At 68.5% G+C, this 56,168-nt stretch carries 56 protein-coding genes, 1 tRNA gene and 1 pseudogene (2 of these 58 running past the window's edge); 31 read left to right on the top strand and 27 right to left on the bottom strand.

The window, feature by feature from the left end:
- The 4 genes in view from P0Y48_07635 to P0Y48_07620 are tightly spaced (at most 1 nt apart) and all read left to right on the top strand, a layout consistent with a single transcriptional unit that may run on beyond the window.
- A protein-coding gene (locus P0Y48_07635) for a PadR family transcriptional regulator (protein ID WEK15034.1) crosses the window boundary here: on the top strand, positions 1-48 show its 3' end. Its footprint begins 282 nt before the window's first position; only the last 48 of its 330 coding nucleotides appear in the window; the start codon falls outside the window, past its left edge; it ends in the stop codon at positions 46-48.
- A 1-nt stretch (position 49) separates the two neighbouring features.
- Entirely contained in the window at positions 50-418 is a 369-nt protein-coding gene (locus tag P0Y48_07630) for a DUF1048 domain-containing protein (protein WEK12355.1), read from the top strand.
- Positions 415-1,209: an ABC transporter ATP-binding protein gene (locus tag P0Y48_07625; protein ID WEK12354.1), complete on the top strand. Its 795-nt coding sequence runs from the start codon at positions 415-417 to the stop codon at positions 1,207-1,209. Before P0Y48_07630 ends, P0Y48_07625 begins: the two co-directional genes overlap by 4 nt.
- The gene (locus tag P0Y48_07620; protein ID WEK12353.1) at positions 1,206-1,967 is read left to right on the top strand and encodes an ABC transporter permease; all 762 of its coding nucleotides are present in this window, start codon (positions 1,206-1,208) and stop codon (positions 1,965-1,967) included. Before P0Y48_07625 ends, P0Y48_07620 begins: the two co-directional genes overlap by 4 nt.
- A 149-nt stretch (positions 1,968-2,116) precedes the next feature.
- On the opposite strand, the gene P0Y48_07615 is transcribed toward P0Y48_07620, so the two are convergent.
- A complete protein-coding gene (locus P0Y48_07615) occupies positions 2,117-2,704 on the bottom strand; it encodes a hypothetical protein (GenBank protein WEK12352.1) in 588 nt (195 codons plus the stop codon).
- A gap of 109 nt (positions 2,705-2,813) precedes the next feature.
- Here P0Y48_07615 and P0Y48_07610 point away from each other — a divergent pair, with 109 nt between their 5' ends.
- Complete coding sequence (locus P0Y48_07610; GenBank protein WEK12351.1) at positions 2,814-3,047, top strand: hypothetical protein; 234 nt, start codon at positions 2,814-2,816, stop codon at positions 3,045-3,047.
- 120 nt (positions 3,048-3,167) lie between these two features.
- On the opposite strand, the gene P0Y48_07605 is transcribed toward P0Y48_07610, so the two are convergent.
- On the bottom strand, positions 3,168-3,302 hold the full coding sequence (locus P0Y48_07605) for a hypothetical protein (protein WEK12350.1): 135 nt from the start codon (positions 3,300-3,302) through the stop codon (positions 3,168-3,170).
- A gap of 92 nt (positions 3,303-3,394) precedes the next feature.
- Here P0Y48_07605 and dinB point away from each other — a divergent pair, with 92 nt between their 5' ends.
- A complete protein-coding gene (gene dinB, locus P0Y48_07600) occupies positions 3,395-4,591 on the top strand; it encodes a DNA polymerase IV (protein ID WEK12349.1) in 1,197 nt (398 codons plus the stop codon).
- Positions 4,592-4,600: 9 nt separating this feature from the next.
- Here dinB and P0Y48_07595 read toward each other — a convergent pair whose 3' ends face one another.
- Entirely contained in the window at positions 4,601-5,431 is an 831-nt protein-coding gene (locus tag P0Y48_07595; GenBank protein WEK12348.1) for a response regulator, read from the bottom strand.
- Positions 5,428-6,729, bottom strand: coding sequence for an ATP-binding protein (locus tag P0Y48_07590; protein ID WEK12347.1), 1,302 nt, complete (start codon positions 6,727-6,729; stop codon positions 5,428-5,430). The genes P0Y48_07595 and P0Y48_07590 overlap by 4 nt, the downstream gene beginning before the upstream one ends.
- Positions 6,730-6,872: 143 nt before the next feature.
- On the opposite strand from P0Y48_07590, the gene P0Y48_07585 reads away from it, so the two are divergent.
- Genes P0Y48_07585 through P0Y48_07575 form a run of 3 tightly spaced genes read left to right on the top strand, consistent with a single transcriptional unit; the run spans position 6,873 to position 10,022 of the window.
- The gene (locus tag P0Y48_07585) at positions 6,873-7,886 is read left to right on the top strand and encodes a tripartite tricarboxylate transporter substrate-binding protein (protein WEK12346.1); all 1,014 of its coding nucleotides are present in this window, start codon (positions 6,873-6,875) and stop codon (positions 7,884-7,886) included.
- Positions 7,883-8,476 (top strand): tripartite tricarboxylate transporter TctB family protein, encoded by a 594-nt coding sequence (locus P0Y48_07580; protein ID WEK12345.1) that lies wholly within the window; start codon positions 7,883-7,885, stop codon positions 8,474-8,476. The genes P0Y48_07585 and P0Y48_07580 overlap by 4 nt, the downstream gene beginning before the upstream one ends.
- A gap of 1 nt (position 8,477) precedes the next feature.
- Positions 8,478-10,022, top strand: a complete 1,545-nt coding sequence (locus P0Y48_07575; protein WEK12344.1) for a tripartite tricarboxylate transporter permease — start codon at positions 8,478-8,480, stop codon at positions 10,020-10,022.
- Between the two features lie 6 nt (positions 10,023-10,028).
- Here the strand turns inward: P0Y48_07575 and P0Y48_07570 are convergent, their stop codons facing one another.
- The 6 genes from P0Y48_07570 to P0Y48_07545 are packed head-to-tail and all read right to left on the bottom strand — an operon-like array spanning position 10,029 to position 16,135.
- On the bottom strand, positions 10,029-10,925 hold the full coding sequence (locus tag P0Y48_07570; GenBank protein WEK12343.1) for a hypothetical protein: 897 nt from the start codon (positions 10,923-10,925) through the stop codon (positions 10,029-10,031).
- Positions 10,926-10,974: 49 nt separating this feature from the next.
- Positions 10,975-13,404, bottom strand: a complete 2,430-nt coding sequence (locus P0Y48_07565; protein WEK12342.1) for a DUF6493 family protein — start codon at positions 13,402-13,404, stop codon at positions 10,975-10,977.
- The gene (locus tag P0Y48_07560; GenBank protein WEK12341.1) at positions 13,401-14,744 is read right to left on the bottom strand and encodes an SWIM zinc finger family protein; all 1,344 of its coding nucleotides are present in this window, start codon (positions 14,742-14,744) and stop codon (positions 13,401-13,403) included. Before P0Y48_07560 ends, P0Y48_07565 begins: the two co-directional genes overlap by 4 nt.
- A 32-nt stretch (positions 14,745-14,776) precedes the next feature.
- Positions 14,777-15,403 (bottom strand): hypothetical protein, encoded by a 627-nt coding sequence (locus tag P0Y48_07555; GenBank protein WEK12340.1) that lies wholly within the window; start codon positions 15,401-15,403, stop codon positions 14,777-14,779.
- A gap of 10 nt (positions 15,404-15,413) precedes the next feature.
- Positions 15,414-15,734: a helix-turn-helix domain-containing protein gene (locus P0Y48_07550; GenBank protein WEK12339.1), complete on the bottom strand. Its 321-nt coding sequence runs from the start codon at positions 15,732-15,734 to the stop codon at positions 15,414-15,416.
- Positions 15,731-16,135: a hypothetical protein gene (locus tag P0Y48_07545; protein ID WEK12338.1), complete on the bottom strand. Its 405-nt coding sequence runs from the start codon at positions 16,133-16,135 to the stop codon at positions 15,731-15,733. The genes P0Y48_07550 and P0Y48_07545 overlap by 4 nt, the downstream gene beginning before the upstream one ends.
- Before the next feature lie 87 nt (positions 16,136-16,222).
- Between P0Y48_07545 and P0Y48_07540 the strand changes: the two genes are divergently transcribed.
- From P0Y48_07540 to P0Y48_07530, 3 genes are read left to right on the top strand one after another with little or no spacing between them, the layout of a single operon-like run.
- A complete protein-coding gene (locus tag P0Y48_07540; GenBank protein ID WEK12337.1) occupies positions 16,223-16,747 on the top strand; it encodes a hypothetical protein in 525 nt (174 codons plus the stop codon).
- Between the two features lie 31 nt (positions 16,748-16,778).
- The gene (locus P0Y48_07535; protein WEK12336.1) at positions 16,779-17,324 is read left to right on the top strand and encodes a hypothetical protein; all 546 of its coding nucleotides are present in this window, start codon (positions 16,779-16,781) and stop codon (positions 17,322-17,324) included.
- 18 nt (positions 17,325-17,342) lie between these two features.
- The gene (locus P0Y48_07530; protein WEK12335.1) at positions 17,343-17,861 is read left to right on the top strand and encodes a 2'-5' RNA ligase family protein; all 519 of its coding nucleotides are present in this window, start codon (positions 17,343-17,345) and stop codon (positions 17,859-17,861) included.
- Between the two features lie 28 nt (positions 17,862-17,889).
- Here the strand turns inward: P0Y48_07530 and P0Y48_07525 are convergent, their stop codons facing one another.
- Both P0Y48_07525 and P0Y48_07520 read right to left on the bottom strand, forming a co-directional pair.
- Positions 17,890-21,444: a hypothetical protein gene (locus P0Y48_07525; GenBank protein WEK12334.1), complete on the bottom strand. Its 3,555-nt coding sequence runs from the start codon at positions 21,442-21,444 to the stop codon at positions 17,890-17,892.
- Between the two features lie 110 nt (positions 21,445-21,554).
- On the bottom strand, positions 21,555-22,031 hold the full coding sequence (locus tag P0Y48_07520; protein WEK12333.1) for a DNA alkylation repair protein: 477 nt from the start codon (positions 22,029-22,031) through the stop codon (positions 21,555-21,557).
- 65 nt (positions 22,032-22,096) lie between these two features.
- On the opposite strand from P0Y48_07520, the gene P0Y48_07515 reads away from it, so the two are divergent.
- The 3 genes from P0Y48_07515 (at position 22,097) to P0Y48_07505 (ending at position 23,957) form a co-directional block, all read left to right on the top strand.
- Positions 22,097-22,966, top strand: coding sequence for an aminoglycoside phosphotransferase family protein (locus P0Y48_07515; GenBank protein WEK12332.1), 870 nt, complete (start codon positions 22,097-22,099; stop codon positions 22,964-22,966).
- A gap of 65 nt (positions 22,967-23,031) precedes the next feature.
- A complete protein-coding gene (locus P0Y48_07510; GenBank protein WEK12331.1) occupies positions 23,032-23,424 on the top strand; it encodes a nuclear transport factor 2 family protein in 393 nt (130 codons plus the stop codon).
- A gap of 236 nt (positions 23,425-23,660) precedes the next feature.
- On the top strand, positions 23,661-23,957 hold the full coding sequence (locus tag P0Y48_07505) for a hypothetical protein (GenBank protein ID WEK12330.1): 297 nt from the start codon (positions 23,661-23,663) through the stop codon (positions 23,955-23,957).
- A 71-nt stretch (positions 23,958-24,028) separates the two neighbouring features.
- On the opposite strand, the pseudogene P0Y48_07500 reads toward P0Y48_07505, so the two are convergent.
- Positions 24,029-24,633: pseudogene (locus P0Y48_07500) on the bottom strand (recombinase family protein).
- Between the two features lie 255 nt (positions 24,634-24,888).
- On the opposite strand from P0Y48_07500, the gene P0Y48_07495 reads away from it, so the two are divergent.
- Positions 24,889-25,722 (top strand): nucleotide-binding protein, encoded by an 834-nt coding sequence (locus tag P0Y48_07495; GenBank protein ID WEK12329.1) that lies wholly within the window; start codon positions 24,889-24,891, stop codon positions 25,720-25,722.
- A gap of 13 nt (positions 25,723-25,735) precedes the next feature.
- Positions 25,736-26,200 (top strand): hypothetical protein, encoded by a 465-nt coding sequence (locus P0Y48_07490; GenBank protein ID WEK12328.1) that lies wholly within the window; start codon positions 25,736-25,738, stop codon positions 26,198-26,200.
- Between the two features lie 432 nt (positions 26,201-26,632).
- On the opposite strand, the gene P0Y48_07485 is transcribed toward P0Y48_07490, so the two are convergent.
- A complete protein-coding gene (locus tag P0Y48_07485; GenBank protein ID WEK12327.1) occupies positions 26,633-27,319 on the bottom strand; it encodes a hypothetical protein in 687 nt (228 codons plus the stop codon).
- A 270-nt stretch (positions 27,320-27,589) separates the two neighbouring features.
- On the opposite strand from P0Y48_07485, the gene P0Y48_07480 reads away from it, so the two are divergent.
- Together P0Y48_07480 and P0Y48_07475 are read left to right on the top strand one after the other, a co-directional pair.
- Positions 27,590-29,107, top strand: a complete 1,518-nt coding sequence (locus P0Y48_07480) for a hypothetical protein (protein WEK12326.1) — start codon at positions 27,590-27,592, stop codon at positions 29,105-29,107.
- A 124-nt stretch (positions 29,108-29,231) separates the two neighbouring features.
- A complete protein-coding gene (locus P0Y48_07475) occupies positions 29,232-30,527 on the top strand; it encodes a hypothetical protein (GenBank protein WEK12325.1) in 1,296 nt (431 codons plus the stop codon).
- A 167-nt stretch (positions 30,528-30,694) separates the two neighbouring features.
- Here P0Y48_07475 and P0Y48_07470 read toward each other — a convergent pair whose 3' ends face one another.
- From P0Y48_07470 to P0Y48_07460, 3 genes are all read right to left on the bottom strand, one after another.
- The gene (locus P0Y48_07470) at positions 30,695-32,326 is read right to left on the bottom strand and encodes a hypothetical protein (protein ID WEK12324.1); all 1,632 of its coding nucleotides are present in this window, start codon (positions 32,324-32,326) and stop codon (positions 30,695-30,697) included.
- A gap of 608 nt (positions 32,327-32,934) precedes the next feature.
- Positions 32,935-33,007, bottom strand: a tRNA-Lys gene (locus P0Y48_07465).
- A gap of 118 nt (positions 33,008-33,125) precedes the next feature.
- The gene (locus P0Y48_07460) at positions 33,126-33,779 is read right to left on the bottom strand and encodes a fasciclin domain-containing protein (protein WEK12323.1); all 654 of its coding nucleotides are present in this window, start codon (positions 33,777-33,779) and stop codon (positions 33,126-33,128) included.
- Between the two features lie 155 nt (positions 33,780-33,934).
- Between P0Y48_07460 and P0Y48_07455 the strand changes: the two genes are divergently transcribed.
- The 5 genes from P0Y48_07455 (at position 33,935) to P0Y48_07435 (ending at position 39,214) form a co-directional block, all read left to right on the top strand.
- Positions 33,935-35,665, top strand: coding sequence for a cytochrome c biogenesis protein DipZ (locus P0Y48_07455; protein WEK12322.1), 1,731 nt, complete (start codon positions 33,935-33,937; stop codon positions 35,663-35,665).
- A gap of 34 nt (positions 35,666-35,699) precedes the next feature.
- On the top strand, positions 35,700-36,299 hold the full coding sequence (gene sigK, locus P0Y48_07450; GenBank protein ID WEK12321.1) for an ECF RNA polymerase sigma factor SigK: 600 nt from the start codon (positions 35,700-35,702) through the stop codon (positions 36,297-36,299).
- Positions 36,296-37,285 (top strand): anti-sigma factor, encoded by a 990-nt coding sequence (locus P0Y48_07445; GenBank protein WEK12320.1) that lies wholly within the window; start codon positions 36,296-36,298, stop codon positions 37,283-37,285. Before sigK ends, P0Y48_07445 begins: the two co-directional genes overlap by 4 nt.
- A 49-nt stretch (positions 37,286-37,334) precedes the next feature.
- Entirely contained in the window at positions 37,335-37,973 is a 639-nt protein-coding gene (locus P0Y48_07440) for a DNA-directed RNA polymerase subunit beta (protein WEK12319.1), read from the top strand.
- A gap of 356 nt (positions 37,974-38,329) precedes the next feature.
- Positions 38,330-39,214 (top strand): aminodeoxychorismate lyase, encoded by an 885-nt coding sequence (locus P0Y48_07435; GenBank protein ID WEK12318.1) that lies wholly within the window; start codon positions 38,330-38,332, stop codon positions 39,212-39,214.
- A gap of 42 nt (positions 39,215-39,256) precedes the next feature.
- Here P0Y48_07435 and pstB read toward each other — a convergent pair whose 3' ends face one another.
- From pstB to P0Y48_07400, 7 genes are all read right to left on the bottom strand, one after another.
- Complete coding sequence (gene pstB / locus P0Y48_07430; GenBank protein ID WEK12317.1) at positions 39,257-40,036, bottom strand: phosphate ABC transporter ATP-binding protein PstB; 780 nt, start codon at positions 40,034-40,036, stop codon at positions 39,257-39,259.
- A gap of 31 nt (positions 40,037-40,067) precedes the next feature.
- Positions 40,068-41,171, bottom strand: coding sequence for a phosphate ABC transporter permease PstA (pstA, locus tag P0Y48_07425; protein WEK12316.1), 1,104 nt, complete (start codon positions 41,169-41,171; stop codon positions 40,068-40,070).
- Between the two features lies 1 nt (position 41,172).
- Positions 41,173-42,123, bottom strand: a complete 951-nt coding sequence (gene pstC / locus P0Y48_07420; GenBank protein WEK12315.1) for a phosphate ABC transporter permease subunit PstC — start codon at positions 42,121-42,123, stop codon at positions 41,173-41,175.
- A gap of 71 nt (positions 42,124-42,194) precedes the next feature.
- On the bottom strand, positions 42,195-43,307 hold the full coding sequence (locus tag P0Y48_07415; protein WEK12314.1) for a phosphate ABC transporter substrate-binding protein PstS: 1,113 nt from the start codon (positions 43,305-43,307) through the stop codon (positions 42,195-42,197).
- Between the two features lie 174 nt (positions 43,308-43,481).
- A complete protein-coding gene (locus P0Y48_07410) occupies positions 43,482-44,420 on the bottom strand; it encodes an NUDIX hydrolase (GenBank protein ID WEK12313.1) in 939 nt (312 codons plus the stop codon).
- Entirely contained in the window at positions 44,417-46,600 is a 2,184-nt protein-coding gene (locus tag P0Y48_07405) for an RNA degradosome polyphosphate kinase (GenBank protein WEK12312.1), read from the bottom strand. Before P0Y48_07405 ends, P0Y48_07410 begins: the two co-directional genes overlap by 4 nt.
- A 42-nt stretch (positions 46,601-46,642) precedes the next feature.
- Positions 46,643-47,353 carry a response regulator transcription factor gene (locus tag P0Y48_07400; protein WEK12311.1) on the bottom strand — a complete coding sequence of 237 codons (711 nt, stop codon included), beginning with the start codon at positions 47,351-47,353 and terminating at the stop codon, positions 46,643-46,645.
- Between the two features lie 97 nt (positions 47,354-47,450).
- Here P0Y48_07400 and P0Y48_07395 point away from each other — a divergent pair, with 97 nt between their 5' ends.
- From P0Y48_07395 to P0Y48_07380, 4 genes are all read left to right on the top strand, one after another.
- The gene (locus P0Y48_07395) at positions 47,451-47,741 is read left to right on the top strand and encodes a hypothetical protein (GenBank protein WEK12310.1); all 291 of its coding nucleotides are present in this window, start codon (positions 47,451-47,453) and stop codon (positions 47,739-47,741) included.
- A 148-nt stretch (positions 47,742-47,889) separates the two neighbouring features.
- Entirely contained in the window at positions 47,890-48,495 is a 606-nt protein-coding gene (locus P0Y48_07390; GenBank protein ID WEK12309.1) for an FABP family protein, read from the top strand.
- The gene (locus P0Y48_07385; GenBank protein ID WEK12308.1) at positions 48,495-49,580 is read left to right on the top strand and encodes a glycine cleavage T C-terminal barrel domain-containing protein; all 1,086 of its coding nucleotides are present in this window, start codon (positions 48,495-48,497) and stop codon (positions 49,578-49,580) included. The genes P0Y48_07390 and P0Y48_07385 overlap by 1 nt, the downstream gene beginning before the upstream one ends.
- Positions 49,581-49,584: 4 nt before the next feature.
- Positions 49,585-50,682, top strand: a complete 1,098-nt coding sequence (locus tag P0Y48_07380; GenBank protein WEK12307.1) for an FUSC family protein — start codon at positions 49,585-49,587, stop codon at positions 50,680-50,682.
- A 61-nt stretch (positions 50,683-50,743) separates the two neighbouring features.
- Here P0Y48_07380 and P0Y48_07375 read toward each other — a convergent pair whose 3' ends face one another.
- Positions 50,744-51,613 (bottom strand): class I SAM-dependent methyltransferase, encoded by an 870-nt coding sequence (locus tag P0Y48_07375; protein WEK12306.1) that lies wholly within the window; start codon positions 51,611-51,613, stop codon positions 50,744-50,746.
- Positions 51,614-51,654: 41 nt separating this feature from the next.
- Here P0Y48_07375 and P0Y48_07370 point away from each other — a divergent pair, with 41 nt between their 5' ends.
- Complete coding sequence (locus P0Y48_07370; GenBank protein WEK12305.1) at positions 51,655-52,404, top strand: phosphoglyceromutase; 750 nt, start codon at positions 51,655-51,657, stop codon at positions 52,402-52,404.
- 595 nt (positions 52,405-52,999) lie between these two features.
- Here the strand turns inward: P0Y48_07370 and phoU are convergent.
- Positions 53,000-53,680, bottom strand: a complete 681-nt coding sequence (phoU, locus tag P0Y48_07365) for a phosphate signaling complex protein PhoU (GenBank protein ID WEK12304.1) — start codon at positions 53,678-53,680, stop codon at positions 53,000-53,002.
- 172 nt (positions 53,681-53,852) lie between these two features.
- Here phoU and P0Y48_07360 point away from each other — a divergent pair, with 172 nt between their 5' ends.
- Positions 53,853-55,061, top strand: a complete 1,209-nt coding sequence (locus tag P0Y48_07360; protein ID WEK12303.1) for an ATP-binding protein — start codon at positions 53,853-53,855, stop codon at positions 55,059-55,061.
- Positions 55,058-55,741 carry a response regulator transcription factor gene (locus tag P0Y48_07355; GenBank protein WEK12302.1) on the top strand — a complete coding sequence of 228 codons (684 nt, stop codon included), beginning with the start codon at positions 55,058-55,060 and terminating at the stop codon, positions 55,739-55,741. The genes P0Y48_07360 and P0Y48_07355 overlap by 4 nt, the downstream gene beginning before the upstream one ends.
- Before the next feature lie 177 nt (positions 55,742-55,918).
- Here P0Y48_07355 and P0Y48_07350 read toward each other — a convergent pair whose 3' ends face one another.
- Positions 55,919-56,168, bottom strand: partial view of a DNA modification methylase gene (locus tag P0Y48_07350; GenBank protein ID WEK12301.1) — the 3' portion only. It continues 230 nt past the right edge of the window; only the last 250 of its 480 coding nucleotides appear in the window; its start codon lies off the right edge, out of view — the gene reads right to left on this strand; its stop codon occupies positions 55,919-55,921.

The raw sequence follows: 56,168 nt of genomic DNA, 5'->3' as shown, positions 1-56,168 counted from the left end.
AGCTTCCTCACCGAACGACTCGACCAGCTCCAGCACGGAGGACACTGACATGGCCGCGAAATGGATCGAGGCCCTCACCGGGTCTCTCGAGCAGAAGAAGCAGTACCGGCAGAGCATGCGCCGCATCGACGCGCTCCCCGAGCCGTACCGGAGCGTCGCCCAGGGCTACCACCGCTACTTCATGTACTACGGCGGCTTCCTCGACGGCGAGACGCTCGTCACCCTCATCGGTGACTTCGTCGACCTGTGGGAGCGCGCCGCCGTCGACGGCTCGACCGTCCACGACATCGTCGGCGACGACCCGGTCGCGTTCGGCGAGGAATTCGCAAACGCCTACGCGGGTCGCCACTGGATCGACAAGGAGCGCAGCCGGCTGATCGAGACCGTCGAGAAGGCGCAACGGGAGGCGGCATCATGACCGCGACGCCGACGGCATCCGCTGTCCGCATCGAGGGGCTCCGGAAATCGTTCGGCGACGTCGAGGTGCTCCGCGGCGTCGACCTCGACATCGCCCCCGGCAGCGTCTTCGCCCTCCTGGGCTCGAACGGCGCGGGCAAGACGACGCTCGTGCGCATCCTGTCGACACTCCTCCGAGCGGATGCCGGCACGGCATCCGTCCAGGGCTTCGACGTCGCAGCCCTATCGGGCGACGTGCGCCGCGCGATCAGCCTGACGGGCCAGTTCACCGCGGTGGACGACGTGCTCACCGGGCGGGAGAACCTCCTGCTCGTCGCACGGCTGCGACACGTCACTCAGCCGGATGCCGTCGCCGACCGCCTCCTTGGCCGGTTCGCGCTCACCGACGCCGGCGGACGCCGGGCAGGGACCTACTCGGGCGGCATGCGCCGCCGGCTCGACATCGCGATGAGCCTCATCGGCGACCCGGCGGTCATCTTCCTCGACGAACCCACCACGGGCCTCGACCCGCAGGCGCGGATCGACGTGTGGGATGCCGTCCGCGAACTCGCCGCCGGGGGCACCACCGTGGTGCTCACGACCCAATACCTCGACGAGGCCGAACAGCTCGCCGACCGCATCGCGATCCTCCACGAGGGTCGCATCATCGCCGACGGGACGCTCGCCGAACTGAAGACGCTGCTGCCGGCAGCGACCGTCGAGTACGTCGAGAAGCAGCCGACGCTCGAGGAGGTGTTCCTCGCCGTCGTCGGGAGGAGCGCCGCCGGCGACGCGGCGAAGGAGGAATCATGACCACGCACGCTGTCGGCGACACCGCCGTGCTCACCGGCCGGTCGCTGCGCCACATCCTGCGCAGCCCCGACACCATCATCACGACCGCGATCATGCCCATCGCCTTCATGCTCCTGTTCGTGTACGTGTTCGGGGGTGCGATCGACACGGGCGAGACCCCCTACATCGACTACCTGCTCCCCGGCATCCTGCTCATCACGATCGCCTCCGGCGTGGCATACACGTCGTACCGACTGTTCCTCGACCTGCAGGGCGGCATCGTGGAGAGGTTCCAGTCCATGCCGATCGCCCGGTCGAGCATCCTGTGGGCGCACGTGCTCACCTCGCTCGTCGCGAATCTCGTCTCGCTCGCTGTCGTGGTCGGCGTCGCGCTGGTGCTCGGGTTCCGGTCGCCGGCCGGGGTGCTCGCCTGGCTGGCGGTCATCGGCATCCTGATGCTCTTCACGCTCGCCCTCACGTGGATCGCCGTCATCGCGGGCCTGTCGGCCAAGACGGTCGACGGTGCGAGCGCCTTCAGCTACCCGCTGATCTTCCTGCCGTTCATCAGCTCGGCCTTCGTGCCCACCGAGACGATGCCCGGCCCCGTGCGGTGGTTCGCCGAGAACCAGCCGGTGACGGCGATCGTCGACGCGATCCGGGCGCTGTTGACGGGCAACGCTCCGGGTGGCGCCCTGGCCGTGGCGCTCGCGTGGTGCGGCGGGCTCCTGGTGGCGGCGTTCGCGGTGGCTGCCGCGATCTACCGGCGGCGCGTGCGCTGACTCCGCGGCGCGTGTGCCGAGCCGACGGCGCATGCACTGACGCGGCGGCTGGTGTGCCCGCTTACAGGCAAAACTGCAAGAGTCCTGCGGTGGGAGTGACTCCGCGGTGGATTCAGCCTGTACGCGGTCCCGGTTCGGCGGCGGAGAGGTCAGACGGCGGTCTCGTCGGCGGTCTTGGACTTCTGGATCTTGCTGATGAGGTCGCCGAGGCCCGCCGAACCGCCCATGATGGCGGTCGCGGTGATGACGATGTCGACCACGGACGGCACGTTCGTGTAGCCGAGCGAGGCCAGCAGCGAGAACTTGAACAGCCCGACCAGGAGCATTGCGAGGAGGAAGGCGAGCCCGTTCGTCAGCAGGGCCTTCTCGATGTTCGCGGTGGTCACGGCTTCGTCGGCCTCGGACTGGGCGTCGGCGGAGTAGGCGGAGACGCCGAACCCTCGCATCGCGGCCGCCTGCTCGCGTACCGCCGTCAGCGCCGTCCGCTTCTTGTCCGTCGCGGTGGGCGCGCCACTGACCGCCGAGAGGAGGCGGTCGAGCACCGGCACCAGGAGCTGATTCACGCGCTCGATGGCCTGCGCCAGCACGTAGAGGATCGCGAACGCGGCGATCCCCTCGACGGGCGTCTGCGTGATCGTCGAGCTGGTGAGGAGGATCGGTCCGAGGACCAGGCCCGCCACCACCAGGATGATCGTCGTGACGATGTACGGCATGCGGATGCCGGTATCTACGGTCATGAGATTCCCCCATCTCCCCGTCGAGATGGTCCCGAAGATACTCCTGTGGGGCGCGCGCCGACAGCCCCCGGGCCCGTGGCGGTTTCGGCGTCGACGATAGAGTGCGCACATGCAGCGGAATCCCTACGCGCTCGTCCTGTGGACGGCGACCATCGCGTGCGCCGTCATCCTCCTCTTCATCTGGATGGCGCTGTCCCGTGATTCCCTCGACGACGGGTCGGGCTACTCCGTGGACGTTCCGGGACTCTCCCGTGCCGCCCTCTACGTCTTCGGCGCGGGCGTCGTCACGGGCACCGGCGCGTGCGTGCTGAGCGGCGTCGCCTGGCTCGGACGCCAGCGCTGAATCACGCCTTCGGCGCTGCCGTGCGGGCGCGCGGCGAGCGGCCGACGCGTCAGCGTCCGATGAGGTAGCTCAGCGCGACCAGCCCCGCGACGGCGAGTGCCGGTCCCCACGGAGCGCGCGTCACACGGGTTCGGTCGTGCGGATCGGGCCGCAAGTCAGGCACGACCACACGACGAGGAAGCGCTCGTCGTCGAGGATCTCGAAGCGCAGCGGGTCACCGCAGGTCGGGCAAGTCCACGGCTGGGAGGGGCGCATGCCTCTATCTTCCGCCCGGGCAGCCGCGGCGGCTCCGGTATGTCGGGGGTGAGTGCGACGATCCTCTCCTCGGGCCCGAGGGGGGAGGCGATATGCGCGGGGAGGCGACCGTGCTCCACGCCGATCTCGACGCCTTCTACGCGTCGGTCGAGCAGCGCGACAACCCGGCGCTGCGGGGGAGACCGGTGATCGTCGGAGGCGGGGTGGTGCTCGCCGCGAGCTACGAGGCGAAGGCGCGCGGCATCAAGACGGCGATGGGTGGCCGGCAGGCGCGGGAACTGTGCCCGGATGCCGTGGTGGTCCCGCCCCGGATGGATGCCTATGCCGCCGCCAGCCGTGCCGTGTTCGACATCTTCCGCGACACGACGCCGCTCGTGGAGGGCCTGTCGATCGACGAGGCGTTCCTCGAGGTCGGGGGACTGCGACGGCTGGTCGGCGACCCCGTCCACATCGCCCACGGTCTGCGGGAGCGCGTGCGGGGGGAGGTGGGACTACCGATCTCGGTCGGCGTCGCGCGCACGAAGTTCCTCGCGAAGGTCGCGAGCGCGGTCAGCAAACCCGACGGTCTGCTGGTCGTGGAGCCTGACGGGGAGGAGGCGTTCCTGCTCCCACTGCCGGTGGAACGGCTGTGGGGCGTCGGGGCGGTCACGGCCGAGAAGCTGCACCGCTTCGGCATCCGCACGGTCGGGCAACTGGCGGAGATGGAGGCGGCGACGGCCGAGCGGCTGCTCGGGCGGGCCGCGGGGGCGCATGTGCACGCGATGGCGCGTCTGCTCGATCCGAGACCGGTCGTCACGACGCGGCGGCGCGGGTCGATCGGCTCGCAGCGGGCGCTCGGCTCACGCCCGCGCGCTCCGGAGGAGGTGGAGGTCATCCTGACGCAGATCGTCGACCGGCTGGCCCGCCGCCTACGCGACGGGGAGCGCGGATGCCGCACCGTCACCCTGCGGCTGCGGTTCGCCGACTTCGCGAAGGCGACGCGGTCGCGCACGCTGCGCTCGCCGTCCGACCGCACGGCAGTGCTGCTCGGTGCGGCGCGGGGACTGCTCGCCGCCGCACAGCCGGAGATCGCAGCGCGCGGGCTGACGCTGATCGGGGTGTCGTTCGGTCAGCTCGCCCGGGGCGACGAGGTGCCGCCGGAACTGCCCATCGACTGGGGCGACGGGGCGCGGCTCGACTCAGTCTTCGATGCGGTGCGCGACCGGTTCGGCGCCGAGTCGCTCGGCCGCGCGATCCAACTGGGCCGGGATGCCGGGTGGTCGACGCCGATCCTGCCGGAGCACGAGTGACGCCGATCGTCAGGCGTCGGAGAGGGGAGTGGCGTCGGGGGTGAGGCGGTAGAGCACCTGCGGGCGTCCGCGGCGTCCGTACCGGTGGGCGAGGTCGGCTGCGCCGGTCTCCACGAGGTGGGCGAGGTAGCGGTGTGCGGTGGCCGAGGAGAGTCCGCACGCGGCGGCCACGTCGGCGGCGGTCATGGCGGTGACGGGGTCGAGCGCGGCGATGACGCGATCGAGGGTCGTCGCCGCGAGCCCCTTCGGCAGCGACGCGGGAGCGCCCGGGCCGGAAGTGCCCGGGTCGGAGGTGCCCCGGCCAAGCGCGCCCTGGCCGGGAGCGCCCCGACCGAGCGCGCCCATCCCGGGAGCACCTCGGCCGGAAGCACGCCGAGCGGTGCGGATGCCGCCGGTGAACAGCCGATCGATCTCCCCCTGGCCGAGGGGAACCTGGCGTGGGGGCTCCGCGTCGTCCGGGCGCTCGGTGCGGGTGGCGGCGTAGTGGGCGAGGCGCTCCTGCAGGGCTTCCTTCGTGAACGGCTTCACGAGGTAGCCCACGACGCGGCCCGCCATCGCCTGGCGCACGGTGGTCTGGTCTCGCGACGAGCTGATCACGAGCACGTCGCGTTCGGGGCCGGCCATGGTGCGCAGGCGGTGGAGCACTTCGATGCCGCTGATGTCGGGGAGGCGCATGTCGAGGAGCACGAGGTCGGCGTCGGCCGCCAGCCGGAGCGCGTCCGTTCCGGTGGCCGCCGTGCCGGTGACGACGAAGCCGGGGGTCGCGGCGACGAATCCGGCGTGCAGGGCTCGGGCCCCACGGTCGTCGTCCACGACGAGCACCCGCACGAGCGTGCTCACGTGCGTGCCGCCAGTTCGAACGAGAAGCGCGCCCCGCCCAGCGGCGACGCGCCGACTTCGACCGAGCCGTCCCGGGCGGTCACGAGCCGACGCACGAGATCGAGCCCGATGCCGCGGCTGCGGCCGTCGGCATCCGCTTTGGTGGAGAGTCCGCGCGTGAAGATCCGGGCCGCGACGTGCCGGTCGACGCCCGGGCCGTCGTCGTCGACCGCGCCGTACAGGCGGTCGCCCGAGCGGCGGAGCGTGCAGCGCACCCGCGACGCTCCTGCCTCGCCGGCGTTGCGGCTGAGGTTCGTGAGGATCGACACGACGTCGTCGTCGAGGTCGGCGCCGGGTTCGAAGTCGAACTCGGCCAGGGCGCCGCGCTCGAGGAGGTCGGCACGGATGGCGTGCATCGCGGCATCCCGCAGAGCCGATGCCGCCACACCGCCCCCGGGGCCGCCACTCTCGCCCAGCGCGTCGCCCGGGGTCGCGTCGCTCACCGCGACGACGTCTTCGATGTAGTCCAGCGCGGCGTGCGGTTCCCCCGCCGTGACGAGGCCGTGCACGACGTGCAGTCGGGTGTGGAACTCGTGCGCCTGCTCCTGGAGGGCCGCGGTCGTGCGCTGCATCTGGGCGTGCTCGGCGGCGAGCCCGTCGAGCCGGCGGAAGCGGCGCTCGACAGCGGCCGTCACGAGCGAGCTCACGATCGTGGCGACGACGAGTGCCCCCGCGGCCCAGGGGAGGAGGCCTGCGAGCGCTTCGACGCGCTGCGACTCGATGTCGGATTCCAGCACCCCCACGGCGACCATGCCGACGACGTCGCCGTCGGCGCTCCGCACGGGAACCTTCGCGCGCAGCGACCGCCCCGACGGACCCGTCTCGGTGCCGAGGAACGGGGTGCCGGCGAGCACGGATTCGTTCGTCGTCGACACTTGGATGCCGCGCTCCGACGCGAGCGGGTGGGTGATGCGCACCCCTTCGTCGTCGGTGATCACGGCGTAGTAGACCCCCGCGGCCTCCGCCACGAGGTCGGCGATCGGCTGCAGGGTGGCGGTGGCGTCGGCCAGGTCGTCGGCGTCGGCGAGGTCGGCGGGGGTGCCCGCGCCGACGTTCGCCGCGAGCGTGGCCCGCACCTGCGGCAGTTCGGCGAGGCTCGACGCCACCTCCTGGACACGTTCGGCCGTGGCATCCCGGATGCTCTTCTCCTGCAACCAGAGGGCGATCATGACCGTCGCAGCGAGGGCGGCGAGGGCGACGACGGAGGGCAGGAGGATCATCGCCAGGCGGATCGCCCGGGGGCTCGGCCGCATCGCCATCGTCGTCACTCTCCCGTCGGGGTCCACGCGTCGGCATCCATCGGCGTTTAAGAGAACAAAGCGCCGGCGGCGCGACGGTGCGGACCGGCGGTGCCATCCTAGGTCGATCCCGCGGCGACGACGATGTCCGCGCGAATGGAGCAATGATGACCCAGGAGCCCCTTCCCCCCAGATCCGGGCCAGGACGAGCGATCGGCCGCGCTGTCGGCGGTCTGATCGCCGTCGCCGCCATCGGTGTCGCGGCGTTCGGTTCGATCAGCTCGGCCGCGTCCGGTCAAGACATCAGCGCGTCGATGACGATCATCGCCCCCGCGGCCGCCGGCGGTGGCTGGGACGGGGTCGCGCGCGAACTGCAGCAGGCGCAGAAGGCGAACGGCCTCGTCAACAACGTGCAGGTCGTGAACATGCCGGGAGCCGGCGGAACGATCGCGCTCGGCAACGTGTCGGTGCTGAACGGTCAGCCGAACAACCTGCTCGTCGGCGGTACGGGGCTGCTGGCGGCGACGATCCAGTTCGGTTCGGCCGCCACCCTCGACGACGTCACGCCGCTCGCGGTGATCGTCGAGGAGTACGACGTCATCGTCGTGCCGGCCGACTCGCCCTACGAGACGCTCGACGACCTCGTCGCGGCGTGGCGTGACGATCCGAAGGCGCTCCCGTGGACCGGTGGCGGATCCTTCGACCAGCTCGTCGTCACCGATCTCGCCCTCGCGGCGGGGATCGACCCGCTCGAGACCACCTACATCTCCTCCGACGGCGGCGGCGAGGCCATCCAGGCGCTGCTCAACGGCACGGCCCAGGCGGCCACGGGAGGCTATCCCGACAACATCGACCAGATCGAGGCGGGGCGGCTGCGCGCGCTCGCGCTCGTCGCGCAGGAGCCGATCGACGGGATCGACATCCCCACGGCGGTCGACCAGGGCTACGACGTCACCCTCACCAACTGGCGCATGCTCGCCGCGCCTGCCGGGCTCGAGGAGTCGGAGGTCGAGGGCCTCACACAGCTCGTGCTCGACAGCGTCGAGACGCCGCAGTGGCGGGATGCCATCGACCGCTACCGCTGGACCGAACGCATCATCACCGGTGACGAGCTCGCGACGTTCCTCGACGACGAGGAGAGCCGCATCCGCACCCTGTACGAGGAGATGGGCCTGTGACTTTCCCACCGAACCCCACATCGGCATCCGCTGTTCTCGGCGACCGGCTGCGCATCGTCTCCCGGCCCGGGATGGCGGCGCTGGCGAAGGCGCTGACGATGCCGGTCGTCGTGGCCGCGTTTGCGACCTACCTGCTCGTCGGCATCATCACGATGCGCGTGCCGAGCTCGGCCGACTTCCCGGGGCCGCAGTTCTTCCCGGCGATCATCACGGTCGGGCTCTACGGCTTCGCGATCGCCCTGGCGGTGTCGGGCATCCGCGAGGTGCGGAGCCTCCCCGACCCCCGCACCGCCGAACTCCTCGCGGCGGAAGCCGGAGAGGATGCCGCGGACGAGCCCCGCGCCGTCCGCATCGACGTGCGGTCGCTGCTGTGGATCCTCGGGTCGTTCCTCGCGTTCGCGTTCCTGTTGAACCTGCTCGGGTGGGTCATCGCCGCGGGCCTGCTGTTCTGGGGCGTCGCCCGCGGCTTCGGATCGACCAAGCCGATCGCCAGCCTCGTCGTCGGACTGACGATGAGTTCCCTCGCCTACATCGGCTTCGACATGGCCCTCGGCCTGCCGTTGCCGTCCGGCATCCTCGGAGGTTTCTGACATGGACGCTTTGCAGATGCTCGGCGAGGGGTTCCTCGGCGCCTTCACGCCCATCAACCTCATGTGGGTGCTCATCGGCTGCCTGCTCGGCACGGCGGTGGGCGTGCTGCCCGGCCTCGGGTCGTCGATGGCGGTGGCGCTGCTGCTCCCCATAACGTTCTCGCTCGACCCGACCGCGGCGTTCATCATGTTCGCCGGCGTGTACTTCGGCGGCCTCTTCGGTGATTCGACGATGGGCATCCTGATGAACACGCCGGGGCAGGCCTCGGCGATCGCATCGACCTTCGAAGGCCACAAGATGGCGCTCAACGGGAGGGCCGCCCAGGCTCTCGCGACCGCCGCGATCGGCGCCTTCATCGGCGGTTTCGTCGCGTGCGTCGTGCTCGTGTTCCTCGCCCCCGCCCTCGCCGACTTCTCCAGCCGGTTCGGGCCCGCCGAGTTCTTCGCGCTCGCTGTCTTCGCCTTCGCGGCGACGTCGTCGGTGGTAACCGACAACGCCCTGAAGGGCCTCACCGCGCTGTTCCTCGGGCTCGGCATCGCCGTCATCGGCGTCGACGGCGTCTCGGGCGCCCCCCGGTTCACGATGGACTCGCCGTACCTGTTCGACGGGGTGTCGCTGGTCACGGTGACGGTCGGCATCCTCGCCCTCGGCGAAGTGATCTACGTCGCCTGCCTGGAGCGTCACACGTCGAACAAGAAACTGCTGCGTCCGACGGGCCGCCCGTGGCTCAGCCGCAAGGAGCTCCGCGAAGCGACCCCGGCGTGGCTGCGCGGCACCGCGATCGGGCTTCCCTTCGGCGTCATCCCCGCCGGCGGATCGGAGATCCCCACGTTCCTCGCCTACGGGCTGGAGAAGCGGCTCGATGCGCGTCGCCCCCATCCGCAGTTCGGCAAGGGCGCCATCCGCGGCCTCGCGGCTCCGGAGGCAGCGGGTAACTCGACCACCGGTATGGCGATGGGGGCGCTGCTCGCGCTCGGTCTGCCGATCTCCGCCACGGCGGCGATCATGCTCGCCGCGTTCCGCCAGTACGGGTTGCAGCCGGGACCGCTCCTGTTCGACCGCGCGCCCGACCTCGTGTGGTCGCTGCTGGCGAGCTTCTTCATCGCGATGGTGGTGCTGCTCGTCCTGAACCTGCCGTTCGCGATGCTGTGGGCCAAGCTCCTCCTCATCCCGCGCCCCTACCTCTTCGCGGGCATCACCGTGTTCTGCGCACTGGGCATCTACGCGACGTCGGGCTCGCTGGTCGACCTGCTGATCCTGCTCGGCATCGGTGTCGTCGGGTTCCTGCTCCGGGCGCTCGACTACCCGCTCGCCCCGCTCATCATCGGCATGGTGCTGGGTCCGCTGGCCGAGACGAGCCTGCGGGATGCCGCGATGAGCGCGAACGGAGACTTCTCGGTGCTCGTGCACAGTCCCATCAGCATCGGCCTCTACGTCGTGCTCGCCGCGGTGCTCGCCTTCGCGATCCGCGGCCGGATCGTCGCGCGGTCACGCGCCCGCGCGGCGGCGAAGAGCGAGCGGGTGACGGAGCCGGTGGGCCGCTGACGCGGGTCAGTCAGCGGTGGCGGTTGCGGCGGTCTCCGTCTGCCGCGCGGGGGCCGAGAGGGTGAGGACGCCGCACATGATCAGCATCCCCACGACGGCCAGCGCGGCGCCGATGAACGAGGCCGTCACCCAACCGCTGGTGTCCGCTACCTCGATCAGATACACGGACGAAGACGGGACAGGGGGCATGAACTCGGCATAGTCCGGGACAGGGGGGAGGGTCACGCGAGAGATCACGAGCATCGCCAACCCGATCGCGCTGAGAGCGACGCCACTCCACCAGTTGCCACTCCACCAGATGCCACTCCACCAGATCGCAGGCCCGCGACGGATGCCGGAGAGGGGCGCGGTCGACGGGCGGCCGGTGACCACGGCGCGGCCGATCAGAACGCTCATCGCCAGAAGACCCGCCCACAGCACCCCGGCACCCACGAAAGTGGACGATGAGACATAGATGGTGTCGAAGAGCATCCTCGGGTTTTCGATGACAGACGGGGACTCGAGGTAGGTGGGCTGGTACGAGAAGGACGGCTGCGGAGCGCTCATGCCGATGAGGACGGTGAACAGGCCGATCACGATGAGGGTGGCTGTGCCCCACCTGGCCACGGTGAGAGCCCGAGATCGACGGCCCCGGTCCGGCGCATCATCCCGGCGCAATGACCACCACCGGCACGAAAGGAAGGCGATGGTCATCGTGCCAAACCCGACGAGGAGGACACCCAAGACCGCACCGGGTCCGACCGAGACATGGTCGACCAGCGCGAACATCTCGCGGATGTACTCCAGCCAGCCGATGCCGGCGCCTCGCGCGGTGCCGACACCGAGGTAGACGAGGATCGACCCGACCAGGACGCTGAGGAGCGCAACGGCCCAGACCGTCCTCTCGCGCCAGGTTGACTCCACGTCGTCAGCCTAGTGAGCGGATGCCGAGGTGCTCGACTGAACGCCGGGCTCAGCGGTAGCGGGCGAGAAGAGCACGCGCGTTGACGGCGGCCCGCGACGAGCCGCGGAACGTCTCCAGCCACTCCCGGAGCTTCGGATCGGCATCCGCGAGCGCTTGACCCTCGGTGGTCGCGATCAAGACGTCGAGCAACTTGTCCACGCCGCGGCTGTTGTTCGGGATGCGGGGGAGGAACGCCGAGAGCGTGTCGGCGACGGCCGTGCGTGCCTCCGGGGAGATGGAGCTCGCGTCGGCGAGCGCCGTCGCCCATCGGGGGAGGACGCAGCCCGGGGCATGCCGGACGAACGCGTCGGCGACCGTCGCCACGGACACGCGCCGCGGCACGGCTGCCGCGAACAGTTCGGCGGCATGGATTCTCGTGAGTGCGGGCCGCTGGCCCAGCGCGAGCACCAGCGCAGATGCCGACAGGGGGCCCCACGAGCCGCGGTGACGTGCGAGGCCGTCGATGATCTCGGCCTGGCCGAACTCGGTCACCGACTCCAGCCCCGAGAGCAGCATCTGCAGTCCCAGCAGCGACGCGACGTCGGCGTCAGCCGGGCAGACGAAGTCGCCGAAGATCTGACCTGTGTTGCCCCACTCGAAGGAGTAGCGACGGCGCTTCGTGGTGGGCGCGCAGGTGGGCCGAAGCGGCTCGATGCGGGACGACGGGCCGCCGACAACCATGAGTCGCATCGAGCTGCCGCCGCTCCAGAGGTCCTTCCACGGGGTCGGCTCCCATTCCTCGGTCACGGAGGTGCGGGTGCCCGCACCTGGGTAGTCGTGGCCGGCCGCGATCAGGAGCGGGTCGTCGCCCAGCGGGTTCCGCGCGCGGGCCGCGGCGATCCACCACTCGAGAGGCTCGATCGCCCGCATCTTGCCGCCGAGGGCGTACCGGAGGGCGTCGGCCGCGGCCCCGTTCGCGTCGACCACCGGGCGAGACGGCACCCGCGCCAGCGCCGCTGCGCGACCGTCTGCGGACACGCGCAAGAGTGCGGCGACCAGGTCTGCCGGAAGCACCCCGCGCCCCGCCTGATCGCGTTCGATGAAGCGGTCGACCAAGGTCGCCGGGCTCACCCCGCCAGCGCTGTCCTCGGGCGTGGCGAGCAGCACCCCGGCCGGCATCCCGCGCGCGAGCTCCCTGCCGACCTCGTCTGATCGGCGCTCGACCACGGTGTCATGCTTCGCACTCCCCGTGGCGCCGTAGTACGTTTCGCCGTGCATGCGCACCACGACTCGGGCGATGAGCATCGCCGCCGTCTGACCCCCGCGCGGCCAATCCGGGGGCTCCGTGCGTTTCCGTGCGACCTTCATGAGCGGCGCGAGAACAGAGCGGTCGGTCAGGGTGGCGAGGGCGGCGAGGGCGAGTTCGAACTCGATCCCGTCCGCATTCCCCGCGAGCACGGCTCCGAGACGCTCGACGATGTCGCTCTCCGGCCACGGGTAGACCAGCGACGGAGTCTCCGGGCCCTCGTCGGGCGACGGTTCAGCAGCGGATGCCGGGGCAGCAGGACTCGGTGTGGGAAGCAGGTCGACGCGCCCCATCTTTCGCAGCGCGTCCTCCGCGGCCGATCGAACATCGGGGTGCGGGTGATCCAGGGCTTGGGCGATGGTGTCGGCGCGCGCGGTCGTATCCTGATCGCCGGCACCGCTTTTCAGCATGGTCACCAGGAGGGCGACGTTCGCTTTGCCCGCAGACATCGCCGGAACGGCGAAGTCCGCGAGTCTGTCGACGTCGAGTCTCCGCGCCTTGTGGAGCGACCACAGCGAACGAACGGCGACCGTGACCGTCGGACCGACGCGGGAGGAGAGCAGGGCGAGAAGGCTCGTCTCCAGACGGCTCAGCTCGTCGACGGTCGGGCGGAGCGAGGTGAAGAGACGCGAGTACCAGCCTGAGGTGTAGGCGGCGAAGTCGCGCGTGAGCGCATCGAGGCACGCGGCGAGCACCCGTTCCCGTGGCAATACTCCTTCGTCGGTGAGCTGCAGGACGACGCCGTGCCAGGTGGCGGACTCCTCGAAACGGGTGAACTTGTCGACGTTGGCGAGCGAGACCTCGCCTCCCCCTTCGACCTCGAAGATCCGCCAGAAGACCTCTTCGCGCAGGCGAGTGTCGTGTCGGAGCAGGAAGAGCCGCGCGCCCGGGATCGCGCCCATCGCGGCAACCATGGCCAGCACGTAGTCGTCGTCGTGGGGAACCGTGATCATCCCCGCAAGCTCTTGGAGTCTCATCTCGACGAAGACGTCTCGGGGCGAGTAGAACGAACTGTGGAAAGAGGACATCCACGTCACGTCGTAGGAGCCCGGCCAGTCGTCTTCGATCCGCCGGGCCAGGGAGATGGCGTCGTCGAGGGTGGTCTGAGGCTCCGTCAGCATCTTCGTCAGGAGCCAGGTGAACGCCGTGCCGCTCAGCGGACCGGTCGTCCGCAGGGCTTGGCGCCGACTCACCGGACCCCTCCCTGCAGGCGGGCGGCGAGGATGTGTTTGCACGGGCCACGTGACGAGGCGTGCCGGGCGTACCACGCGCAGGTACAGGCGAACGTCGCGTCCGGTCGTCGCCGCACCTGATACACCTCGTCACCCGACCTCACGACAAATCGGTCTCCACTTCCGGTGACGGCGCCGTCGCTGACGAGGCCTCGGGCCGCGACAAGCCTCGGGTGCGCCTCTTCGATCCGCGAGAAGTCGATGGCGTCGAGTGGAAGCGGACGGTGGAAGTACGCCGCTGACTCCAGGTCGTAGCCGAGGCGTCCACCGGTGGCGAGCACCGCGACCGCCGCATCGAACCGGGCCGTCTCGAGGCCCAGCCCGTCGCCGGTGGGCGGCAGGTAGATTCCCGCGCTCAACGACGAGTCGAGCAGCTGTGCATCGAGGGAGCGCTCCGGGCCGTCGACCAGCAGCTTCTCCAGGAGTCCGCCCTCGCCGGAGAAGCCGCGACTCTTGTCGGGGGACAGGCACAGGGTGAATCGGCCGCCCGGCACGTCCACCACCCATGCGGAGGCCATCGAGTGGGCTCCGTAGCCGCGGAGCGACGTCGCGTGACGCAGAAGAGGGTCGATTGCTCGCAGTCGTTCGGGGCCCGCCACGGGAACCCCCGCCCCGTCGGAGGCCGCGCGTGTGGCAAGTCGCACCTGCGTACCGCTTGTCGGGACGACCCACACGAGCGAACGCGTGGGCGACGACGACGGCAGGGACCGAATCATGCGGCGGGCGCTCGCCGCGTCGAGGCGGAGCCGCTCCGACATGAAGTTCAGCGCCACTTGCGTTTCGGCGAACCCTCGAACCCACCGGTCGGGGAGGGTCACCTTCTCCTCCCGCACCGTGGCATCCATCGTGGATACCTCCATCGCGTCGGACGTGACGACGAGGTGGAGCGGCTCGTGGTCGCGGAGCGCGGCGAGGGCGGCACGGAGAGGAGGATTCACGTCGACGTTCGTCACCCCGCTCGTCCGGGAGCCGACCTCCATCCCGTCGGAGGTCACGTCGAGACGCGCGTACACGCCGCAGCAGGCGCTGAACGCCTCGAATCTGAGCGAATCGGGCGCGACGGTGACGACCGGATCCGCCGCGCGCAGCACGGCTGCGAGCATCCCCGGCGGCACGTAATAGCGAGTGCGAGAGATCCGTGCGAGCACCAGAAGTGCGTCCGCAAGCACTTTGGGGTGCTCGACGAAGCCCGAAAAGAACGACGCGTCCGTGCGGGTCGTCGCAAGGCGGATGCCATCGCGGTCGATGACCGAGTCGAACGCGTAGCGGTACACCGCCTCCGTCGTCCCCGCGTCCGTCACGACGTCAGCCTAAGCGCACGAGACGCGGGCAATCACGTGGCGCGGTCCGGGTCGTCGGCCGCGGAGCTCGACGCCGGGGCGGCCGCGTTCGCGATCGCCTCAGCGAGCTGGTCGAAGCGAAGAGAGGGGGAGAGGCGTGCTGCCGTGCTGCGGCCGATCGAGTCGACGCCGAGCTCGATCAGTTTCGAGCGAGGAATCACGAAGAACTCCCACGCGCTCACATCCAGAGGGTCGTAGTCGGCGTGAGACGTTGTCGTCAGTGCAGCGAGCACGTAGACGTCTGCCTTATAGGTCTTCTCGGTCGACATGCCCTGAGTGATGTCACCCCACGAGTGCCCACGGAGCCCGGTGAAGCGCAGCTGCGATGGAGCTCGCTGAGGCCAGGCTTGCAGATACGCGGATGCCTTCACTTCGATCTTGATGTCGCGCCAGAGGACGTCGTAGTCGTCCCATTCGACTCGGTGCGCGCTCGATCCCAGTGCTCGCGCCACCAAGAACTCCGCGAGGTATCCGCGCGTGTTGTTCACTCGAAGATCGGACATTGCGAACCTCCAGAAGTCCGCGACCGTGGCCGAGACTCCTACGAAGGGCTCGTCGCCGCACAGCGGCGGAACCTCCGGCGCGGGTATCCACTCGGGCTGCTGCGGCGCTTCGCTCATGGGGTTGACGCTACCTCGCGCCCGCCCCGCCGTGCTCGGACAGCGAGCCGCCCGCTGCGTCGGCGCCCCAGGCGGCGAGAGCCTCGATCGCGGGGCGCAGGGCGCGTCCGCGCTCGGTGAGGGCGTAGGCGCGGGTGTTGTGCTTCAGGGGGAGGCGGGTGAGGACGCCCGCCTCCTGGAGTTCGCGCAGGCGCGTCGCGAGCATGTTGGTGGGCACGCCGAGGTCGCGTTGCAGGTCGCCGTAGCGCTGCGGCCCGTCGAGGAGGCGGTCGACGATCAGCAGTGCCCACCGCGCCCCCACCACGTCGAGGGACTTCCCGAGGTCACTCACGCGGGTGCGTCGGAGTCCGGCTTCATCCAGAACGGCGAGTAGTGGTAGCCGTCGGGGTCGTCGAACTGCCGCTGGTACATGAAGGGGTAGTCGTCGGTGTCGCCCACGCGGCCACCCGCGGCTGCAGCGCGAGCGACGAGTTCGTCGACGGCATCCCGACTGTCGAGATCGAAGGACACCGTCACCTTGGAGGGCGTGTCCGGGCCGCCGATCAGGTCATCCGTGCCGCCGACGGCCGCATACATCGCGCGGCTGCCGAGCATGACGTACTGGTCGGGAGCGATCGCGAAGCACGACACGTTGTCGTCGGACATTTCGGTGTTCAGCGCCCAGCCGAGCGCTGTGTAGAAGGCGGTCGCGCGTTCGACGCTCTCGACCGGGCAGGTGATGAAAAGGCTCATGACGTGATACTTGCAAAATGCAAGTGCGCCGTCAAGAGAGCACGGAAACTGGTGTACGCGCACGCAGCGCGGCGATAGCGTGACGCCATGCGATCGACGAGTTCCCAGGCGCCCTGCGACGACATCGTCTGCCAGCTGATGTCCTTCCGTCACGCGTGGGATGCGCTCGCGGCGTGGATCTCTGTGGCGCTGGCCGTGTTCGTGGTCATCGGCATCCTGGGGCTCGTCACGGCGTGGGTGGCGCTACGGCATGCGCGCCTTGCGGCTCAGTCCGCGCGCGATCGCCGCGTCGCCGATGCGTGGATGAGCGCCATCACCGAGGCGCAACTCTTCGTGACGACAGCTGAGCGGGTGAGCGAGTCCGATCGACGACTCGCTCGTCGGGAGGTGACCCGGCGCGTCGCCGTCGCCCAAGGGGTGTCTGCGCTCGACGAAGTCGATCCCCAGGCGCGCCTCGGCGATGCGGTGCGTGAGCGCATCAGCGCCGCCGTGAACAGTGACGACGCGGAGTACGCGAACGCACAGTTGCGCGATGCTCGGCTGTCCCTCCGGTCGTGGGTGCGCAAAGACGCGGCGGCGCTGAAGCGTGACTCGGCGCTCGATCATCGCTGAGGTGCCGCACGCCGTGTGACATGATGCGCAGGTGCGGAAGACCTGGGTGAGCATCCTCGCGCTGACGGCTGTGGTCCTGAGCGGATGCGCGGCGTTCACGACGCGTGCCGATGACGCCGGTGTGCCCGATGACGAGGAGTTCCTCGTGGATGAACTGCCCGAAGCCGCCCCCGCCTTCGCGGCGCACTTCACCGACCCGATCTACGACGACCCTGCGACGGAGTTCGCGCCCTTCGGCAGCGACGAGGGCTGGGACCTGCTGCACGAGTGGGACGAGCGCCGCGACGAGCTCACCCCGCAGACCACCGTCGCCGACCTCATCAAGGGGAGCGGGTTCGCGGATCTCGTCTCGGAGGCCGGGTTCGAGTTCAGCGACGACATCCCTGAGCCCGGGGGACTGGAGGATGCCGCGACGATCGTCGTCGGAGCGGGCTTCACGCTCCTGCGCCTCACCGGGCAGATCGACGCAGAAGGGCGCCGCGAGACGCTGCGGGCGCTCGACCTCCTCATCGAGCGCTACGACGCGCCGCCCGAGCTGGTGCGCGAGCGCGACGACCTGCAGTCGTGGGCGGGCTAGCGCCGGGGCGGTCGCATCGTGGCTGACGTCGTGAGCATCGAGCTGCTGCTCGATCCCGCCACTGAGGAGCGGGTACGCGACGATTGGCGGCGCCTCGCCGACGCGGGCCTGTCGAGTCTCGCCGCGCACACGTCGCCGTCGAACCGGCCGCACGTCACCCTCCTCGTCCGCGCTGCCCTGCCGCCCGTCGACTTCGCTGCGGCCGTGCGCATGCTCCCGGTGTCGATCGAGTTCGCGGAGCCGGTCGTGTTCGCGCACGGTGAGCGCGGCGTGCTCGCATGGAGAGTGGCCGTGACGGATGCCGTGACCGCGCTGCACGAGGCCGTCCATTCCGCCGTGCCGGCCGGTGCAGACGCCGATGCGCCGCACACGACACCGGGGGAGTGGACCCCGCACGTCACCCTCGCTCGGCGGCTCCGCCTCGATCGGCTCGACGAAGCGCGGTCGCTGCTCGGACCGCCGCTGTCAGGGGCGGGTATCGCCTTACGCCGATGGGATGCCGCGGAGAAGCGGGTGACGGAGATCGGCGCTCTGTGAGCCTTTCTTCACGAACCGCAGGCCGGCTCTAGGGGCGATCGACAGCGATGAGCGACTCCTCGTACGCAGGGAAGAGGAGATGATCCACACGCTGGTGCGAGACAGGGAACCACGGGAATGCGATGGTGATCGGCGGGCTTGCGCTCACAGTGCATTGGTAGAGCGCCCACGGAACGGTGTTGCTGGAGTCATAGATCGTCTGATCCACCTGCGCCAGATTCTGGCCCCAGATCTCGTCGATGGCAGATTGGCTCGGCCCGCTGATGACGTCGGTGCCGATGTCGGGCGCCAGCGGCGAGAGTCCGAAGAGCTCGACGAGATCGGAGGCCGAGACATCCATCGACGCGAACCCCGACTCACCCATCCAACTGTCGCGGACGGTGGCGCTCGAGTTGTACGGCGGTGTGCACGGCAGTAGCGCCCACGCGTACTGGCCTTCATACGTGTCGCCGAAGGATGCCGGGTCGATCCCGATGCTCTCGTCGTTGTCGACGAACTGGGAGCGAGTGATGGTCGTGTTGACCCACTCGCCGAGACGAATCGCCGTTTGCGCGTGCATGAATACGGCGCCTGTGATGTGTGAGGAGTCTCCTGCCCCGCCGCCAGGGGTGCCGTCGGAGAAGGTGATGTACTCGTTGTACCTTGCGCCGACATCGTCTTGGTCGTCGCTGTCGCCACCGACCGAATCGTCCCAGTAACCGGTGAAGACCACGGGCGAAGCGTCGGTGCCGGCGATGTCGAGCGTGCCCTCCGCGTCGACGATGATCCGGGCACCCTTGAACACGGTGCCCGGCCCAACGTGGAGTACGCCCATGACGTCGAACATCCCCGTGAAGATCGCCCCGGTCTCGGAGTCGATCGACCATTCGAGGTCGGCGGGCACGCTCGTCAGACCGCCTTCGATGCGTCGCGACACCGGGTCGCCGGTGAAGATGTTGCTGTCGGGGCCTGAGAGCACCACGCCGGTCGGATCATCCATGTTCATGTGGAGGCCCGGACGTCGTACCGGCGGGGCGTTCCAGCTGAAGACTGGGCGGGGGTCGAACGTGGAGCGGGCGACGGACACCATCCCGTCGAGGTCGGTGAGCTCGAGTGGCGCACGGAACAGAGTGTCGGTCACCGTGAAGTCACCGTGAAGCGCGTCGAGGCCGTTTCGGTACGCCCACCGCGCGGTGAACGCCGACTCTTCGTAGTGATCGAAGACCGCATGGCGGATCGATACCGAAGTGAACTCGCCGGTGGCTTCGATGGCCGACCCCGAGATCTGCACGACATCGTCGCTCACGGCGTCGTCACTACTGGTGAACGCCCGAGTCGCGCCGCCGACCGAGTCGTCGTACATGGAGCTGAAGGTGACCGGGCGCGACGGCGTTCCCGCAACGTCGAGCGAGGCCCCGGTGCCCAGGACGATATGCGCGTCCTTCAGGATGGTGCCCGGTTTCATCGTCAGCGAGCCCTCGACTTCCAGCGTGCCGCTGAGGATCGCTCCGCTGTCACTCGACACCGAATACGACGCGCCCGCGGGAAGGCGGGCGTCCCACGTCCAGTCGAAGACGACCACTCGAGACGCGTCGGCGCCGGTGAAGACATTGGCATCCGCGCCGCTCAGTACGAGCCCGCTGACGTCGCCGGCCGCCATCATCACGGCGGGGTCGTTGTAGTCGTTCTGGGGGATGTCGCCGAACACGTTGCGTGCGAGGGCGATCGTCGCGTCGGAAGCGTGCACCCCCACGCGCCCGTTGATTCGTGAGTCGGTCACCGAGAGCCGGGCCGTCGCGTCGTGGGGTGTCGAGTCGAGCGTCCACCAGGCGATCGCCTGCGAGTTGTCGAACAGCGCGTGGCTCACCTGCACCACTGCGGCGCGCGCGGTGAGGGAGTTGAGCCGCGGGTCGACGTTGATCGCGGGGTCATGCGAGGTCGGCGTGTGGGTCGACGGTGACCACGGGGGGATGCCGATAGGTCCACCCCCGTCGGTGTCGCCCGCGTAATCGTCGTTGTAGAGGTGTGTGAAGACGACGGGAGCCTGCGTCGTCCCCGCGACGTCGATTCGTCCCGCATCGACCATGCGGAACGAGACGCCCTTGAAGATCACACCCGGCCCGGCCTGCACACGCCCCTTGACGTCGATGTACCCGCCGAGCACGGCATCCGAGTTCGCGGCGACCGCCCAGTCGGAACCCGCAGGAACCGTGCCGAAGTTGACGAGCACGCGCCTGTCCGCTCCGGAGCCCGCGAACGTGTTGCGGTCTGCGCCGGAGAAGTCGAGGCCAGTGATGTCGGGGGAGTAGTTGACGGTCAGCGGATTGCTCGCGCCGGAGAAGCGCGTCGCGCGCACGACGGTCTTCTTGCACTCTTCTGTGCGAATCGGCGATGCCTGGAGGATGCTGTCGACCACCATCACGCTGGTGCAGCGCGTGGCGGTGAGGTGGACAGCAGTGAGGGTTGCTCCCGCGATCGAGACGCTGCCCTTCGGATCGACCCGGATGGTGCCGTTACGCACGTCGGTGCCGGCGGCCACCGTCAGGGTGTCCCCCTCGCCCACGACGATGATGTCGGAGCACAGTGACAGATCGACATCGCCGTGCCAGGTGGTGTTCGCGCCGACGGCGTGGCAGAAGGACGGTCCTGTCGGTTCGGGCACTGTCACGGCGGCGGATGCGGCGCTGGTTTTCGTCACGGTGGCGTACCCCGACTTCTTCCCCGTCACCGCGACGGAGATGTGCGCGCCGGTCTGCGCCGAGCCGAGTCGCAGGGTGGTCTTCGTCGCCCCGGAGACCTTCGTGCCGTCCGCAAGCCACTGGTAGGTAAAAGTGGTCCCCGACGTCCACGTGCCGGGGCGGACGGTGATCGTCGAGCCCGAGACGAACTCGCCCGACATGGTGGGGGTCGCCGCCGTCGCGACCTTTGCGCTGCGTGCCGAGGTCTTCGTCACGGTGGCGTAGCCCGATCTCTTGCCGGTCACCGTGACCGAAATCTGCGAGCCCTTCTGCGCGGATCCCAGCTTCAGGGTCGCCTTGGTCGCGCCCGTGATCTTGGTGCCGTTCGCGAGCCACTGGTAGGTGAGGGTGGTGCCGCTCGTCCACGATCCAGTCTTCGCGGTCACGGTGGACGCGTACGCCACTGTCCCCGAGATCGTGGGTGTGGGCGCGGTCATCACTTTCGCGCTTTTCGCGGACGTCTTCGACACCGTCGTGTACCCGGACTTCTTGCCGGTGACCCGGACGGAGATCTGCTTACCCTTCTGAGCGGACCCGAGCTTCAGCGTGGCCTTTGTCGCCCCCGTGATCTTCGCTCCATTGGCGAGCCACTGGTAGGTGAAGGTGGTACCCCTCGTCCACGATCCCGGCTTCGCCGTCACGGTCGACCCGTAAGCGAACTGCCCTGACATGGTCGGCGTCTTGGCGCTGAGAGAGCGAGCGCTGAACACGGATGCCACGTGAACGGAATCCGTCGGGCTGGAGGGCGTTATCGCGGAGGCAGCCGTCGCTCCGCCGATGGTGAGGAGCGCGGACGCGACGAGCCCGATCGTCGCAAACGCGAGATGCAGACGAGCGCTCCGTGCGCGCACATCGAAAGTCCCCATGGATGTACTCCCCAAAGTCCGATGCACTTATCGCCCCAGCGGCAATCCGGACTTAAGAGGAACGTAGCGCAGCATCGGCACGGGGGCCTACTGCGGAGGGTGCCGCAGTCTCACAGCAACGCAGCGGCGGCGCGGAGGCTGTCGGCATCCGATGTCGCCCAGCGGGCCACGATGCGTTGCGCGCGGTCGGCCTCCACTCCGGTCAGCCGCGCGAGCAGCGGACGCACGACGTCGAGCGTGAGCGGCTGGATGAGGTCGGGCACGCGGGCGTCGCGGAGGAATCCCTCGATGCGGGTGAGATCGTTTCCGGTGAGGAGGTCGGTCTGCTCTTGCAGCAGGACGATGGCCGCGAGGCGGCGCTCGAAGACCGGCGTCGCCCACAGCTCCGACGCGAGGGCGGTGATGTCGTCGTGCTGCAGATCTCGATGCCGTCGCAGTGCGTCGCGGACGGTTCCCCGGATCGCGCCGACCGACGCGCCGTACACGCCCAGACCCCCGACAGACGGGTCGCCGTTCGCCCAGGTGCGCCACTCCGACGCCTCCGACCGCAGCGTGTGGTCGATGAACTGAGCCGCGGGAGAATCCACCCTCCCATCCTCTCCCTTGGGCTGGCGCGGTGGCGCGTGCGGGGGCCGGTTGGCAGGCTGGGGACGTGGAGATCGACGAAGAGCTGGTGCGCCGGCTGGTGGACGAGCAGTTCCCCCAGTGGCGGGAGCTGAGTATCCGTCGGGTCGTCCCCGGCGGGTGGGACAACCGGACGTTCCGGCTGGGTAACGAGCTGCTGGTGCGGATGCCGAGCGCAGACGGCTACGCCGCCGCCGTCGCGAAGGAGCAGCGCTGGTTGCCGGTGATCGCGCCCCGCGTTCCGCTCGCGGTGCCGTCGCCCGTCGCTCTGGGCAGTCCCACCAGCGAGTTCCCACGCCCGTGGTCGGTGTATCGCTGGATCGACGGAACGCCCCTGGGCGACGCGACCCACATCGACCTCCAGGCTCTCGCCGCCGACCTCGCAGGGTTTCTCACGTCGCTCGCGAAGGTGGAGACGGATGCCGCGCCGGCGGCGGCCCCGCACAGTTTCTGGCGCGGGGCGCACCCGCGCGTGTACGACGACGATGTGCAGCGTTGCCTCACGGAGCTGGAGGGTCGGATCGACACGGCCGCGGCGCGCGCGGTGTGGGACGCGGCGATGGAGACCGAGATCACCGCACCGCCGGTGTGGTTTCACGGTGACATCGCCCCGGGCAACCTCCTGGTTCGCGAGGGACGCTTGAGCGCCGTGATCGACTTCGGCACGTCGGGCGTCGGCGATCCCGCCTGCGATCTGGCCATCGCCTGGACAGTGTTCGACGACGCGGTGCGCGAGGTCTTCCGCAGCAGGATGCCGTGGGACGACGACACGTGGAGCCGCGGTCGTGCCTGGGCGCTGTGGAAGACGATGCTGACGCTCGCCGACCCGTCGAACACTCATGACCCCGAGGCCGAGGCGCGCGCGTCTCTCGCGGTTCTGGACCGCGTGCTCGCGTGATCCGCGGTCAGTCCTCGGTGTACCAGGATCTTGCGCGGGCGCGGGTCGTCGGGGAGCCTGAGGGCATGTGGGATCGAGAATCAGCGGCCTCGGCCGCGCGCGACTGGATGGACCGTTACGTCCACGCATGGACCACCAACGACCCGGACGATGTGCGAGCGCTCTTTACACCGGATGCCGAGTACCGCGACGGCCCGTCGACCCCGCCCTGGGTGGGTCAGGACGCCATCCTTGCGGGATGGCTCGGACAGCAGGACGAGCCGGGCACGTGGTCGTTCGACTACGAGCTCACGGCCGTCGACCGTGATGTCGCCGTCATCCGCGGCCGGACGACCTACACCGGGTCGACGGACAAGAGCGACCTCTACGACAACCTCATGGTGATCCGGCTCGACCCCGACGGGCGCGCCCGCTCGTTCACCGACTGGTGGATTGCGCCCGAGGCAGGTGGCAGTTGATGTGCACGGTGGGCGCCGTGGGGCTCGAACTCGGCCGACGGGCGATTGGGCGGGTGGTGCTCGATCAGGATCCTTTGTCGGCGCAGAGTGGCGATTGCGTGGATAGCGCAGGTGATGAGCCGCGTTCTCTGACGTCAGTCGCGGTGATTGCCTTCGTCCAATCGACGGCGTCGAGATCTGGAGCTCAATTCGCGAGTACGACGTTGCGGGATGCATCGCGGATGTAGTTTCGGGCCATGGAGAAATGGGAAGGACTCACGATCGCGACATCCGAGTTACGCGATGTGTTCGACCGTCTGTTGGCACATCTGGAGTCCCAGAACGGGGCATCGGTCACGCTCACCGAGGACTACTACTACTCGATCCCTTTCCCGCGCATCTACGACGTTTCCAAACCAGCGCCGGAGCCCACCATCGGCCAACTGACCGAGTCGTGGGACAACATCCGCGAGAGGGACACCGACTCGACCATCACGTTCGAGCTGGTCTGGCTTGGAGACCTGCTCAAAGCGATCGGTCATCTAGTCAGGTAGCTAGAAGGCTCAGCAAGACGAACTTGTCCCTCGGTCTGGATCCTCACCCGGGCGGTGCTCTCTGACGCAGATCAGAAGATGTGTGCTTCGCAGGTGGCGAGGAATGCCACCCGGCGGCGCTGCAGCTCTCGGTAGACCGTCGCGCGTGACACATTGAAGAGCTCAGCGATCTCGGTCTGTGTGTACTCGCCGCGATCCTGCACGTCGAACAGGAGCTTGCGCTGCGTCGCCGACAGCTTGGGCTGCTTGCCCTTCAAGTGGCCCTTGGCGCGGGCGACCGCCATCCCTTAGTGCGCATGCTGATCAAGTCACGCTCGAACTCGGCGACCATCGCGAGCACATTGAACAAGAGACGTCCCACCGGGTCAGTGGGGTCGTATCTGCTTCCGCCAAGATTCAGCGCGACGCCCTTCATCGTCAGTTCATCGGCGATGTCTCGGGCGTCTTTGACCGATCGGGCGAGTCGATCAAGCTTGGTGACCACGAAGGTGTCGCCCTCACGGACGGCTGCGAGCGCCTCGCGCAGTCCGGGTCTCGCCCGGTTGGTGCCGGTTAGCCCGTGATCGACGTAGATATTCGAGTCCAGGACTCCAAGACGCAACAGTGCGTCCCGTTGCGAGGTGAGGTCTTGTTCGGCGGTGGACACCCTGGCATAGCTAATCTGAATTGCATTCATGCCACCGAGGTTGCCGCCTAGCGGGACGCGGCGCACTCACGTTGGATCCCTATTCGCGCACTGCCGGTCGGTTACGAGATCAACGTCACTGGGAGCGGTTCAGAACCCAACGGTGTCGGCACTCGTTCGTAGGCTAGAGGTGACGCATCATTCGATGCGCTCGGCAGCGGAGCGGGGGACGAAGTGGCGGAACAAGAAATCAATGCGCGTTCGGTATTTGTGGTGCATGGGCGGAACGAGCCCCTTCGGAAGTCGATGTTCGATTTCCTCCGCAGCATCAACCTCTCCCCTATGGAGTGGAGCCACGCCGTCGAATTGACTGGTGAGGGCTCGCCGTACATCGGACAGGTCCTCGACGCCGCACTCGATAACGCCGCCGCGATTGTCGTGCTCATGACCCCCGACGAGATCGCCTACCTCCAGCCACAGTTCGCCCATGGTGACAATGACCCGGAGACGTCGCCCGCGGCACAGGCACGCCCGAACGTGTTGTTCGAGGCGGGCATGGCGCTGGGCCGCGATCCGCGCCGCACCGTCCTGGTCGAGGTCGGAGACGTCCGCCCGTTCAGCGATGTCGCTGGGCGCCACGCGATCCGGTTGACGAACGATCCCGCACACCGCCAAGAGCTGGCCAGACGGTTGAAAACCGCCGGGTGCGATGTGGACCTGACTGGCACCGATTGGCATACCAGCGGGGACTTCACGCCGCCTCCGCCGCCTGGAAGCGGGCTACCTCTTGGACGTCGTGTGCCTGCGAGCACGCATACCCGGAAGCCGCTCGACTTCGACGTTAAATACTTCAATAAGGGCGGCAACCGCATAGACAAGTTGCAGATCATCAACCGGGGCGCTGAAACCGCATACGACGTCGACGTCGCTCTGCCAGAGAAGGCGTCCCTTCAGTTGCAGGGCTTCCAGCCAATCAAGAAGATCCCGGGCGGCGGTCGGTCAGTAACGATCGACGTCATGGGCATGGGCCGCATGTTCGGCGGCGGGGATACGGAGGATGCGTTCGACGTGACGGTCACCGGCCGCACCGAGGCCGGCGAAGTCTTCCCGCAGGACATTTTTCTGGATACGAATAGCTGAGAGGAACGAGGGCGTGAACGATGAAATTCGAATCCCAGTGAGCCTCCCCCTGGACTCTGACGGGTTCCTCCGCCGCGAGTGCCCGACCTGCGAGCGTGAGTTCAAGTGGTTCAGTCACGAGGAGGGCGATGCCGACGCTGAAGTAGTTGACCAATACTTCTGCCCGTTATGCGGTGTCGCTTCTAGCACTGACTCGTGGTGGACCCCTGCGCAGCTGGAGTATATGAACGGGGTGAGCGGGCCAGCGATCGATCAGTACATGCAAGATTCGATCGAGGACATGTTCAAGGGCGTGAAAGGGATGAAGTTCAAGTCGAACAAGTCCTTCACCTTTGGAATCGAGACTCCGGACGCGCTCGTTGAGCCGGACGACATGATGATCGCTGAGTCCCCCTGTCATCCGCACGAGCCAGTAAAGGTCCCCGACGAGACGACGAAGGTGCACTGCCTCGTGTGCGGGAGCGCCTTCGCCATCTAGCTGTCCGGCAACCTCCGCATGCCGATCCGTATACAGGCACCGCACGTAGAGGACTCATTTGCGTGCGGTCGGCTCGATTCGTTGCGGATCGTTGTGCGTAGGGCGGCGTCCGTTACAGGTGGGCGAAGATGTCGTCCGCCTGCGCGACGATGACATCGCCGAGTCCGAGCAGGACGATTTGTGCGACCCATCCGATAGTTTCGCGCGGTCCTTGACGTTCCGACCCGCCCAGTTGGTGTGGAGATGTCCGGGCCGAGCGCAACTGCAACGGGCGCCGAAGGGCACGTATACGAACGCGACGAACGGCTGCGCAGTTCCATTTCCTCCCCACCGCGAGTCTTGCCGCGGCTGCATGCCGTTCCGGTTTGTCAACGTCCGCCATGGCGCCATCTCAGCTGGGATGAGTGGGCAGCTCAATATAGGACGGCTCGTTCAGTCATTGTCCGAATTCGGTGTACATTCGAGCGAGATTTGCACTTCCCCCGCCGCGTACGACTCAGCCGCGAAAACAAAAAGAACGTGAATGAAGTCGCTCACGCCGATTGTCGACGTAGCGACCAGCCTGAAATATGGCGGCGCGAACTTGGTCAACGCGCGTTCACTCGCCCGGGCGATATCGCTGACCGGTGCGGGGTTAGCAGCCCACCGACCGAAGGCCGGTATCCGCTCTTCGTGGACGTGGTACCCGTGTGCTGGCGAGTCGCTGGCCACCATTGTCGACTCGAACTTCTCGATGTTCGCATTGAGCGATTCAAGACTCTCCAGCTTGGTCAAGGCAGAATCGAGCCTTTCGACGATGTCTCGACCGGCGACTCTATTGTCATCGCCAGTGATGTCCCGGACCGTTGCCTGAGATTCGTTTCCACCCGTCGAGGACGAGGAGCCGAAGAGGTAGCCTGCGACCGCGCCGAGTAAACCAACAGCGGCGACCACGGCACTCTCGTAGGCAACCGCCAGCAGGGCAGCGGTGACAATGACGAGCACGATGCCCACGGCCCGAATCGTCAGTTTCGACAGCTCAGCGTCCTTCTTGGTTCGCAGGAAGAAAAACGCCAGACTCGCGAGCCCGAACACAGCAATCAGAACGAGAAGCCACGGCGCGTTGATCGTGTCAATCATTCGCCCAGGATGCCAGAGCCTCTTGCAAACCCACCACGTCTCGTTGGGATCCCCATGCGGGCGAGGTGCGCTCGATTGACGCCGATCGTGCATTGCCGTATCGGTGAGGATGCCGAGGCGTGATGGTCGCGTGCGTCTCTTTGTCGGCTGGGCTCCCCTCCGCAATCAGCGATACCTCTCGCGCTGCGGATCGGGTGCGGGCGCCGAGCACTTTCAGGTCAGGCAGAACGAATCCCGTCCAGTGTCAGTGCGATTCGCCATGATTGCTGCATGAAGGAAAGTCGGCTCGATCAACCCCGCGAGTGGGTTGGTCACTGGTGGCGTCCCGACCGTCCGGAGGCGATATCGGCGGGAGTGCTCACCTATGACCCGGAGAAGGGCGTGGCGCTGCGGCTAATCGGCGGTTGGTCTCGCTTCGCGTCGAGTGAGCTTGTGCGGGGTCTGGTCGCACATTACGACGAGATTGAACGCTGGCCCGTGATCCATGGACGCTCCGGAGAGTCCGAACTCACGATTATCGAGCCATGGGTCTCGCAATCGATCGGCCCCTACCGCGAGGATCCTCACGAGATGACTCTTGCGGCGCTGACTCTGCTCGATGGGTGCCATCTCGAGGCACCGGATTCCCCCGACTTCATCGGCGCATCCGTGAAAGTGGAGAATCTCGCGGGATGGGTTGGGCGTGGGCAAACTGAAGTCAGGGCACGTAGTCAGAGGACGCAGCTCGATGACGAGGAACCGAGGCGCACCGTAGTCGCGACGCTCGGCGACGTGCAGGCGCGGCTGCACTCGTCCTCTGACTATCACTCCACTGAGTTCCGTCGCGACGGCCGTCGCGAAACGCGGCGATCCGAAGCTGCGGTGCAGTTCACTTCTGACACTCCCCGGCCGATGAACGAATGGTTCTCGATGACCGGGGCCGTCAGTGATCTGGTGTCACTCGCCACAATGACGGCGTGCGCCGACATCACGATCAGCCTCGTCCTGCCGCCCGCGCCCGAGCGGTTCCCTGAGGGGCATCTCCTCGCCGACCGCCCCCGGGTGGTGGACGTCTACCAGTTGCATACGGTCAAGCCCGATCCCGATGGCAAGGCAGCCATTTGGAACGACTTCGTTGTGTCAGAGGCTGACCTGCCTTGGGCGCAGCTGTTCCCAGCCTGGATGGACGTGCGGGACAGATTCGCCGCCGCACGAAGCATGGTTCTCGGGTTGCGCTACATCACCCGCAGCTACCTAGATTCGCGGGTTGTCACGGCGGTCGGGGCAGCCGAAGCTTTCCATCGAGCACTGGACACGCCCCCGCCAATCCCGCCTGATGAGTTCGCGAAACTGCGCGCACTTCTAGTCGGAGCCGTCCCGAGAGACCGCCGAGGCTGGGTAAACGACCGCGTCGCCTACAACGAGCCGTCGCTCAAACAGCGACTCGTGGAGCTCGCAACTCGCCCGGGCGCCTTCATGACCAAACTGGTCCCTGATCCCGACAGGTGGGCGAAGACTGCCGCGCGTGTACGCAACGATCTTGCGCATCGGGGCCACGCGGGAACGGACTATGACCTTCTACACGCTGTCGTAGAAGTGACCTCGGCGGTGGTGGTGGTAAACCTACTCAAGGAAATGGGGATACCGATCCGCCGCCTTGAATCGGCGCTGAGTGAGCATCCCGAGTTCACATGGGCGTGCACGCTCGCACAGAAGCACTTCACCGCGCCCTCCACAACCGAGGTTCCCGAAGACTATCCGGGCGCGTCAGAGGCATTCGTCACGCCGCCAGTTCCCGGCGCCTCCTGACGAAGAGGAACTGCGGCGGACCAGAGTGGCATCAACGACGCGGCGCGGTCGCGCCACTCACCTTTCTTCAATCGCGCGACCGGGGTGCGACGTACGCGGCACTGATGGAAATAGTCTGGAGCGCATGGCCCCGGTGCAAGCGTCGGTTCTGGATGTTATCGAGAACGCGCTCGGTGAACGCGGTGACCGGGTGGCCTGGGAGAAGCTGGCCCGAACTGAGCTTGAGAACCTACGAGATCGACTGCTGGAGTTCAGCGAGGCAGACGCGGAAACGCCCACGCCCGAAGGTACCTATCTGATGAGCGGAACCTTCTCCCGTTACTGGGAGGATCCGCTCTCACGAGGTGAAATCACTGACGCCCTGCTGTACTACCCGCAACTGCTGGTCTTAGATCCGTTCGCCGACTTCTTCGCTGACACCTCCGTCCTCCCCGAGGCGCGCGATCTCCGCTATACCCACAACCGTCGAGAGACGATGCGTATCAGCGCTGGCGGCAAGGTCTGGGCGAACGCAGACTCAGCCCAGCGCTACGGAGACGACTGGGAAGGCATCAGCGTCCGTCTGTCAGAGATTTCGCGGAATCTCTACGAGCTGGAAAGCCCGATTCGATCCGGTGTGATCATGTTGCGCAATCAGTGGGCGGTGCTGCGGAAGCGTCGCACTGCGCTCGAGACCTCCGTACGGTTCGATGTGCGGTCGGCGCGCATGCAGACGACAATGCGCGAACTTCACAACGAAGACGCGAAGCTCCCACTGTGGGATAACCTGCGGGGGTTTCACGTCACGGGGAGCGGGATGTTACATCCCGCCGATGCGCCCTGGGAGTTCCAGCACTTCTTTCTCTTCCTGGCGAAGACTCTCGCTATTGCCGACTCTGCAAACGCGACTTACGCCCCCAGTTGGCCTGGCGATCTCAAGCTGCTCGAGGCGAAGGTCGACTCGACCCCGGCTCAGGGTTATCCGCCGCAGGTCCTGGCGCAGATATCAAGGATTGTGCTGCCGGCCACCGATGTCGCGATCCGAGAGGCAGCAAACATTCGCGCATCCTCGTCCGACTTCGCGGACTGGCGTGCCAAGCTGCGCGAGTTTGCCCGTGCTGCCAGCGCGGATACGCCCCAGGAACTAGAGGAACGCGCCAACGATGTGTTTCAACCCGAGGTGGCCCGCATCGCGAGGGAGCTGTCTGGTCGCAAGCAACGCGCCGCAAAGGACTCGGTAACCGAGCTTCTCCTTTATGGCACCATCTCCACCGTTGCTACGGCTGCCACTTCCGAGAACCTCGCGTTGGGTGCGACGGTTGGGGCCGCCGCCGCTGCAGCAACCGGAGTCGTCAGTTGGATCCGAAACGCATACCGCAGACCACAGCTCCATGGTGCAGATGCGGTACTTGCAGCTTTGGCCCGCGCAGATCGGAAGTAGTGACTGTCATTCCTCGTGGCTTGTGTAGCCGTCCTCGGGCGTGCATGAGTTCTTCACGGCGGATCGGCTGGGTCGACCTCCCGCGGGCGGTTGCGTCGTAGCGATCGGGAGCCCCCGCTGTCCAGAGCAATCGGTATGGTCTCGAACGCCCGACTAGGACTGGCGCACTAGCCGAGCCCATGGACGAGACGCGCCGCCGCGTGAACTCTCGAAGCTTCGCGCCGTAGCTGGTCACGGAACTCAATCCCGTCGTGTCCGATATCGGTGAGAATGAGCGTCGAGTGTCCGATCAGGTAGGCGCTCGCCATGCACGTGACGTCCAGTGCAAGCGCCACTAGCTCCGGTGTGAGGACGTTGGTCTCTAAGGAGTCGCGCGAGGCGAAATGGATCGTGTGTAGGGCGCCTAGTGGCGTCGCATGTGTCACCTGGCTCAGCAAGGAGTACGCCACACGGAGCCAGCCGGGCTCACGCGGCTGCGTCGCAACGCCGAACTCATAGATCATCGCGGCCGTAGTCGGGATAGGCCTTCTATTCTTGGTCGGAGGCTTTGGTGGCGGCGATAGAACTCTTGACGGAAGCTCAAAGCGCCGCTCGGCGTGCGTTCTCGGGACGCCGTTGCCGCTCAGTAGCTTGATGGTCTTGTTGCGCCGGTACCGGAATTCATCGAAGTACTGTGTCGCTCGATCCGCGAACTCATTTTCAGTCGCACTGAATCGCCAGCGGAGACGAGCTGCTTCCTCGAGTAGCATCCGCGCAGCGAAAACCGATATCGGGCCTGAACCGTCTTTGTCGTACGTGGCTAGTGTGGCTTCGAGGTTCGAATACGCGCCCCCGTAGTTGAGCACCTCGTGCAACAGCACCTGCCCGGCGAAATGTTCCTCAGTGACCGGTGTGGCCAGGGAACGCACCCAGAAGCGTTCTGCAGCGTCGATCGTTGGCTGAAGGTCGCCACCGAAGGGCGTCGCGTGTTTGGGAGCGAGGAGCGCTTGGGGGTTCAGCTGGTCGCGTGACTCACTCGTTCGCGCGATTTGAGCGTTGTACCTGCGAGGTCTCGGGGCAATCAGCCTGTGGATCGGACGCGCAGCCTCGGCGACCTCGCGCCCACGGGCGATTGCCTCTTGCATGAACTGCTCTTGCGGGACGTCCCGCGGCCACAGCTCTGGAACCGTCGCTGCCGTACCGTGCAGCACGGTCAACGCCCCGACTGCGGCAGTATGCATGAAAAGCGCCTCATACACATCCCGAAGATCGTGGCCAGGCTGGCCGTCCTCAGTGAGGCAGCTCTGGAGGCCCAAGAAGTTGCCGTGGCAGGCAAAGGCGAGCACCAGGACAGCTCCCCGCAACCCCGCAGCGTCGAGGAGATGCATCGGGTCGTCGGACGACGCGGAAAGAGGATCTCCGGCGGTGTTGAGAAAATCCTCGAGTAGTGAATCAGCGTCGGGCATTTGTGCGTTGTCCCACCAAGTGGCAACGCCCTCGAGATCGGCGACGAGGGGAATTGGCATCAACCATCGTGGAAGGTTCGCTATGGATACGCCACTCTTGTCGGCCGAGTCGCAGATGCCGCTGCGTTCACGAAGAAGGTTGCCAAGGAGAAGAGGGCGCCTTATCGATGGGTCCGCGGCGATCCAGCGCCACATCAATCCATCGACGAGGACGCTTCTGCTGATCGCGCCAAGGACTACGCCGCCCATGCCAGACCCGATGAGCGACTCAGCGCAGCCGTACCGTTGGCGGGCGAAGTTAAAGCTGATACCAGCTAGGAATCGGTCCGGTCCCAGCCCGCTGTTGTAGTCCACAGGCAGGCTGTCGAGGTGCAATCTGAGGGCACGCGTTGCAGCGCGAAGTGTGATGATTTCGGGGCTCGCAGTCCGACCATCGGGGCGATCGATTGGTGGGACGCGAGTCTGGTAGTACTCGGGCCGCTTCACCTCTGGGCCGCCTTAACCGTGCCGTTGGACATCGCTGATCTTGCGGCGCATGCGGCCCGGAGTCCGACTCGTGATGCTTGTTCTCGACTGGCACACACCGCGAGTGTAGGACTTGTCCATGCGTGACGGCGTCTCTTGAGAATTGACTCTTCGCTCTGGCCCACGGATAAGTCCGCGGGCCAGAGCGTGTCACGGGTACGTCCACGCAAGCCACTCGGCTGACGCCACACCTAGGCGCGGCTAAGGCAGTGCGGTGGACGCAACGCCGCACGCGACAACCCGCGGATGCACGTAAGTCGGTCCGTGCGCGAGCAGCTACCGACGTACCCCACACCGAGGGCCGCCGCCGAAGGCAGGCGTCTCAGAAGGCCCGTCCGACGAAGGGCCCGCTGACCGTTCCGTATCCGAGCGCAAAACAGCAACGTCCCGGCACGGACTCTCGTAAGAAACCACCGGCTGCGGCACTGCTTCGAAGGTGGGCCCCGTGGGGCTCGAACCCACGACCCGCGGATTAAAAGTCCGATGCTCTACCGACTGAGCTAGAGGCCCTCGGCGTCCAGCCTACCTATCCCGGGACACACAAACGGCACCCGCCGAAGCTGTTGCTCCGGCGGGTGCCGTTGTGCTCACCGTCCGAATATCCCCGATACCGGAACGGGAAGTGTCATCACTCGGTCGGCGGCATCAGCACCGTGTCGATGAGGTAGACGGTCGCGTTGGCGGTCTGAACGCCACCGCAGATGACGCTGGCGTCGTTGACCATCAGGTTGTCGCCGGAGCCGGTGACCTCGAGGTCGGCGCCGTTGACGGTGGTGTGCATGCCGTCGATGTCAGCCGGCTCGATCTGGCCGGGGACAACGTGGTACGTGAGGATCGAGCTCAGCAGGTCGCTGTCGGTCTTCAGCACCTCGATGGTGTCGGCGTCGATCTTCGCGAAGGCGTCGTCGACGGGGGCGAAGACGGTGAACTCGCTGCCGTTGAGGGTGTCGACGAGGTTCACGTCGGGGTTCAGCTGACCGCTGACGGCCGCGACGAGCGTCTTCAGGAGCGGGTTGTTCGACGCGGCGACCGCGACCGGGTCCTGCGACATACCCTGGACCGATCCGGCGCCGTCCGGCACGGCTTCTGCGTACGCGGCGCAGCCGGGGCCGACGAGGTTGGCGGCGGGGTCGTTCTCCATCGCGGGGGCGCTCTCGGACATCGAGGGCTCAGGAGCGGTGGACTCCTCTGCGGTCGTTCCGCCCATGGAACAACCGGCCAGCGCGAAGGCGGCGGCGAACGTCAGAGCGAGAGCTGCGGTGGTCTTCTTGGTGCTGAGCATGGCTTGTCTCCGTTTCTCAGGTCCGCCTCGGTTTCCGGCGGCTTGACGGTTCTTCGGAGACCGTCCGAGATCGGATGGGAACGGATTCGAAAAAGTTCGCGATCAATCCGAATGGGCCATGCTGACGAATGCTCTTCGACGAACGAGGAGCTCTCATGGACCTGATCATCATCGGCCTGCTCGGCGGGCTCATCACGGGAATCTCCCCGTGCATCCTGCCGGTGCTGCCGGTCATCTTCCTGACGGGCGGTGCGCAATCCGCCCGCTTCGACAAGTCGGAGGACGGAAAGGATGCCGGTCCCCTCCCGGCCCGCCGCAGCCGCCCCTACCTGGTGATCGCGGGCCTGGTGGTGAGCTTCACGCTCGTGACCCTCGTGGGTTCGCTGATCCTCGGCCTCCTCAACCTGCCGCAGGACATCATCCGCTGGGTCGGCATCGGCGTGCTCGTGCTGATCGGCGTGGGCCTCCTGATCCCGCGGTTCGAGCAGGTGCTCGAAAAGCCCTTCCAGTGGCTTCCGCGCCGCGAGGTGCAGAACCGGGGGAGCGGCTTCGGGGTCGGACTCGCGCTGGGCGCGGTCTTCGTCCCGTGCGCCGGTCCGGTGCTCGCGGCGATCATCGTCGCCGGCGCGACGGGACGCATCGGCGCCGACACGGTGCTGCTGACGGCATCCTTCGCCATCGGCGTCGCGATCCCGCTCCTCGTCTTCGCGCTCGCCGGACGCGGGCTCGTCGAGCGCATCCGCGCGTTCCGCAGCCGTGAGCGGGGCCTGCGCATCGCGGCCGGCGTCGCGATGCTCGCCCTCGCGGTCGGCCTCGTCTTCAACGTGCCGCAGGCCCTCCAGCGCCTGCTCCCCGACTACACGGCGCAGCTGCAGCGCGACCTCACCGACAACGAGCAGGCGTCCGAAGCGCTCGGCCTCGGCGGACTCATCACCGACGAGAACCGCGACCTCGACAAGTGCACCAACGGCGCCGAGGAGCTCGAGTCGTGCGGCACCGCGCCGTCGATCAAGGGCATCGAGAAGTGGCTGAACACGCCGAACGGCGAAGCGATCGACCTCGCCGACCTCCGCGGCAAGGTCGTGCTCATCGACTTCTGGGCCTACTCGTGCATCAACTGCCAGCGTTCCATCCCGCACGTCGTCGCGTGGGATGCCGCCTACCGCGACGCAGGGCTGGACGTCATCGGCATCCACTCGCCCGAGTACGCGTTCGAGAAGGATGCCGCGAACGTCGAAGCCGGCGCCCGCGACTTCGGGATCACCTACCCGGTGGCTCTCGACAACAACCTCTCGACGTGGACCAACTACCGCAACCGCTACTGGCCCGCGCACTACCTCATCGACGCGGAGGGCACCGTCCGTCACATCTCGTTCGGCGAGGGCAACTACGCCGCGACGGAGAAGATGATCCGCGAACTGCTGCAGGATGCCGATCCCGGCGTGCAGCTGCCCGCCGCGACCGACGTCGCCGACACGACGCCGGAGCTCGGTTCGACGACGCCCGAGACCTTCCTCGGCTCGTCGAAGGACCGCAACTTCGCCGGTCCCGATGCCTACAGCGCCGGTCAGGGCACGTTCACGTTCCCCGCCGACCAGGCGCCCGACACGTTCGCCCTCGACGGCGGCTGGGACGTGCAGACCCAGTTCGTGACGCCGACCGGTGACGACGGGCGCGTGCGCCTGACCTTCCGCGCCTCCGAGGTGCGCATGGTGGCCGCCGGCGAAGGCACCGTCACCGCCGACGTCGACGGCCAGAAGTCCACGATCGACGTCGGCGGAACGCCTCGCTCGTACGCGATCGTCGAGGCCGGCGATGCGAAGGAGGGCGTGATCACGCTCGATGTCCCGGCCGGCGTGCAGGTCTACTCGTTCACCTTCGGGTGAGCAACGGGTGAGGGCTTGAAGGGAGGGATGGTGCATGCTTGTCGAGATGGTCATCGACGGTGTGGAAGTACGCGACGACGGCGAGAGCGCCGATCGGGTGGCGGAGTTGCTCGTGCGCATCGCCGACGGTGACGAAGGCGCCTTCGGGAGCCTCTACGACATGCTCTCCTCCCGCGTGTTCGGCCTGATCCTCCGTGTGCTCGTCGACCGCGCCCAGAGCGAGGAGGTGCTGCAGGAGGTCTTCCTCGAAGTGTGGCAATCCGCTGGCGCGTTCGCTCCGAATAGAGGACAAGGAAGGTCGTGGGTGCTGACGATCGCACACCGACGGGCCGTCGACCGGGTCCGGTCCGCGCAAGCGGCCGGTGACCGGGACGTGCGGGCCGGACTGCGCGAACTGAACACACCCTCCGCCGGAGTAGAAGAACAAGTAGAGCTGCGTATCGAGAGTCGGCGCGTTGCCCGAGCGTTGCAGGCCCTGCCCGACCTGCAGCGTGAGGCACTGACCCTCGCATACTTCGGCGGCTACTCTCAGAGCGAGATCGCCGCGATGAGCGGAACTCCTCTGGGCACCGTGAAGACGAGAATGCGCGACGGACTGTCGCGCCTGCGCACCGAGATGGGGGTGACCGCATGAACATCCAGGAATTCGCCGAGCTCTCCGCCGGACGCGCCCTCGGCGCCCTCTCCGACGACGACGAGCGCGCCTTCCAGGAGGCCCTCCGCCTCCACCCGGAATGGCAGGGGATCGCCGACCTCGACGTCGAGACCGCCGCCGCCCTCGGAGAGTCGGTCGCGCCCGTCGCACCGCCCCTCGCCGCCCGCTCGCAGATCCTCGGCCGCATTCGCGGTGCACGTGAGACACCGGATGCCGTGGCATCCGACGCCGGCTTCGCGCCCGTGTCCGCCGCGGGTGCCGCGGGTGCCGCGGGTGCCGCAGCCGACGACGTGAACGACACCGTCGCCCTCGACCGCGAGAGCCGCGCGCGACTGCGGGAGGCGTTCGCCGCCGACCAGGCCCGCGCCGCTGACGAAGCGGATGCGGCTGCCGAGGCTGCCGGTGCCGAGCCGCCGCCGCTGCCGGAAACCGCCGCCCCTGAGGAGGCCGCTCTTCGCGCCGCCGCGCCGCCGACCGAGATCATCCAGGCGATCCAGCGGAAGAACTGGACCCGCGGACTGTTCGCTCTCGTGGCATCCATCGCTCTCCTCGTGGGTGTCGGCTGGGGTGTCGGAGCCATCACCGATGCGCTGCGCACACCGCCCGAGATCGCCACCCTCGCTCAGATCGAGGCGGCCCCCGACGCGCAGGAGGCCTCAGGGGAGCTCTCCGGCGGCGGACAGGCGACGCTGCACTGGTCGCCGTCCGTCGGTGAAGCGGTCATCGTGGCATCCGGACTCCCCGCGATCGACTCCGATCGCACGTTCGAACTGTGGTTCGTCCGCGACGGCACCCCCATCTCGGCGGGCACGTTCGACGCCGCCGACGGCGAGGCGACCGCGGTGCTGGCCGGTGACGTGCAGGTGGGCGACACTGTCGCCGTGACCGTCGAGCAGGCCGGAGGCGCCCCTGACGGCGCACCGACCACCGACCCGCTCGTGGCGATCACCCCCGCCGACGCCTGACGCGACCGACCGGCCTGCCCGTGCGTCCGCGCGGGTAGCCTGGTACGCGATGTCCGACGAACCCCGCGCCTTCCACAAGCCTGTTCGCCGACCGGCCGAGCTGTTCGACAGACTGTTCAGCGCGGAAGACCCGGCGGAGGTCTCGCGCGTTGCCCACGCGACCGCCGTCGCCCTCCTCTCGCGCGTGCGTGCGGAGCCGGCCGACGCCGTCGTGGAGCGGCTCATCGCCTTCACCGACGAGCACGGTATCGACACGATCGCCGAACTGTGGTCGCGGTCGCCCGCCAAGTCGCTGCCGGGCACGCTGTGGCGTCTCTACCTGCTGCAGTTGATGGTCCACGACGACCCCCGGTCGGCGGCGCTGCTGTACGAACGGGGGAGTGCGCGGCTGTCGACGGCCGATCCCGTCGTCGCCGGCGCGCCGACACCGGCCGGGCCGGAGGAGCTCGTCTCGCTCAGCGACGCCATCCTCCGAGGCGCCTTCACGGGCGACTTCGCGGTCGCGCTGGAGCGCGCCGCCTCGTTCTGCCGCGTGGAGGCGGCGGGGGCAGCCGACCTCGCCGACGATCACGACCGCACCGAACCGGAGCGAGCGACCACCTTCACGACGCGCGCATTGCGCCTGGCGACCTACGCGGACGAACTCGCCGCCGCGGCCGCGTTGTGGCGCCGCGACTCGCTCACCTGAGCGGCCTCGCTGGGTTCGTCTCCCCGGGGAGTTCCTGCCTCCCCGGGCAATGTTCCTACCTGGCTGAGATCACGACGGGCTGAGGCGCCGCCGCGTGGCGGGTTTTCCTGCCCCCGGGTACGAAAGTGCCGGGCCGCAGAACGCCTCTCGGCGCGGTGCCGCTCGAAGCGGCAAAAGTTGGAGCCCGGGGTTACTGCGGCCCGGCTGTACCAGTGTAACCGGACTCCGTCGGCGGCTATTCCCGTGCCGCGTACAGGCCGAATCGACACTCACGGGGCCTCCAGCGGCGGGGGCGTCGGTTCTGCCTGTATCCGGCACCGCGGCACCGCGGCACACCGCCCACGTAGGCTCTCCCCATGGCCTGGCGTTACGCACTCCTGATCACTCCCGTCGCGGCGGACGACCCGGCGACCGACTTCGCCGGCACCTTCACCGACATCGACCCGGCGGCCCTCGCCCTGCCGGTGGGGGAGCTCAGCGCGCAGCGCGGCGACGGCGTCTTCGAGTCGATCGGCGTCGTCGACGGACACCCCCAGGAGGTCGAGGCGCACCTGCAGCGGCTCGCCCACTCCGCGAGCCTCGCGGACCTGCCGGCGCCGCACGCCGCGCAATGGCGCCAGGCGGTCGCTCGGGCCGCGGGCCACTGCGGCGACGGGGAGGCGGTCATCAAGCTCATCCTCAGTCGCGGGGTGGAGTACGGACCCGCGCCGACCGCGTGGGTGACGGTCGCCGACGCCTCCGACTTCGCGGCGTCGCGGACCGACGGCATCCGGGTGGCGACGCTCGACCGCGGCTACGCCCTCGACGTGCCGGCTCGTGCGCCGTGGCTGCTGCTCGGGGCGAAGACCCTGTCGTATGCCGTCAACATGGCCGCGATCCGGGAGGCGAAGCGCCGCGGAGCCGACGACGCCGTCTTCGTCTCGAGCGACGGGTTCCTGCTGGAGGCGCCGACGGCATCCCTCGTTCTCCGGCGCGGCGACACGTTCGTCACGCCCGCTCCGGCCGTCGGCATCCTGCACGGCACGACGCAGCTCAGCCTCTTCGCGCACCTGGAGTCGCAGGGCTACCGCACCTCGTACGAGACGATCCCCGTGGCCGACCTCGCGACGGCGGATGCCGCGTGGCTCGTCTCCAGTGTGCGGCTGGCCGCGCCCATCGCGGCCGTCGACGGCCACGAGCTGCCGCTCGATGCGGACCTGACGGCATCCCTCAACGACTACCTGCTGAGCCCCCGCGACTGACAGCACGCGTCGCGCGGGGGATCGGAAGCCGGCCCCGCCGGTTCAGCCGAAGCGACCGGAGACGTAGTCCTCGGTGGCCTGCACTGACGGCGTGGTGAAGATCGTGCCGGTCTCGTCGTACTCGATGAGCTTGCCGGGCTTGCCGGTGCCGGCGATGTTGAAGAACGCCGTCTTGTCGCTCACGCGCGACGCCTGCTGCATGTTGTGGGTGACGATGACGATCGTGTAGTCCTTCTTGAGCTCCTGGATGAGCTCCTCGATCGCGAAGGTCGAGATGGGGTCGAGCGCCGAGCAGGGCTCGTCCATGAGGAGCACGTCGGGGGAGACGGCGATGGCACGGGCGATGCACAGTCGCTGCTGCTGACCACCGGAGAGGCCCGAGCCGGGCTTGTCGAGCCGGTCCTTGACCTCGTTCCACAGGTTGGCGCCCTGCAGCGACTGCTCCACGAGCGCGTCGGAGTCGCTCTTGGAGAGCTTCTTGTTGTTGAGCTTGACGCCCGCGAGGACGTTCTCCTTGATGCTCATCGTGGGGAACGGGTTCGGGCGCTGGAAGACCATGCCGACCTGGCGTCGCACGAGCACCGGGTCGACGCCCGGGCCGTAGAGGTCGTCGCCGTCGAGGAGCACCTCGCCCTCGACGCGCGCGCCGGGGATGACCTCGTGCATGCGGTTGAGGGTGCGCAGGAAGGTGGACTTGCCGCAGCCCGAGGGGCCGATGAAGGCGGTCACGCTGCGGGGCTGGATCTCGAGGGAGACGCCCTCCACGGCGAGGAAATCGCTGTAGTAGACGTTGAGGTCGTTGACTTCGATGCTCTTGGACACGTCGGGTTCTTTCTGGAGAAGCGGATGCCGGTCAGCGGCCGAACTTGGGGGCGAAGACCTTCGCGACGATTCGCGCGACGAGGTTCAGCACCATGACGATGAGGATGAGGGTGAGCGCCGCCGCCCAGGCGCGATCGACGTACGCCTCGGGCGGGATGCCCTTGTACGCGTACTGCGAGTAGATGAAGACCGGGAGGGTCTGCATGCGGCCGTCGGCGAGGTTGTAGTTCATGGCGTCGGTGAAGCCCGCCGTGATGAGCAGCGGTGCCGTCTCACCGATCACGCGCGCGATCGCGAGCATGACACCCGTCGTGATGCCGGCGATCGAGGTGGGCAGGACGACCTTGACGACCGTGAGCCACTTCGGCACGCCGAGCGCGTAGGAGGCTTCGCGCAGCTCGTTGGGCACGAGGCGCAGCATCTCTTCGCTGGAGCGGACGACGACGGGGATCATGAGCACCGACAGGGCGATGGCGCCGGCGAAGCCCATCCGGACGCCCGGTCCGAAGATCAGCGCGAACAGGGCGTAAGCGAACAGACCGGCGACGATCGAGGGGATGCCGGTCATGACGTCGACGAGGAAGGTGATGGCGCGGGCGAGGCGCTTCCCCTGGCCGTACTCGATCAGGTAGATCGCCGTCATGAGGCCGATGGGCACCGAGATGATCGTGGCCGTCAGGGTGATGGAGACGGTGCCGATGATGGCGTGGAGGGCGCCACCGCCCTCGCCGAGCACGCCGCGCATCGTCCAGCTGAAGAACTCGGCGTCGAAGCGAGCGATGCCGTTGCTAACGACCGTCCAGGCGACGGAGACGAGCGGGACCATCGCGATGGCGAACGCGCACGTCACGATGCCGGTGATGAGGCGGTCGAGCGCGCGGCGCGCGCCCTCGACGACGCGGGAGATGACGTAGATGAGCAGGAGGTAGGCGAGGACGGCCGTCACGATCCACGCGGCGACGTTGAACCCGTCGGGCGAGGCGAGGCCGAGCACGCCGAAGATGGCGCCGGAGAGGGCCAGGGTGCCGACGAGGAGCGCCCACGGCGACCACGAGGGGAGGTGTCCCGCCGTGAGGCGCTGCGGAGCGCGGACGACGGGGGCGCGGGTGGGCGCCGGGGCGGGTGCGGTGGTCATCTCAGTTTGCTCCCGAGAATTCCTTGCGCCGGCTGACGATCCAGCGGGCAAGGGCGTTGACGGCGAAGGTGACGACGAACAGGACCAGACCCGTCGCGATCAGGACGTTGATGTTGAGCCGGTAAGCCTCGGGGAAGGTGAGGGCGATGTTGGCGGCGATCGTCGAGGGGTTCTGCGACGTGAGCAGTTGCAGCGTCACGACGTTGGTCGCCGACAGGACCATCGCGACGGCCATCGTCTCTCCGAGGGCGCGGCCGAGGCCGAGCATGGATGCCGAGACGATTCCCGAGCGGCCGAACGGCAGCACGGCCATCCGGATCATCTCCCAGCGGGTCGCGCCGAGCGCGAGCGCCGCCTCTTCGTGGAGACGGGGCGTCTGCAGGAAGATCTCGCGGCAGATGGCCGTGATGATCGGGACGACCATGACCGCCAGCACGAGGGATGCCGTGAGGATCGTGCGGCCGCTGTTGAGGACCTGACCGGAGAAGAGCGGGATCCAGCCGAGGTTCTCGTTGAGCCACTTGTAGGTGGGGACGACCGAGGGGGCGAACACGAGGATGCCCCACAGGCCGAAGACGACCGACGGCACGGCGGCCAGCAGGTCGACGATGTAGCCGAGCCCCTGCGCGAGACGCCGCGGGGCGTAGTGCGTGATGAACAGCGCGATCCCCAGCGACAGCGGCACCGCCACCAGGAGCGCCAGGAAGGCCGCCCAGATGGTGCCGAACAGGAGGGGGAGGACGTAGTCCCAGAAGTTGGTGCGCAGCAGCGAGGCGTCGTCGGCGGTGAGACCGAACGCCGGGAGCGACTGGACGATCAGGAAGATCGCCACCGCTGCGAGGGTGACGACGATCATCGAGCCGGCGAACACGGCGGTGCCGGAGAACCAGATGTCTCCGGGGCGCTTCTTCGCGGCGATCCGCTGTGCGGGAGCGGCGCTGGTTGCTGTCATCATCGTCTTTCTCGTGAGGACCGGCCGAAGGCGGCTCCCCGGGCTGTGCGCCCGGGGAGCCGCCCCGTGCCTTACTTGATGAGCTCGATCGCGGCGAGCGACTTCTCGCGGAGGTCGTCCGAGATCGGGGCGCTGCCGGCGTTGGTCGCTGCCGACTCCTGGCCCTCGGCGCTGACCGCCGTGGAGAAGAAGGCCTTCGTCAGTGCGGCGACCTCGGCATCCTCGTACTGCTCACAGCCGATGAGGTAGCTGACGAGGAGCACGGGGTAGGCGCCCTCGGCGGTGGTGGTGCGGTCGATCGAGTAGGCGAGGTCGCCGGCGGAGCGGCCCTCTTCGATCGCCGAGGCGTCGAGCGTGATCGAGGCGCCCTCGGCGCTGTGACCGACGAACGCGTCGCCGACCTTGACGTTGACCGACGAGATGCCGCCGGCCTGCGAGGAGTCCGCGTAGCCGATCGAGCCCTCACCGGCCTTGACGGCCTCCACGACGCCCGAGGTCTTCTCCGCAGCCTCGCCGACGACGCCGGCGGGCCACTCCTCGACCGAACCCCAGGTCCAGACGTCCTGCGCGTTGGCGGCGAGGTAGTCGGTGAAGTTGCCGGTGGTGCCCGACTTGTCGGAGCGGTGAACGGGGTTGACCGCCGTGTCGGGCAGGGTCACGCCGTCGTTGGTGGCGGCGATGGCCGGGTCGTTCCACGTGGTGATCGTGCCGGCGAAGATACCCGCGATGGTCGCCGCGTCGAGGTCGAGCGAGTCGACGCCGGGGACGTTGAAGATGATCGCGATCGGCGAGATGTAGGCCGGGATCTCGACGAGGCCCGAGTCGGGCGCGCAAGCGCCGAATCCGCCCGCGGCGATCTCGTCGGTCGTGAACGCGCGGTCCGAGCCGGCGAAGCTGACGGCGCCGGCGAGGAACGATTCGCGACCGGTTCCGGAGCCGGCCGGGTCGTACTCCACGACGGCGTCGGGGTTGGTGGCGTTGAAGGCCGTCGTCCACGCCTGGATCGCGACCTGCTGCGACGAGGCGCCCTGGCCGACGAGGTTGCCCGTGAGACCGCCGGCCTCGGAGGCGGACGGGTTGCCCGACGAGCCGTTGCCCGAAGGCTCGTTGGCGGCGCAGCCGGTGAGGGCGAGAGCCGCGATGGCGGCGACAGCGCCCAGCTGGGCAATGCGGTTGAGCTTCACTGTGAATCCTTCACATGTCAGGTAGTAGCCCGGTGCAGGGCTCGCCCGTGACGGTAGACATCGACTCTTAAGAGAGTGCGCTGTGTCGGTAAACGGAAGGTGAACAGTGCCGGTGCGACGCGGAGAAACGCCCAGAAACGCGCAGATCCCGCGCAGATCCCGTGCGCGGATCCGTCAGAGCTTGGTCTCGTGGGTCTCGATGGCGACGATGCCGGAGCCGGGGTTGGTGCGGGACAGGTGCACGACGGAGAAGGCGCCCACCTCGAGCGCGGACGCGCTCCCGAGGTACGAACCGCGCAGGGTTCCCGTCGCGAGGGCGAGTTCGCTGAGGATGTCGGGGAGCACGGGACCGTGGCTGCACAGCACGGCGGGCTTGCGCGACCGGACGCGTTTGCCGACGACGCTGCGGACGTCCGACGTGCCCTCTTCCCAGGCGTCCTGGCCGAGGAGCGAAGTGCGTTCGATCTCCTTGCCGAGCGAGGCTGCGAGCGGGGTCACGGTCGTCACGCAGCGGACGGCGTCGCTGGAGATGATCTTGCGCACGCCGAACACCCGGAGGGGCGACACGAGCGCGTTGGCCTGCTTGGCGCCGCGCGCGGTGAGCGGCCGGGCGGCATCCGCACCGGTCCAGTCTTCGCGGGCGGTCGCTTTCGCGTGGCGGAGCACGACGATCGGGAAGGTCGACAGGATGCCGTCGTCGACGAACTTCAGGAAGTGCTCGAGGATCTCGACGTCGACGGGGTAGCTGAGGTGCTTGAGCGCGCGCTTCGGGCCCACCCATTCGATGGCCGCGATCTCCTTGTTGGGAACGAAGGCGGAGGCGCGAATGGCATCCTCGGTCGCCTCCGCGGCCCAGTAGTGCACGATCTTCTGTCGCTTGTTGGGCATGCGGTAGCGCGAGACTCCCACCGGGATGCCGAGGGCGACGCGGATGCCGGTCTCCTCGAAGATCTCGCGGGCGGCCGTCTCGGCGAGCATCTCGCCCGGATCGACCTTGCCCTTGGGGAGGGTGACGTCGGCGTAGGCGGTGCGGTGGATCACGAGAACCTTGAGTTTGCCGTCGACGACGCGCCAGACGACTCCTCCGGCCGCGTAGACCGCGGTGTCCGTCATCGCACCGTCCTCGCGCGCCGACGGCGCTGCACCTGCGACATCGTCTTCTCCTGCAGATCGACCAGCGGGGCGCCGTCGTCGTCGGTGCTGTGCCGCGTCCATTCCCCGCCGGCGCCCAGGTGCCACGAGCTCGTGCCGTCGGACATCGCGAGGTCGAACAGGTCGACGAGCTCTTTCACGTGCGCCGGCGCGACGACTCGCACGAGCGCTTCGACGCGGCGGTCGAGGTTGCGGTGCATCATGTCGGCGCTGCCGATGAACACCTGCGGATCGCCGTCGTTGGCGAACGCGAAGATGCGCGAGTGCTCCAGGTAGCGGCCGAGGATCGAGCGGACCGTGATGTTGTCGCTTACGCCGTCGAGGTCGGTGCGGAGGGAGCAGATGCCGCGCACCCAGACGTCCACCCGCACGCCGGCCTGGCTGGCCCGGTACAGCGCGTCGATGATCTGCTCGTCGACCATCGAGTTGACCTTGATGCGGATGTGCGCGGGCTTGCCCGCCTGCGCGTTCCGGCGCTCCTTGTCGATCTGCCGGAGGAGACCCTTGCGCAGGTGCAGGGGCGCGACGAGGAGACGCTTGAACTTCTTCTCGATCGCGTACCCCGACAGCTCGTTGAACAGCCGGGTGAGGTCGCGACCGACCTGCTCGTCCGACGTGAAGAGGCCGAAGTCCTCGTAGAGCCGGCTGGTCTTGGGGTTGTAGTTGCCCGTGCCGATGTGGCTGTAGCTGCGCAGCATCCCGTCTTCCTCGCGGATGACGTGCAACAGCTTGCAGTGGGTCTTGAGTCCCACGAGGCCGTACACGACGTGCACGCCGGCCTTCTCGAGCTTGCGCGCCCAGACGATGTTCGCCGCTTCGTCGAAGCGCGCCTTCACCTCGACGAGAGCGAGCACCTGCTTGCCGTTCTCGGCCGCGTCGATGAGCGCTTCGACGATGGGGCTGTCGCCCGACGTGCGGTACAGCGTCTGCTTGATGGCCAGCACGTGCGGGTCGCGCGCGGCCTGTTCGAGGAAGGCGACGACGCTCGTGTTGAACGACTCGTACGGGTGGTGCACGAGCACGTCGCCCTTGCGGATGGCGGCGAACAGGTCGGCGCGGCCGTTCTGCTCCGCCGGCTGGAAGGCGGGCGCGGTCGTCGGGACGTGCGCGGGGTAGCGCAGCTCGGGACGGTCGATGCGGCCGAGGTCGAAGAGTCCGCGGAGGTCGAGCGGGCCGGGGAGCCGGTAGACCTCCTGCTCGGTGATGTCGAGCTCGTTGACCAGCAGGTCGAGCGTGACGTCGTCCATCGAGTCGGTCACCTCGAGCCGGATGGGCGGACCGAACCGGCGGCGGAGGAGCTCGGCCTCCAGCGCCTGGATGAGGTTCTCGGTCTCGTCCTCCTCGATGACCACGTCTTCGTTGCGGGTGAGGCGGAAGGTGTGATGCTCCAGCACCTCCATGCCCGGGAAGAGGTCGCCGAGGTTGTTCGAGATGAGCTCTTCGAGCGGCAGGTACCTCGACGGCGCGTCGGTGCGGGAGCCGGCATCCTCGCGGGGAACCTCGACGAACCGGGGGAGCATGGGCGGCACTTTGAGGCGCGCGAACTCCTGACGCCCGGTGCGGGCGTTGCGGATGCGGATGGCGAGGTTGAGCGAGAGCCCGGAGATGTAGGGGAACGGGTGCGCCGGGTCGACGGCGAGCGGCATGAGGACGGGGAAGACCTGGTTCTGGAAGTAGCCGTACAGGCTCTCCCGCTCCGGGTCGGTCAGGGCCTCCCACATGACCACTTCGATGCCGCCGGCCGCGAGCGCCGGCCGCACGAGCTCTTCCCATGCCGCCGCGTGACGCAGCTGCAGCGCATGGGCGTCGGCGGAGATGTCGGCGAGCACTTCCTGCGGTGAGCGGCCCACGTTGGTGGGGATGGCCAGCCCCGTCATGATGCGGCGCTTGAGTCCGGCCACCCGCACCATGAAGAACTCGTCGAGGTTGCTCGCGAAGATCGCGAGGAAGTTGGCGCGCTCCAGCACGGGGAGCGTGGCATCCTCCGCGAGTTCCAGCACCCGCTGGTTGAACGCGAGCCAGCTCACCTCGCGGTCGAGGTAGCGGTGGTCGGGCAGGAGCGAATCCGCGACCTCGACGGCGTCGAAGTCGTCGTCGTCGGCGTCACCCAAGCCGGAGTCGGTAACCGCGGTGTCGATCATCCCCTCATCATTGCAGGGCGAGGTGGACGACGCGTTAACCGGTCACGCGTCGGAGCGCTCCCGCGGGGAGGCGACCTGGTCTTCCTCGTACACGTTGAAGCGGTAGCCGACGTTGCGCACGGTGCCGATGAGCTGCTCCATGTCGCCGAGCTTGGCGCGCAGCCGGCGCACGTGCACGTCGACCGTGCGGGTTCCGCCGAAGTAGTCGTAGCCCCACACTTCGCTCAGCAGCTGCTCGCGCGTGAACACCCGCGACGGGTGGGTTGCGAAGAAGTGCAGGAGCTGGAACTCCTTGTAGGTGAGGTCGAGGGGCTTGCCGTGGACCTTCGCGGAGTACGACGATTCGTCGATCGTGACGCCCGAGGTCTGGATCCGCGTCGAGACGGGATCTTTCGTCATGCGGCCGATCGCGAGGCGGATGCGCGCGTCGACTTCGGCGGGGCCGGCACCGACGAGGATCACGTCGTCGACGCCCCAGTCAGTCGACACGGCGGTCAGGCCGCCTTCGGTCACGACGAGCACGAGCGGCGCGTCGAGACCCGTCGTGTTGAGGATCTTGCACAGCGACTTCGCGCCGACGAGGTCGATGCGGGCATCGACGAAGATGACGTCGGCGCTCGGCGCGTTGACCAGTTGAGCGGGCTCGGCGGGAATCTGACGCACCCGGTGGCTGAGAAGCTCGAGCGCGGGAAGAACCGCTCCGCCTCCTGGTGTGGATGTGGGGGCGGAGCTCAAGACGAGGAGCTGAGCCAAGGGGGTCCTTCCCGGTCCGGATGCCGGAACCGTGCCTTCATCTTAGGACCTCCGCGCGGAGGTCGACGCCGCGAGCGCCCCGGGCCACAATGGAGGGGTGAGTGTGCCCGAGATCGCCCCCCGCCGTTCGATGGCCGGAGTGCTCGTCGTGTGGGCCGCCGCGGCCGTGATCGCGGTGCTCGTCGGCATCCTCGCGCCCGACGACTGGCGCGCAGCGTGGATGGGCGTGGGCATGGGGCTCGTCGTGCCGATCGCCTTCGCGGTGCACCTCTGGTCGGCTCGCTCGCAGGGGTTCGTCCAGCGGGTGGCGCTGAGCGTGCTGGGAGGTCTGCTGGTGATGGGATTCATCGGCGTCGGCCTCGGTCTCGCGACCCTGTTTTCGGCGTGACGGGCCGATACTCGGCGTAGAGTAGGGCTCATGGACCTCGTCGCTCTCGAACTGTTCTTCGTCGGACTGCTCGGCCTCGCGTCGCTGGCGATCGTGTTCGTCTCGGCCGTCGTGCTCAAGAACCTGTACCGCGGCCAGCGCTGATCCCGTGATCGATCTCCCCACCGATCTCCCGGCGGACATCGTTCCGCTCTCGTGGCTGCTCGGAGTCTGGGAGGGCACGGGCGTCATCGACTACACGTCGGGAGACCGTCACTTCTCGGGCGAATTCGCGCATCGCGTGAGCTTCAGCCATGACGGCGGCGACTACGTCAACTACGCCGCCAGCGGTTGGTTCCTCGCCGACGACGGCACGCGGCATCCGCTCGTCGCCGAGCAGGGTTACTGGCGCCTGGGCCGTCCGGCGGGCGACGCCGACGCCGGCCCCGCCCTCCTGCCCGCGCTCGAGGTGCGCGACGCGCCTCGCACCGCCGATGACGTGGAGTCGCTCCGCAACGCCGCGGGCGGCTTCGACCTGGAGGTCGCGATCGTCCATTCCGACGGCACGAGCGAGCTCTACGTCGGCCAGGTGCAGGGGCCGCGCATCGATCTGGCCACCGACGCGGTGGTGCGTCCCGCGAGCGCGAAGGACTACGCGGCCGCGACGCGCATGTACGGCTACGTCGACGGACACCTCCTGTGGGCGTGGGACATCGCCGCCCTCGGCGGCTCCCTCGCCTCTCACGCCTCGGCTCGGCTGGCGCGGGCCGACTGATGGTCTCCCCGTTCGCCGCCGTGCCGGCGGCCGTCGTCGATGACGCGGTGCTCCTGCACGTGGGCAACCCGTTGCGCGAGCAGCGTGCCCTGGAAGCCGGGGAGGCCGTCGTCCCCCGCGCCGACCGGTCGGTGCTCACCGTGGCGGGGGAGGACCGGCTCACGTGGCTGGACTCGCTCACCTCGCAAGCGCTCGCCGCTCTCGCCCCCGGCGTGAGCACGGAGCTCCTCGTCCTCGACCCGAACGGCCACGTCGAGCACGCGGCCGGCGTCGTCGACGACGGCGAGCGCACGTGGCTCGTCGTCGACCGAGAGGATGCCGCGGGGCTGCTGGCCTGGCTGACACGGATGCGCTTCCGCCTACGCGTCGACCCGCAGGACGTGTCCGCCGACTTCGGTGTCGTCGGCGGAACGGCATCCGCTGTCGACACCCTGGGCGACGGTGTCGTCGCGGTGTGGCGCGACCCGTGGCCCGACGTTGCGATCGGAGGGTGGGGATATGCCGCCGTCGATCCGCACCCCGCCGCAGCGCGCGACTGGTCGGAGGCGATCGTGACGACCTCCACGCTCGACCGGCTCGCGAGTGAGGCCGAGCGCGGCGAGCGTCGTCTCGCCGGAGTGCTCGCCGCGGAAGCGCTCCGGGTCGCGGCCTGGCGTCCGCGGGTCGCCGCCGAAGCCGACGGGCGCACCCTTCCGCACGAGGTCGACTGGCTGCGCACCGCGGTGCACCTCTCCAAGGGCTGCTACCGGGGGCAGGAGACCGTCGCCAAGGTCCACAACCTGGGCCATCCGCCGCGTCGCCTGGTGGCGCTCCAGCTCGACGGCAGCGACGCGGTGCTGCCGGAGCCGGGCGCGGAGGTGCGTGCCGGCGGGGAGCCCGTGGGGGCGATCACCTCGGTGGCCCGTCATCACGAGGAGGGCCCCATCGCGCTCGCCCTCGTGAAGCGCACGACCGCCGTCGACGCGCCGCTGACCGTCGCGGTCGACGGCGGCGAAGTGACGGCCGCGCAGGAGCAGATCGTGCCGCCCGACGCCGGTCGCACGGCGGCGGTGCCCCGCCTGCCCCGGCTGTCCCGTCGCCGGTGAGGCCGTGAGCGACCCCCAGACGGCTCCCGTCTCGACGGGCGGCAAGGCGCGGGCCGACCTGCGGGCGGGCGTGGAGCGGCTGCGGGACTCGGCCCCCGCGATCGTGCAGATCGTGGTGGCTGCCACGGGAGCCTACGCGTTCTCCCACTTCGTGCTCGGACACACCGCGCCCCTCCTCGCGGCGACCGTCACCATCTCCAGCCTCGGGCTCGTGCGCGATGCGCGGCCCCGACGGGTGCTCGAGACGGTGATCGGGATGGTGCTCGGCATCCTCATCGCCGAAGCGATCCTGCTGGTTGCGGGGATCGGCTGGTGGCAGCTCGGGCTGACCCTGGCCGCGAGCCTCGCCGTCGCGCGGTTCCTGTCGCCGCAGCCGGGATTCGCGATCGCCGCCGCCATCCAGTCGGCGATCGTCATGGTGATCCCCGCCAGTGTGCCGTTCCTCCGCCTCGTCGACGGGGTGGTCGGCGGAATCGCCGCGCTCCTGGTGACCGCTCTCGTGCCCCGCAACCCGGTGCGCGCCGTGACGCGCGACGGGCACGAACTCCTCACCGCCTTCGACGCCGCCGTGCTGACCCTCGTGCAGGCGCTGCGCCGCGGCGATCGCGTGCGCGCCGAGCGCGGGCTGCAGAAGGCGCGGGCCCTCCAGCCGCACGTCGATCGATGGCAGTCGTCGCTGGAGTCGGGCCTCGCGATCGCCCGGATCTCGCCGTTCCTGCGTCGACAGCGCTTCGAGCTCCAACGGCAGGAGCGCGTGCGTGCCCAGCTCGACCTGGCGGTGCGCAACCTGCGCGTGATCGCGCGTCGCGTCGTGTACGTGTGCGACGACGCGAGGCCACGCCCGATCGCCGCCGATCTGCTGACAGAGCTCGCCGCCGGTGCGCGGCTCATCGGCGAGTCCCTCGACGACATCTCGTTCGAGCCGCCCGCCCGAGAGGCCGTGCGCGTGGTCGCCGCGCGCCTCGATCCGGTCGTGCTCGCCGCGGGGCGGCAGAGCCTCGATCAGAACCTCGTGGGCGCGCTGCGTCCGCTTGCGGTCGACCTCATGACCGCGGCGGGGATGCCGGCAGCCGACGCCCGCGCTGCACTCCCGCGCGTCTAGCCGACCGTCGTGGTCGCGTGGTCGCGGGGTCGTGTGGTCGTGGGGTCGCGTGGTTGCGCGGTCAGCGCGATGCCGTCGCGGGGGCCACGGCATCCCACGGGACCGTGACCTCGCCCAGCCGCCAGCGCAGCCTCCCGCCGACGGGCCAGCCGGCATCCGCCATCGCCGTGAGCGCGGTGCGCCACCGCTGGACGGGGCCGAACGCGGATGCCGCGACCGCCCGCGTCCACTCCGCGTCGAGGGCGTGCAGCAGCGCATGCACGCGCTCCCCGGGGACGTTCCGGTGGATGAGCGCCTTCGGGAGCCGTTCGGCGGCGATGGCAGGCGAGTCGAGGCCGCTCAATCGGAGCGAAACGGTGAGTGAGCGAGGTGCGGCGTCTGCGCCGACCTCCACCCAGGTGCTGATCCGCCCGAGCTCGTCGCATGTTCCCTCGACGAGGATGCCGTCCGGTTGCAGGCGCGCGCACATGCGCGACCAGGCCGCTTCGACGTCGGACTCGTCGTACTGCCGCAGCACGTTGAACGCGCGGATCACCGCGGGGGAGCGGCCCCCGGGCGCCGGAACCTCGAAGCCTCCCCGCGCGAACGACACCCGCGCGTCGGGGGCGAACGACATGCGCCCCGCCCGCACGTCGGCGAGCTGCGCGCGCGCCCGCTCGACACGTGCCGGATCGATCTCGAGCCCGAGCACCTCGACGTCGGGTCGCACGGGCCGCAGCCGCGCCTCCAGCTCGAACGCCGTGACTCCGCTCGCCCCGTAGCCGAGATCGACCACGAGCGGATCGGCGGTGCGGCGCAGCACCGGATGCCGTGCGATCCACCGGTCGACGCGGCGCAGCCGGTTCGTGTTGGTGGTACCCCGGGTGACCTGGCCGACAACGGTTGTCGACGCCGCACGGAGACCCGTCGCGGGTACTTTCTCCGGCGTCATACCACCCATGATGGCAGTGCCCCGGCCGATAGACTGGCGCCATGACCGCGCCGTACACGCTGATCCTCCTCCGCCACGGGCAGAGCGAGTGGAACAAGACGAACCAGTTCACCGGATGGGTGGACGTCCGCCTCACCGACCAGGGCAAGGCCGAGGCCCAGCGCGGCGGCGAGCTGCTCAAGGAGTCCGGCCTGCTGCCCGACGTGCTGCACACCTCGCTGCTGTCCCGCGCCATCCAGACCGCCAACATCGCCCTCGACGCGGCCGACCGGCTGTGGATCCCCGTGCAGCGGTCGTGGCGTCTCAACGAGCGCCACTACGGTGCGCTCCAGGGCAAGGACAAGGCCGAGACGCTCGAAGAGTTCGGAAACGAGCAGTTCATGCTGTGGCGCCGCTCGTTCGACGTGCCGCCGCCGGACCTCGCCGACGACAGCCCTTACAGCCAGGTCGACGACCCGCGCTACGCCGGCATCGACGGCGATGTGCCCCGCACCGAGTCGCTCAAGATCGTCATCGACCGTCTGCTTCCTTACTGGGACAGCGCCATCGTCCCCGACCTCCGGGCCGGCAAGACCGTGCTGGTCACGGCCCACGGCAACTCGCTGCGCGGGCTCGTGAAGCACCTCGACGGCATCAGCGACGCCGACATCGCCGAACTCAACATCCCCACCGGCATCCCGCTCGTCTACCGCCTCGGCGAAGACCTGCGCCCGCTTGGACCGGGCGAGTACCTCGACCCCGAGGCCGCCGCTGCGGGTGCCGCGGCCGTCGCCAACCAGGGCAAGAAGTAGCGAGCGTCCCCGCGAGGCGTTTCGTCTCGTCGCTGCGCTCCTCGCTCAACGACCGGTGTGTGTTGCTCCCGGTCGTTGAGCGAGCGTAGCGAGACGAAACGTCGCTGCGTCCGGGGGCGTTCGCAACGACCGGTGTGTGTTGCTCCCGGTAGTTGAGCGAGCGCAGCGAGACGAAACGTCGCTGCGTCTGGGGGCGTTTCGTCTCGTCGCTGCGCTCCTCGCTCAACGACCGGTATGTGTTTCCCTCGGTCGTTGAGCGAGCGCAGCGAGACGAAACGTCGCTGCGTCTGAGGGCGTTTCGTCTCGTCGCTGCGCTCCTCGCTCAACGACCGGTGTGTGTTGCTCCCGGTCGTTGAGCGAGCGCAGCGAGACGAAACGTCGCTGCGTCTGAGGGCGTTTCGTCTCGTCGCTGCGCTCCTCGCTCAACGACCGGTATGTGTTTCCCTCGGTCGTTGAGCGAGCGCAGCGAGACGAGACGTCGTCGCGTCTGGGGGCGTTTCGTCTTGTCGCTGCGCTCGCCGCTCAACGACCGGTGTGTGTTTCCCTCGGTCGTTGAGCGAGCGTAGCCAGACGAAACGTCGTCGCGTCTGAGGCGTCAGTCGCCGGCGGCGACGATGGAGATCGCGTTGGTGTCGGGGGTCCAGTCGCCGGTCGCGAGGTAGGCGACCTTCTTGGCGACCGAGACGGCGTGGTCGGCGAAGCGCTCGTGGTAGCGGCTCGCGAGGGTCGCGTCGACCGTCGCGGCCGCCTCGCCCTTCCATGTCTCGCCGAGCACCTTCTCGAAGATCGCGAGGTGCAGATCGTCGAGTTCTTCCTCGAGGGCACGCAGCTTCTCGACCAGCGCGAGGTCTTCCGTGCGCAGCACCTCGGTGAGGGTGCGTGCGGCCTCCACGTCGAGCTCGCCCATCTTGATGAACGTGCTCTTCAGGCCCTTGGGGATGGCGCGCTCGGGGAAGCGCATGCGCGTGAGCTGAGCGATGTGCTCGGCGATGTCGCCCATGCGTTCCAGCGACGCGCTCACCCGGAGCGCCGCGACGACGATCCGCAGGTCGCGGGCCACCGGCTGCTGGCGCGCGAGGATCTCGATGGCCAGCTCGTCGAGCTCGATCGCCTTGTCGTCGATCACCTGATCGTCCTCGATGACCTCCTCGGCCAGGGCGACGTCGCTCGTTCCGAACGCGCGGGTGGCCTTGTCGACGGCGATCGTCACGAGCTCGGAGATCTCGACCAGACGTGCCTGGACGTCTTCGAGCGACTGGTGGAACACTTCGCGCATCAGCGGGAACCTCTCTCTTCGCGGGCGCGGCAGGATGCCGAACCGGCGACGCGGCGATCATCCCCTCCGAAGGTTAACGAACGGTGCCGCGTCGGTGAACACTGCGCGAGGGCGACCCGCCTTTTGCGGCAGGAGGCATTTCGCGTCGTCGCAGCGACTCTACGCTGGGCTCATGGACTCGACGCAGCTGGCGCTGATCGCGCTCGGCGTGGGTGCCCTCCTGGGGTGCGCCCTGGCGGGCCTCCTGCTGCTCGCCCTGCGCGCGCGGGATGCCGCTCGGATTCAGGCGTCCACGGATCTGCCCGACGGGACGCGTTCCGTGCTCCAGGGGATGGATGAGGTGGCCGTCGTCGTCGACTCGTCGCTGCACATCGTCGCCGCCTCGTCGCCGGCCGAGCTGTTCGGCATGAGCGAGGGCGAACTGCTGGCGGCGGAGGAGCTGCGCTCCCTCGTACGCGCCAGCCGCACCACCGGCCGTCCCGAGGTGGAGACGCTGCGCCTCCGCCGCGGCGTGGAGCTGCGTTCGGTCGTGGCACGCGCGAGCGGGATCACCCCGAGGCTCACGCTCCTCGTCATCCGCGACATCACCGAGCGGGAGCGCGTCGAGGAGATGCGACGCGACTTCGTCGCCAACACGAGCCACGAGTTGAAGACGCCCGTGGGTGCCGTGACTCTCCTCGCGGAGGCGATCGAGTCGGCCGCCGACGACCCCGACCAGGTGCGTCACTTCGCGAGTCGCCTGGGCGCCGAGGCCGCGCGCCTCGGGCAGCTGACCTCGCGGATCATGAACCTGTCGCGGCTGCAGGCCGCCGACGACCTGACCGAGCTGCGCGACGTCTCCGTCGACGAAGTGCTCACGGCCGCCGTCGAGTCGCAGGCCGTCGCCGCAGAGGCGAACCAGATCACGATCGTCCGCGGAGGTGAGCGGGGCGCCTACGTGCGCGGCGACGTGCAGGTGCTGACGGAGGCGATCGCCAACCTCATCGCCAACGCCATCGCCTACTCCCCGGCGGGTTCGCAGGTCGGGGTAGGAGTGAAAGTCGTCGACGCCGCGGTCGAGATCGCTGTCACCGACCGCGGTATCGGCATCCCCGAGGGGGAGCAGGCGCGCGTGTTCGAGCGCTTCTATCGCGCCGATCAGGCACGCTCGCGCCGCACGGGGGGCACCGGCCTCGGGCTCTCGATCGTCAAGCACGCCGTGCAGCGCCACGGCGGCGAGGTCGAGCTGTGGTCGCGTCCCGGCCGGGGCTCGACGTTCACCGTCCGCCTCGCGGCCGTCGCCGCCCCCGAGCAGGCACCGCGCCGCAAGAAGCGGTCGGCGAAGAAGAACAAGAAGAAGTCCACCCGCGAAACCACGCGGGTGAAGGGAGAGAAGAGATGACCCGCGTCCTGATCGTCGAGGACGAGCCCGACCTGGCCGACCCGCTCGCCTACCTCCTGCGACGGGAAGGGTTCGAGGTGGAGATCGCCGAGGACGGCCCGACGGCGCTCGATGCGTTCACCGCGCGCGGTGCCGACATCGTGCTCCTGGACCTCATGCTCCCCGGGATGCCGGGCACCGAGGTGTGCCGGGTGATCCGCACGACCTCGGCGGTGCCGATCATCATGCTCACCGCGAAGGACTCCGAAGTCGACATCGTCGTGGGTCTCGAACTCGGTGCCGACGACTACGTGACGAAGCCGTACTCGTCGCGCGAGCTGCTGGCCCGGATGCGGGCCGTCCTCCGCCGCGCGGAGGGTCCGGAGCTCGACGTCGACGACCGGATCGTCGAGGGAGGGCGCGTCCGCATCGACATCGACCGTCACACCGTTGCCGTCGGCGGCGCGGAGATCCCCATGCCGCTCAAGGAGTTCGAGCTGCTCGAGGTGCTCATGCGCAACGCCGGTCGCGTGCTCACGCGCGGTCAGCTCATCGACCGCGTGTGGGGGAGCGACTACTTCGGCGACACGAAGACGCTCGACGTGCATATCAAGCGCATCCGCTCGCGCATCGAGGAGAACCCGAGCGAGCCCGTCATGCTCCTGACGGTGCGTGGCCTCGGCTACCGCTTCGAGGGCTGACCGCAGGGTCGCCGTCGCGGCATCCGTCGGCAGGGGCCATCCCTCGGCAGGGGCATCCGTCTGCGTCGTTCTGCGAGTGCGCGCGGCGCACACCCGCAGGTTGACGCGGGCGAGCGCGGGCGAGCGCCGGCGAAGAGGCGGGGAACGGCCGTGCGAGGCGAAAGCTCGCGCGGGTGGTCAGCCGATGGCGGGAGCGGCGACCGGCACGAACTCGGCGTACTGCGGGAGGGTGCCGTCGAGCACGGGCACCGCGATCTCGACCCCCGCGCCGTCGCCCGACTGGAAGGCGATGTCGACGGTCTCGCCGGGCTTGACGCCGAGCGCGTCGATGAGGAGCGGGTCTTCGTCGACGCCGAGGCTGACCGCGGTGCGCGCGGGGACCTGCACGGTCGCGACGCGGCCGCCGACACCCACGTTGAGGGTCTGC

Source organism: Candidatus Microbacterium phytovorans, assembly GCA_029202445.1.
Lineage (GTDB): Bacteria > Actinomycetota > Actinomycetes > Actinomycetales > Microbacteriaceae > Microbacterium > Microbacterium phytovorans.
This window is presented reverse-complemented; position numbering and strand designations above follow the sequence as displayed.

What these genes read in the sequence shown, in the direction of transcription:
- P0Y48_07630 (WEK12355.1), top strand. Translation starts at nt 50, where the DNA reads ATGGCCGCGAAATGGATCGAGGCCCTCACCGGGTCTCTCGAGCAGAAG.
- P0Y48_07625 (WEK12354.1), top strand. Translation starts at nt 415, where the DNA reads ATGACCGCGACGCCGACGGCATCCGCTGTCCGCATCGAGGGGCTCCGG.
- P0Y48_07620 (WEK12353.1), top strand. Translation starts at nt 1,206, where the DNA reads ATGACCACGCACGCTGTCGGCGACACCGCCGTGCTCACCGGCCGGTCG.
- P0Y48_07615 (WEK12352.1), bottom strand. Translation starts at nt 2,704, where the DNA reads ATGACCGTAGATACCGGCATCCGCATGCCGTACATCGTCACGACGATC.
- P0Y48_07610 (WEK12351.1), top strand. Translation starts at nt 2,814, where the DNA reads ATGCAGCGGAATCCCTACGCGCTCGTCCTGTGGACGGCGACCATCGCG.
- P0Y48_07605 (WEK12350.1), bottom strand. Translation starts at nt 3,302, where the DNA reads ATGCGCCCCTCCCAGCCGTGGACTTGCCCGACCTGCGGTGACCCGCTG.
- dinB (WEK12349.1), top strand. Translation starts at nt 3,395, where the DNA reads ATGCGCGGGGAGGCGACCGTGCTCCACGCCGATCTCGACGCCTTCTAC.
- P0Y48_07590 (WEK12347.1), bottom strand. Translation starts at nt 6,729, where the DNA reads ATGGCGATGCGGCCGAGCCCCCGGGCGATCCGCCTGGCGATGATCCTC.
- P0Y48_07585 (WEK12346.1), top strand. Translation starts at nt 6,873, where the DNA reads ATGATGACCCAGGAGCCCCTTCCCCCCAGATCCGGGCCAGGACGAGCG.
- P0Y48_07575 (WEK12344.1), top strand. Translation starts at nt 8,478, where the DNA reads ATGGACGCTTTGCAGATGCTCGGCGAGGGGTTCCTCGGCGCCTTCACG.
- P0Y48_07555 (WEK12340.1), bottom strand. Translation starts at nt 15,403, where the DNA reads ATGAGCGAAGCGCCGCAGCAGCCCGAGTGGATACCCGCGCCGGAGGTT.
- P0Y48_07545 (WEK12338.1), bottom strand. Translation starts at nt 16,135, where the DNA reads ATGAGCCTTTTCATCACCTGCCCGGTCGAGAGCGTCGAACGCGCGACC.
- P0Y48_07540 (WEK12337.1), top strand. Translation starts at nt 16,223, where the DNA reads ATGCGATCGACGAGTTCCCAGGCGCCCTGCGACGACATCGTCTGCCAG.
- P0Y48_07525 (WEK12334.1), bottom strand. Translation starts at nt 21,444, where the DNA reads ATGGGGACTTTCGATGTGCGCGCACGGAGCGCTCGTCTGCATCTCGCG.
- P0Y48_07510 (WEK12331.1), top strand. Translation starts at nt 23,032, where the DNA reads ATGTGGGATCGAGAATCAGCGGCCTCGGCCGCGCGCGACTGGATGGAC.
- P0Y48_07505 (WEK12330.1), top strand. Translation starts at nt 23,661, where the DNA reads ATGGAGAAATGGGAAGGACTCACGATCGCGACATCCGAGTTACGCGAT.
- P0Y48_07495 (WEK12329.1), top strand. Translation starts at nt 24,889, where the DNA reads ATGTTCGATTTCCTCCGCAGCATCAACCTCTCCCCTATGGAGTGGAGC.
- P0Y48_07485 (WEK12327.1), bottom strand. Translation starts at nt 27,319, where the DNA reads ATGATTGACACGATCAACGCGCCGTGGCTTCTCGTTCTGATTGCTGTG.
- P0Y48_07480 (WEK12326.1), top strand. Translation starts at nt 27,590, where the DNA reads ATGAAGGAAAGTCGGCTCGATCAACCCCGCGAGTGGGTTGGTCACTGG.
- P0Y48_07475 (WEK12325.1), top strand. Translation starts at nt 29,232, where the DNA reads ATGGCCCCGGTGCAAGCGTCGGTTCTGGATGTTATCGAGAACGCGCTC.
- P0Y48_07460 (WEK12323.1), bottom strand. Translation starts at nt 33,779, where the DNA reads ATGCTCAGCACCAAGAAGACCACCGCAGCTCTCGCTCTGACGTTCGCC.
- P0Y48_07455 (WEK12322.1), top strand. Translation starts at nt 33,935, where the DNA reads ATGGACCTGATCATCATCGGCCTGCTCGGCGGGCTCATCACGGGAATC.
- sigK (WEK12321.1), top strand. Translation starts at nt 35,700, where the DNA reads ATGCTTGTCGAGATGGTCATCGACGGTGTGGAAGTACGCGACGACGGC.
- P0Y48_07445 (WEK12320.1), top strand. Translation starts at nt 36,296, where the DNA reads ATGAACATCCAGGAATTCGCCGAGCTCTCCGCCGGACGCGCCCTCGGC.
- P0Y48_07440 (WEK12319.1), top strand. Translation starts at nt 37,335, where the DNA reads ATGTCCGACGAACCCCGCGCCTTCCACAAGCCTGTTCGCCGACCGGCC.
- P0Y48_07435 (WEK12318.1), top strand. Translation starts at nt 38,330, where the DNA reads ATGGCCTGGCGTTACGCACTCCTGATCACTCCCGTCGCGGCGGACGAC.
- pstA (WEK12316.1), bottom strand. Translation starts at nt 41,171, where the DNA reads ATGACCACCGCACCCGCCCCGGCGCCCACCCGCGCCCCCGTCGTCCGC.
- pstC (WEK12315.1), bottom strand. Translation starts at nt 42,123, where the DNA reads ATGACAGCAACCAGCGCCGCTCCCGCACAGCGGATCGCCGCGAAGAAG.
- P0Y48_07410 (WEK12313.1), bottom strand. Translation starts at nt 44,420, where the DNA reads ATGACGGACACCGCGGTCTACGCGGCCGGAGGAGTCGTCTGGCGCGTC.
- P0Y48_07405 (WEK12312.1), bottom strand. Translation starts at nt 46,600, where the DNA reads ATGATCGACACCGCGGTTACCGACTCCGGCTTGGGTGACGCCGACGAC.
- P0Y48_07385 (WEK12308.1), top strand. Translation starts at nt 48,495, where the DNA reads ATGGTCTCCCCGTTCGCCGCCGTGCCGGCGGCCGTCGTCGATGACGCG.
- P0Y48_07375 (WEK12306.1), bottom strand. Translation starts at nt 51,613, where the DNA reads ATGACGCCGGAGAAAGTACCCGCGACGGGTCTCCGTGCGGCGTCGACA.
- P0Y48_07370 (WEK12305.1), top strand. Translation starts at nt 51,655, where the DNA reads ATGACCGCGCCGTACACGCTGATCCTCCTCCGCCACGGGCAGAGCGAG.
- phoU (WEK12304.1), bottom strand. Translation starts at nt 53,680, where the DNA reads ATGCGCGAAGTGTTCCACCAGTCGCTCGAAGACGTCCAGGCACGTCTG.
- P0Y48_07360 (WEK12303.1), top strand. Translation starts at nt 53,853, where the DNA reads ATGGACTCGACGCAGCTGGCGCTGATCGCGCTCGGCGTGGGTGCCCTC.
- P0Y48_07355 (WEK12302.1), top strand. Translation starts at nt 55,058, where the DNA reads ATGACCCGCGTCCTGATCGTCGAGGACGAGCCCGACCTGGCCGACCCG.